The following is a 57671-nucleotide window of genomic DNA, read 5'->3' as shown; positions in this document are numbered from 1 at the left end:
GCCACATATTTTTGAGATGTTTTATACAGGGAAAACAACCGTTGCAGACAGCCAACGGAGTCTGGGGCTTGGCCTGGCACTTTGCCGCTCTATCATAGAAGCTCACGATGGAACACTGGTTCTTTCAGATCATGCTCCGCATGGATGTAATTTTACTTTTACTTTACCATTAAGCGAGGTGACATTAAATGAATAAGACATTAATTCTGGTGGTTGAGGATGACAGACCCATACGGAACCTGATCGTTACCACATTAAAAACACATGACTATAAATATCTGGCTGCAGAAAATGGAGCTTCAGCCATTTTGGAGGCTTCATCACACAATCCGGATATCGTTCTTCTGGATCTGGGCCTTCCTGATATGGAAGGAGTAGAGGTAATAAAGAAAATCCGTACCTGGTCGAATATGCCTATCATCGTGATCAGTGCCAGAAGTGAAGATATGGACAAAATAGAGGCACTGGATGCGGGTGCAGATGATTATATCACAAAACCATTTTCAGTAGAAGAATTACTTGCGCGTATCCGTGTCAGCCAAAGACGGCTTGCCATAACGCAGTCAGGAAAACAGCCGGAAACATCTGTTTTTGAAAATGGTGGATTAAAGATAGATTACACGGCTGGCTGCACATTCCTGAAGGACAGAGAACTGCATCTGACGCCCATTGAGTATAAGTTGCTCTGCCTTTTATCCCGTAATGTTGGAAAAGTATTGACACATACATATATTACTCAGCAGATCTGGGGACGCTGCTCGGAAAACGATGTTGCTTCTCTCAGGGTTTTTATGGCAACACTGCGGAAAAAACTGGAGCCTGAAAAAAACGGTGTACAATATATCCAGACGCACATAGGAATTGGATATCGCATGCTCAGAATCGAGAAACCTGAGCAGGAAACCAAAAAAGATAGCATTAATCCTCAAACGATAATATAATCATCTCATATGATGACAGTTTTTTTCTATAGTAAAGATCACAGAAAAGGACGGAAACAGACGATGAAGATCATGGGGATTGATATCGGCACAACAACAGTCAGTGTCGTAATGACAGATACAGAAACGGGAAAGCTGCTTGCAAAGGAAACAGTGGAGCATAATTCTTTTCTGCGGAGCAGTAAGCCGGAACAGAAGCTGCAGGATCCGGAACGGATCTATGAGATCGTCCGGGAGCTTCTTATAAAGCAGCAGAAGGAGAATGGTTTGCCAGATGGAATAGGGTTTACAGGGCAGATGCATGGAATGCTGTATGTGGATGCTTCCGGCAAGGCAGTGAGTCCTCTCTATACCTGGCAGGATGGAAGCGGAGAGATTCCGCTGGAAAACGGAAAAACCTGTGCAGAGCTTTTGCAGGGAGTAGGTGCGGCGGCGTCCGGATATGGTGTAGTGACACATTTTTATCTTCAGAAGAAAGATCAGATCCCGAAGGATGCTGTAAGGATGACGACGATCAGTGATTATATTGCTATGCGGCTGTGTGAAAATACTGTCCCTGTTATCGGACTTGACATGGCGGCAAGCTGGGGCTGCTTTGACCTGCGAAAACAGGAGTTTCTGTATGAAGCCTTGGAGCAGGCCGGCGTAGATACTTCTTATCTGCCGGAAGTAAGAAAGGGACATTTTTTTATCGGAGAAACAAGAGCCGGTGTGCCGGTAATGGGATCGATCGGTGACAATCAGGCGAGTCTGTTTGGTTCCGTCCGGGATCTTAAAGATACCGTGCTCCTGAATGTAGGAACCGGCAGCCAGGTTTCCTTAGTGACAGAGAAGTTTATAGAATGCAGCGGCAGTGTGGAGCTTCGCCCCTGTACCGAAAACAGCTATATCCTCGTGGGAGCTTCCCTGTGTGGTGGTCGTGCGTATGCGATGTTGGAACAGTTTTACAGAGAAGCTGCAGAAACTGAAGAAAGACTGTATTCCCGGATGCAGGAGCAGGCAGAAAAATTTATTGAAAAATACGGAAAAGAAGCTGCATGGAAAGTAGATACAGCTTTTTCAGGGACAAGAAGTAATCCGTCTCACAGAGGCATGATCGCAGGGATCGGTGTAGAGAATTTTCATCCTGGTGCACTGACGGTCGGTGTGATCTGTGGGATCCTTAACGAACTGCATGAGCAGTATGAGCAGATGTGTCAGCTCACCGGAAAAAAGGCCACACGCCTGACTGGCTCCGGAAACGGAATTCGCCGAAACCCGCTGATGAGAAGACTGGCAGAAGAAATGTTCAAAATGCCGATGGAGATTCCTGAATATGAAGAAGAGGCTGCATATGGAGCTGCACTTACTGCGGGAAAGTTGGTTGCGGCAATGTAAGAAAAATTTTGTTTGACTTTTTGAAAAAGAGGCAATATAATTACAAGAAACGAGTAGCAAGTAAGCGTAAATCCAGTTTACCGGCTACTCGTTTTCATTTTGCAAAAATGAATATCGCCATGAAAAAGTGTGTAGCGTGTCAGCGTAAGTCCAGCTTATATGACAAGGTGCGCACTTTTTTTGTGCTAAAAAGAAAGGAGTTAAAACAAAATGGCGGAAAGCAACAAGATGAAGGAGATGCCGGTAAATAAGCTGATGGTCCAAATGGGAATCCCGATGATCCTATCTATGGCATTGCAGGCAGTCTATAACATTGTAGACAGTGCATTTGTGGGAAATATGAAAGCAGGCAGTGAGACAGCACTAAATGCTTTGACACTGGTATTTCCGGTGCAGATGCTTATGGTGGCAGTGGGGATCGGAACCGGTGTAGGAACCAATGCACTTCTTGCAAGGACACTTGGACAGGGAGACAGTAAAAAAGCTGCAAAGGTAGCAGGAAACAGTCTGTTTCTGGGAGTGATCATTTATGTGGTCTGCTTATTGTTTGGTATCTTTGGGGTGAAAGCATATATTTCATCGCAGACAGTAGATACAGAAGTACTTGAGATGGGGGTCAGCTATCTGAGGATATGCTGCGTGATTTCTTTTGGTATTATTTTCTTTTCTCTATTTGAAAAGTTACTTCAGGCAACAGGCCGTTCTCTTTATTCCACGATTGGTCAGGTGGTTGGAGCGGTTGTAAATATCATCCTTGATCCAATCATGATCTACGGTATTGGACCTTGTCCGGAAATGGGAGTGAAAGGCGCAGCCTACGCAACTGTAATTGGACAGGTAGCATCAGCAGTATTACTGTTCATTTTTCATATCAAATTAAATAAGGAATTCGAGCATGGGGCGAAATATATGAAGCCAGATGGCGAAATTATCAAGGAGATCTATGCAATCGGACTTCCGGCAATCATTGCTCAGGCGCTGATGTCCATTATGGTTTATGTAATGAACCTGATCCTGAAGTTCGATCCGTCAGCACAGACGGCCTATGGTCTGTTCTATAAGGTACAGCAGTTTGTTTTGTTTCTTGCTTTTGGTCTGCGAGATGCAATCACCCCAATCGTTGCATTTGCTTATGGAATGAGAAGTAAGAAGAGAATTCAGGATGGAATCAAATATGGTCTGATCTATACAATTGTGCTAATGATTCTGGGAATTGCAATCACAGAGATTTTCCCTGGGGCATTTGCAACGCTGTTTAATGCGGGACAGTCGAGAGAATATTTTATCGGAGCAATGAGAGTGATCTCTATAAGTTTCCTGTTCGCAGGAATCAATGTTGCTTATCAGGGCATTTATCAGGCACTGGATGGTGGTGTGGAATCGCTGGTTATTTCACTTTTGAGACAGTTTATTATTATCCTGCCGCTGGCTGGAATCTTTTCTATGTTTGTCAGAAATGATCAGATGGGAGTTTCACTGATCTGGTGGGCATTTCCGATCACGGAAATAGTTTCCTGTTTTGTAGGATATGTGTTTTTAAAGAGAATCAGAAAAAATAAAGTAGATGTTTTGAATTAAGGAGGAATTGGAAATGGCAAAAAGAATCATTACGATCAGTAGAGAATTTGGAAGCGGCGGACGCTTTATCGGTGAAGAATTAGCGAAAAAATTGGGACTCGCTTATTATGATAAAAACATTATCAATGAGATCGCAGAAAAGTCTGGTTTATCTCCGGAATATATTCAGGAAAGTGCGGAACTGTCTCCGAAAAAAGGCTTGTTTGCATATGCATTTGCCGGACGTGATATCACAGGAAAATCAGTAGAAGACATGGTGTATGAGGCACAGAGAAAGGTTATCTTAGAACTGGCTGATAAGGAATCTTGTGTGATTATCGGAAGAAATGCAGATTATATTCTGAAAGATAGGGATGATGTACTGAATGTATTTATCCATGGGGATATGCCGGAAAAAACACAGCGTATTATGGGGTTATATAATGTAGGAGAGAAGGAAGCTGTCAAAATGATGGCAGATACAGATAAAAGGCGTATGACGAATTATAATTTTTATACCGATCAGAAATGGGGAAAGGCCAGTAATTATACGTTGTGTCTGAATAGTTCACAGCTTGGATATGGCAGATGTGAGAAGCTTGTTATGGAATGTAGTAAATAATGAAATACTCATGGTGAAAGTGGATTAAAGAAAATGTGATAAGAGCATTCATGAGTAAGTAGCGAAAGCGGATTGCGAATGTCCTATTTATATAACGTACACGAATGTAAATGGATATCTGATCCTGAATCTCACCTATAAATCCGGTGAGCAGATGGAGCAACTTGGCAAGTATATCATGTTGGTGCGTCTTTGAAGGACGCAGGTAAAAAATGTTTTGGAATTAATCTGATTGAAGATGCAGGTATTGTAAGAGATATTTTACAGAGAGTGGAATTAGAAACAGAAGAATAGAAAAGTAAGTTATGCAGAAAGGCGTGAGTCATAAGAATATGGCTTGCGTCTTTTTCTGTCTGGAAAGGAAGTGGGGAGCATGTAAATTATTATTTTAATGACCAGATGAGGGTATAAATTGCATTCCAAGTGCAGTGAATATAATGCGCATGAACATGAAATTTTAAATATTATGAAGACAAAATTTGGTTGATTAACCAGGTAAAAGTGATATACTGAATGCATAAGAAAAGAAACCGTGTGGAATTACAGTTTTGTATTCACACGGTTTTTTAGAAAACGAGAGTTAGAAATTGCTAACATGAACACTGGCAGTTTTTTTGAAAATGAAAAAGAGGACGGATTTCTATGAGAATATTGATTTATGGTGCAGGTGTGATTGGATCCTTGTATGCGGTCTTATTTGCAGAAACTGGTTATGATACGAGTATTTATGCCAGAGGTAAAAGACTTGAGTTTTTAAAGAAAAATGGACTGCTTTATAAGAAAAACCAGAACATAAGGCGGGCAGGCACCAGATGAAATGAGGGAGCTGCATAAGCAATTTTATGCTCATATGAAAAAACTAAAGGAGGCCAGATATGAAATTTTATGAAAGTGGAGACAGTAGTAAACCAGTGATATTTTTATTTCCTGGTACCTGTTGCCTGTATAGTAGCTTTGATCATATACTGGATAGATTACATTCTTATTTTTACACGGTAACAGTTTCTTATGATGGATTTGATCCAAATGAGAAAACAGAATTTTATTCAATGGAAGATGAATGCGAAAAGATTGAGCAGGAAATCAAGAAAAAGTATGATGGAAGAATTAAAGCAGCGTATGGGTGTTCCCTTGGAGGAAGTTTTGTATCCCTTTTGATTCAGCGAAAAAGAATTCATATAGATCATGGCATCATTGGGAGCAGTGATATGGATGAAGCTGGTCAGTTTATGGCGAAAATTCAGTCATCTGTAGTTGTGCCGATTATGTATAAAATGGTACATACTGGTAAATTGCCTAAATTTATGCAAAAGAAAATAAATGAAGCAGATAAATCAAAGAAAGAAATGATTGATGGATTTTTAAATATGTTCGGCATTGAGCAGGGAGGAAATCCATGGATTACGAAACAGAGTGTTTATAATCAGTTTTATTCTGATCTGGTTACGAAAGTCCAGCATGGAATTGATGTGCCGGGAACTACGATACACGTGTTTTACGCAACAAAGATGGGCAGAAAATATGAAAAGAGATATTGTACTTATTTTAAAAATCCGGATATTCGGAGACATAACATGCAGCATGAAGAACTGTTTTGCTGTCATAGTGCAGAGTGGGTGGAAGAAGTAAGAAAGGCAGTGGAAGGCGACAGATAATGAAAGAAAAAGTGAATGTGACAGGTGTGCCGGAAACGATGGTACAGACTCTGTATGCAAGAGCAAAAGAAACAAGAAAGAAAAATGCTAAAATAAACGACGAAATTGCAGAAGAACTTGTGAAAAATCTTGATTATGACTTTTCTAAAGCGGATAAAGATAAAGCCATGAACTATGGCGTGATTGCAAGAACAATTGTATTAGACCGGATGGTTGAGCAATATTTGGAGAAAAATGCAAATACAATTGTTATAAATATTGCATGTGGACTGGATACCAGATGTTATCGAATGAAAGGGAAATATCTGCATTGGTACAATATAGATTTGCCGGAGACTATGAAGATAAGGCGGCAATTTCTTCCAGAAACAGGTCCGATATATCAGATTGCAAAGTCTGCAATGGATGATTCCTATGTAGATGATATAGATTATCACTGTGAGAATGTTCTGGTAATAATCGAAGGGCTTACAATGTATTTGTGTGAAAAAGATATCAGAAAGATGTTTTTTATTATTGAAAAATCATTTCAGGAAGTAACTGTAATGGTCGAAACCATGTCACCTTTTGTTGTAAACCATGTGAAAGAAAAATCCATAGAGGGAAGCAATGCAAAATTCACATGGGGAGTTAAGAACGGAACAGAACTGCAAAGAATTGTGCCGGGATTTTCTGTTCAACAGGAAGTCAGTCTGGTTGAAGGAATGAAAAAGCTTATGCCGATTTATCGTGTGATAGGAAAGATTCAAATCGTTCGGAATATCTCAAACAAAATAATAGTTTTGGAGAAACGTGGCCGATATTAAGGAGATGATACAAATGAAGAAAAGATATTTTGATGTGGAAACAGATGGATTTTATGGTGCATACTGGAAATGCAAAACAGGATCAGACTGTGCAATGATTGCCATGATCGGGGATGATTCAGAGGATTATCTGGCGCGTACATCCGTGAAATGGCTACATAAACTCGGTGTGAATGTGATGACAATGTCACCTGGAAAAAAAGATTATGGACATCATAATTATCCATTGGAACGTATAGAGAAAGCAATCAATTGGTTAAAAGCACATGGTGATCAGAAGATAGGAATTGTCGGGGCATCTACTACAGGAACACTGGCATGTGATTGAGAAAGAAACAAAACGGACCGGTGATATGATCAATTCAAGAAAACTATTTGATGATTCTGAAAAGGCTCACCCAATCACAGAAGACGAGATGATCAAGATTGAAAAAATCCATGGAACAGTATTGTTAATTGGTGCTGAAGATGATGCGTTGTGGGATACTGCAAAATATATCCGCCGTATGAAGCAGCGTATGAAAGAACATTCACACACATGCAGATTGGATTATGTCATTTATGAGCATGGAACCCATTTCGTTTTTCCGGAGAGCATGCTAAAGACAATGCTCCCGGTTGGATCCGGACTCTTTGTGAAACTGGCATTTCAGGCAGCAAGAAAACATCCGAAAGAATGTCGCAGAGCACGTCTGGATATTGACTGGCGGGTAAGAAATGCTGTTGCAAAATGGAAGAGAGTAGATAGATAAAAAATAGACAGAAGGTGGAAGTGTGGTATTTAAAACAACAGGAAATAAATCAAATTCAGTCATTCTGTTTTTCCATGCAATGGGAGTAACTGGGGAAAGCAGTATGCCGGTTGCAGAGAAAATGGCAGAAAAATATTATTGCATTATGCCAACATCGACTGTGTATTGCTCCGGACAGAGGTATCAAAGCAAAAGAGATGAGATACAACAGATTGTACGATTTTTGGGGAACCATGGAATCAAAGAAATAGAACTTATAGTTGCATCTTCGATTGGAGCAGATCTCGCCATGGCATTCCTGACAGAGATAAAAATACCGGTAAAGCATGTTTTTTTGATGGCAGGCAGTTTGCACAGATTGGAAAGGCAACACGCAGAATCATGGTTCCGTTCTTATATATAGCAATGAAAAGTTTATATTGGTCAAAAGGAAAGACACTAAAGAGAATCATGTGGTGTGACGATGATAAAATTAAACCTTATTTTATAGAGGCAGGAAAGAACTTGACGTATGGAAATCTGAGAAGACAGCTGACAGACAGTTTGGAAGATAAGCCATTTTCAGAATTGTCAGAAGAATTGCAGAAACATACATTCTGGGAATTTGGAAGTATAGAAGAACATTTTAAATACAGAAATGCAGTGATGCAGACTTATATATACAGTAACTTTCCGGTTTTTGAGGGATTCAACCATATGCAGTATCAAATTCAAAATCCGGAGGGATTTGCCAGAATGCTCGAAACAATTATTGAGACTGACCGATTACCGGAATTGGCATTTGCGATGTGGTACAGAGGAAAATAGTTATGAAAAATGCTTATGAGCTTGCTGAAAATATATTGAAGTCCAAACCCGATAAGAATATAGAATTAAAATCATCAGATTCTTTTGCCAGTATTGAGTTATATGGTACATCAGCTTGCAAAAAGGTACAGGATACGGAATTCTGTGAATGTTTTCATTTGGAAAATGAGAGCGGTACAGGAATGATTACATTGTATCATGTGTTTCCAGGAATTGATCTGGTTTATAATGATATACATATGGAGTATTGCAACAAGGAGCAAAAGCCGGCTTCCAGTGTGATGGAAATAAACTATTGCATGGAAGGCCGTTGCGAATGCGTGTTTGAACAAAATGAATATGGTTATATAGCGGCAGGAGACTTGTCATTTTGTTCTTTGAAAAAAACTGGGCATGTGTCAGAGTTTCCAACATCGCGTTATCATGGAATTACCATTACGCTTGATTTTTCCATGATTACAGACGAAATGAAAAGGATACTGCAATTATTGTCTGTAAATCTGGAAAAGATTAGTAACATTTCAAAAACACATAGTTTTACTATTATACGGGCAAATCAGTCAATAGAACATATCTTTTTGGAATTGTATAAAATTCCTGAAGAAATCAGATATGGTTATATTCGTGTGAAAATTCTGGAACTATTATTAGTATTAACTGGATTTGATTTAAAGAAAAATAATTCTGAGCATGTTTCTGCATAGCACCAGATACAAATGATACAACCTATCATATTGAATTGCGCTACGGCAGTGATTTGGAGGTACTTGGAAAATATGATGAAGGAGACTATGCATACTGGCTTGGCTCAGGTATTTCAACAGACTATGATCAGACAATGGTTGAGAACTGTATAGAACTTTTCTGCAAAGAAAATCTGTCTGAATAGAACAGACTTGTAAAACTGCAGAAAGCATCTGCGGAGTGGAAACTGAATACACGAGAAAAATAAAAAATTGAAACACCAAGACTTGACAAATTCCTGTAATGAGTTAAAATATAACAGTGTTATATAGCACTGCTATATTTTGGGAAGAAGTTTAGAGGATACGAAAAGAATGTCGACGAAAGCAGAAGATACACAGAAAAACATATTAGATACAGCCAGAAAACATTTTCTGAAAGATGGTTTGACAGGAGCATCTTTAAGAAATATTGTAAAAGATGCAGGGCTTACTACTGGCGCATTTTACAAATATTATCCGACGAAAGAGGCACTTTTTGATGCACTGACGGATCCTTATATGGAACATATTTATCAGATTTATGACCAGATCGTTGAGGAGTTTGAAAAGCTTTCTGCCAGTGATCAGACAAGGAATATGTCGGATACATCCAGTGATGGGATGGAACAGATGGTTGATTATATCTATGATCATTATGATAATTTCAGATTATTGTTGAAATGCGGAGACAGTGGAAAATTTGAACTATTCATACACAATATGGTAGAGCGGGAAATGAAGTCCAGCCTGAATTATATGGAAAAGATGAAAGAGAACGGTGTGAAAATACCGATTGTAGAGGAAAGCCTTATGCATATGATCTATACGGGATTTTTTTCATCAGTATTTCAGATCATTGAGCATGATATAGATAGAGAGATTGCAAAGAAAAATGTGCATCAGCTGAAAGAATTCAATACAGGTGGCTGGGAACGATTGTGGAATATTGAATTTCCGGTATAACGGATGCAAGAATCCTGAACAGGTTATGTGTGTTACAGGTTCTGGATTTCTGAATAAGAATCCGACAGGATAATAATATCAGGTGGCTGATGCCAATAGGCCGCCTATTTTATTATACATAGGTTAGACTAAACTAACAAAAATAACAATAAAACGAAAGTAAGGAGTGAACAAATGTGAAAGAAAAAAAGAAGTCGGCAGTCAGCTGGATCCTGACATGGGCCGGACAAAAAAGAATTGCCTATGTATGGAGTGTGTTACTTGCAATAGGAAATGTGATTTTTAAGATTTTGCCGTATTTTATTATTGCAGATGTAGTAAAGCTGTTTTTAAATGGTGAAAAGGAGTTTAAAACATATCTTGCAAAAGCGGTTCTGATCGCATTGTCGTTTATCATTGCAGAATTGCTTCATTCACTCTCGACAGCATTGTCGCATAAAGCGACGTTTGCAGTACTCGCAAATATAAGAAAATTCTGCTGTGACAAACTGGCACGGGTACCTCTTGGTTATGTAAAGGATACATCCTCCGGCACATTTAAGAATATCATGGTGGAAAGAATCGACAGTATCGAGACAACACTGGCGCATATTGTCCCGGAATTCACGTCAAATCTGCTGGCGCCGGTTGTGATTTTAATTTATTTCTTTCTGACAGACTGGAGACTGGCACTCTGGTCTTTGGTTCCAGTTATCGTTGGACTTTTCTCTTATTTTGGAATGATGCTGGATTATAAGCCAAGTTTTGAAAGAACAGTTCAGACAACAAAAGATCTGAATGATGCGGCAGTGGAATATATTGACGGAATTGAAGTAATCAAGGCATTTGGAAAGACAGAAAGTTCTTATGCCAAATTTACAAAGGCGGCTTTTGAATATGCGGATTCCTTTATTTCCTGGATGAAACGGTGCTCGATTTTTCATGGACTGATGATGGTGGTCACACCTTATACGCTTCTTACGGTATTGCCGTTTGGGGCACATTATGTAGCCAATGGAACACTTGCGATTTCAGATTTTGTCATCTGTATTATTTTATCACTTGGAATCGTTGGACCGTTGATTACAGTGGGATCTTACACAGATGATCTTGGAAAAATTGGAGTAATCGTCGGTGAAGTGGCGGGAATTCTGGAACAGCCGGAGCTTGAACGTCCGGAGAAAAGTGAAAGAGCTCCCAAAGATAATTCCGTTACGCTTGAAAAAGTCAGATTTGGTTATCACGACAAAGAGATTCTGCATGGAGTAACTATGGAGCTGAAAGCAGGAACGGTAAATGCAATCGTAGGACCTTCCGGAAGCGGCAAGTCGACCATCGCAAAGCTGATTGCGTCCTTGTGGGATGTGGATTCCGGAAGTATTAAAATCGGTGGAGTTGATGTCAAAGAAATGTCGCTTGCAGATTTTAATCGGAAAATTGCATATGTTGCACAGGATAATTATCTGTTCAATGAAACGGTCCGTGAAAATATCCGGCAGGGAAATCCGGAGGCTACAGATGAACAGATCATCGAGGTGACAAAGAAAAGCGGATGCTATGAATTTATCATGCAGCTTGAGAACGGATTTGATACGGTTGTAGGGGGTGCAGGAGGACATCTGTCAGGAGGCGAGAGACAGCGTATCTCCATTGCAAGAGCGATGCTGAAGGATGCTCCGATCGTGATCCTTGATGAGGCAACTGCTTACACGGATCCGGAAAACGAGGCGATTCTGCAGAATTCTATCGCAAAACTGGTAGCAGGGAAGACACTGATCGTAATTGCACACAGGCTATCTACCATTAAGGACAGTGATCAGATTTTTGTTGTAAATGATGGAAATGTAACAGCACATGGCACACATGAGGAACTTCTGGTGTCATGCCCGCTTTATAAGGAAATGTGGAATGCCCATATTTCTGTAAAAGATACGGTGAAGGAGGGAGAATGATATGTTTGGGATTCTGGCAAAATTCTTTCGTTTTTCAGGCAGGGAAAATGGCAATAAATTTAAACTGTCGATAGTGATCGGACTCATAGAGGCTCTTGCCTCAGCAATGAAGATTCCGGCTATTATGTACATACTGATTGGTCTGCTGAGTGGGAAACCGACAGGAAAATATATTGGAGGCTCCGTTGCGATTATGGTTCTTGCAATTGTAGTCGACGTAATCTGCAAGAGATACTCTACAGTGCTTCAGACAGAGGGAGGATATAATGCAAGTGCTTTTATGAGAATCAAGATTGCAGAACATCTGCGTTATTTGCCGATGGGATATTTTAATGCCAACAGCATCGGGGAAATTTCTTCTATTACGACGAATACAATGGAAACACTTGGCGATGTAGCTGCGAGAGTGGTTATGCTGACCATGCAGGGAATTCTGGAAACATCCATGATCATTCTTATGCTGTTTCTTTTTGACTGGAGAATCGGACTGATAGCTGCAGCAGGAGTACTTATTTTCTTTGGGGTCAATTCTGTGATGCAGAATGCGGGTAAAAAAGATTCAGAGCAAAAAGTGGTATGCGATACGGAGCTTGTAAACCAGATCATGGAGTATCTGCAGGGAATATCAGAAGTTAAATCATATAACTTGCTTGGGAAACAGGCGAAAAGATTAAATGATGCAAATGAAGCATGTGAAAAGATCAATACAAAGATGGAAATGCTGTTTGTGCCCTATCATTTTCTGCAAAGTGTGATAACTAAAATTACAGGTGCTGTGATCGTAGCATGCAGTGCATATTTTTATATTAATGGAACTATGAGTGCGGTCTATGCAATTGGTATGACAATCTCAGCATTTATGCTTTATGCCAGTCTGGAATGTGCAGGGAATTATTCATCTCTTTTACATGTGGTAAGCGTATGTGTAGATAAAGCAAATGCAATATTGGAGCTGGATACCATGGATATCGACGGTAAAGAAATACAGCCGGAAAATTACGATATCAGACTTTCTAATGTTTCGTTTTCTTATGACAAACGGAAGATCATTGATGATATATCGCTCTCTATTCCGCAGAAAACGACGACAGCAATCGTTGGACCATCTGGTGGAGGAAAATCAACACTTTGCAATCTGATTGCCAGGTTCTGGGATGTGGATTCCGGGGAAGTGACACTTGGAGGTGTGAATGTAAAAGACTACAGCATGAACAGTCTGATGCGTAATTTCTCATTTGTGTTTCAGTCGGTGTATTTGTTTGCAGACACCATTGAGAATAATATTAAATTCGGACGCCAGGATGCAAGTCATGAGGAAGTGGTGGAAGCGGCGAAGAAAGCATGTTGTCATGATTTCATCAGCAAACTTCCGAATGGATATGACACAGTGATCGGAGAAGGAGGAGCCACACTTTCCGGTGGTGAGAAGCAGCGTATTTCCATAGCCAGAGCGATCATGAAGGACGCACCAATCGTTATATTAGATGAGGCAACAGCCAATGTTGATCCGGAGAATGAAAAGGAGCTGATGGATGCAGTAGATGCACTTACAAAGGAAAAAACGATTATTATGATTGCCCACAGATTAAAAACAGTCAGACATGCAGACCAGATTGTGGTTGTTGAAAAAGGAAGAATTGCACAGCAGGGAACACATGAGCAATTAATGAAACAGGAAGGTATTTATAAGAGATTTGTGGATGCAAGGCAGCAGGCGGTAAGTTGGAAACTGGTGCACTGAGAAATAATCCACAGTTGGTGAATATCCAAATTGAATTGTCTGAAAGAGATTTAATTTAAGTTTCGCTAAGTTTCACTTATATAGGCAGAATGAGGGATATTCAATAAAGTAATATGAAAAAAGCACTGAAAACCGTTGGATTGATATACTCCCCATATGGTAGACAATGGAAATATCCAAAAATCTATCATATGAGGAGCATATTTTTATGTCTAGGAAACAGTATAGTAAGGAGTTGAAACTTGAGCTCGTAAAGAAACACCTTCCAACAAAAGAACATAAAGGGCTAAAGATGAAAATTAGTTTTTCATTTTACGGGCGAAATTCTTTGTAAAAAAATTAGCACTCACCTCTTGATAATGGAAGTCGATTTTTGTCCTGTCTTGTGTATCCCGGAAGTGCCTGTTTTACAGGATTTCCGGGGCATTAGTCATTTTGTCTGGTATTGTAAAGCAGTGTCAGATTTGTCGTAAATGTCGTAAATTTGTGGTCAAAAAATGATGAGAAATGGAGAGTGCTAATAAAATGAATGCAGGAAGCGAAGCAACTGCGTTCATGAGCAAGTAGCGAAAGCGGATTGCGAATGTCCTATTTATATAACGTATACAAATGTAAATGGATATCTGATCCCGAATCTCACCTATAAATCCGGTGAGCAGATGGAGCAACTTGGCAAGTATGGTTTTCTTCGCAGAGATTATCTGAAGAACCATCGAAATTCAACGTATCAGGTGATGCTTCTGCAGGATACGATTGGAAAGCATCTTCTGGAAGTGGACAAGGCAGCCAGAGAACGGGAAGAAATGATTCTGAAACAGTTGGAAGAAAAAGAACCACTGCCGGATAAAAAAGCAGATTAAATGGCATGGGTAAGAGCTGCTAATCAACACAAAGCGATTGCGGAAGAGATTATTCTCAAGGAATTGATTTATGTATAAATGTAAGTTCTAAAAGGATACGCAGTGCGTAGCGAATTGGAACTAATAGGCATTGTAAAGTAAATAAGTGCAGAGAAAGGCGTGAGTCATAGAAATATGGCTTGCGTCTTTTTCTTTGCCTGAAAGGAAGTGATAAGTTTGAACAGGAAGTTTTTGAAGCATTATATGGAAACCAATCCAGAAGGGACAGCACAGACCTATATTTTTCTGGTGGACAATCAGGATATTGCGTTGAATATTGTGATATCAGGTTATCAGGCACTTTGTCTGGTGCAGGAAGATGACGGATATTATTTCAGTGTAGATTCCTTTATAGAAGAAATGAGAGCTATTCAGTTTACTGGAAGTTGCTAGTGTGCCTATCATTATGTGGCTTTGAGGAACAGAAACGGTTTGAAGAGCAGAAGCGAGCAAGAGCTGCTCGAAGAAGAAATAAAAGACGTTCGGGACCAGAACTCTAAATTACAGATACAGGTAAATAAATCATCTGTTGAGGCAGTAGACAAAGCACAGAAGAAACAAAAAGAAACAGAGAAAAAGATGGAACAGGCAGAATCCAAAGCCTGTAACGAAAAGAAACGTGCTGAGCTGGAAATTCAAAAAGCCTGAAGTAAAGCAAAAAGAGAAATTGATGATATGCAAGAAAATCAATATTTCTGGATCTGGGGATATATTATGGTCCTATGTCAAGATTTAGTACAAGTTAAAATGAGAAATTTCTCCCCATTTTAACCTGCCAGAAGCTCAGCCTCAGTGTGCGTTCTTTCATACACTCGTTCGAATTCGTTTGGCGACATATAGTTGCAATAACTTCAATTTCCGTGTGGGACTTGGGCGTATCAGCGAATTGGGGTACGGTATGCTGTTTGGAGCAGATGTGAAAAAGCAGTTTTTCCAGAAATGTATATCATCAAGGAGAGCGTCAAGCTGCCGCCACTTTGTATCTTTTCCGGTGGGCGTATCTAAAAGAAACTGGTCTACGGATATATTGTAACGAAGCATAAGTTCAAAAAAGATTTGAAGGCTCGGATGTTGCCCGTTATTCTCGATATTAGCGAGATAACGGGGAGAAAGATAATTTCGTTACCTACCTTATTGCGGGACTCTTTCTGTCCTGTCCTCGCTGTTTTGATTGCTGCCCCATAAGGGCTAAAGTCTATTTTATGTCTTGGTCTTTTTGCCATATTCATTCACCCAGTTACATTTTACTGTTCCCCTCTCTTCTTGGATGTGTCTATATATTTCCTATCATTGACCCCAATATTTCTCATTATGTATTCAGGGAAATTCTATTTTCTTTATTAAATCTTCAAAATTTGTAGCTATCCTTTTAGCATAATCAAAAGAAAGGACAGTACAAAATATGAGTATAATCTTGAAAACAACAAATCTCTGCAAATCGTTCAACGGGCAGACAGCCGTAAATAACATATCGCTGAACATTGAAAGAAATTCCGTCTATGGATTGTTAGGACCAAATGGAGCCGGAAAATCTACAACACTCAAAATGATAACAGGTATTTTGAGACCCACATCTGGGAGTATTGAGTTTGACGGCCACGCATGGAAACGCAGCGACTTAAACCATATTGGAGCGTTAATTGAAATGCCGCCGCTTTATGAAAATTTGACCGCCTATGAAAATCTGAAAGTAAGGACTACTATTTTAGGACTGACAGATAAGCGGATTGACGAAGTGCTGCAAATCGTCCGGCTGACGGAAACAGGCAAGAAAAGAGCCGGACAGTTTTCTCTTGGTATGAAACAGCGTCTTGGAATTGCAGTTGCATTACTAAACAACCCGAAGCTGCTCATACTTGATGAACCAACCAACGGGCTTGACCCGATTGGGATTGAAGAACTTAGAGAGCTTATCCGTTCCTTTCCTGCAAAGGGTATTACCGTTATTTTATCAAGTCATATTCTCTCCGAGGTACAACAGACCGCTGACCACATCGGCATTATTGCGGGCGGTGTCTTAGGCTATGAGGGGAAACTTAATGCAAACGAAAATTTGGAACAGCTTTTTATGGACGTTGTAAAAAGCAATCACAGGGAGGGTTAAGGCATGGACTATCTAAAATCAGAACATTTGAAATTCAAGAGGACAATATCGAACAAACTGATTTTCATTGTTCCGCTAATTACGGCTATTTTTGCATGGATTATGGGTGGATATATGGGGTATCAGTACATGACGCTTTACTGGTGGTATGCGTTCTTGCTTCCGGGAGCAATCGCAATTTTGTGTTCTTTGTCACACGGAAAAGAAGAAAACGCCGGAAAATACTATTCGGTATTTTCTATGCCTGTAAACCTTTCGAGATTTGAATTTGCTAAGTGCATTATCTTAGTCGAAAAACTGCTTGTTTCAGCGATATTTTTAGCATTGCTTATTTCTATCAGTAATATCATTGCTCCGGTAACGGCAGTATATTCTCTTTTACACAGCATTACAGGAAGTATCGGAATTATCCTTGCGTCTGTCTGGCAAATCCCTTTGTGTCTGTACTTAGCACGCAAAACGGGAATGTTTGTGCCGATTGTGTTAAATACAATACTTGGGATTGTCCTATCTACTGCTACCGCATTAGGAAATACAATAGCATGGTGGTTTGTACCGTATTGTTGGGCAGCAAAACTGGCAGAGCCACTTATGGGAATTGAAATGAACGGAACTTATGCGGGGAATTGTGGATTTTCTATAGCCATTATGATTTCCATTTTGTTGTCAATACTCTTGTTTCTTATTTTATCCTATGCCGACGCAAAGGATTTTTCCAAAGGGAGGTAGACAGAAATGGGTTTTATTTATGCGCTTCGTTCTGAACAGGAAAAAACGAAGCATACATCGTTTTGGGCTATTCATTTTTGTGTACCCGTTATGGGGGCATTGTTATTTCTTGCTTACTATTCCCTGTATGCCAGCACCGCAGACAGTAAAAAGCTCAAAATGATATTGGAAATTACTACAACGTTTTTTCCGTTGTTGATAAGCGTTATTGTTGGTCTGAACGTTGCACTGGAAGAAAAGGCTTCACACTTCCAAACGCTGCTTGCTGTACCAAACAGACACAAAAATATGCTTGCAAAATTAACTTATCTTTATGGTTCGGGGGTATTTGCATTGTTCTTTCTGTTCCTGTTATTTGTGATTGGCATACATCTTTTGGGAATGGCTGATACAGTGCAGCTCGGAATGCTCATTGGAGCCGCCGCCGGGATGGCCTTTTGTAATTTTATAATATACATCTTGCACCTGTTCCTTAGCTTCAAATTTGGATTAGGGTTATCCCTGTTTTGGGGCGTGTTTGAAAGTCTGCAATGTATCTTATATAGCAATATTGAGCTGAAAGGTCTAGCCCGGTATATCCCCTTTGCATGGTCTATGAATTGGGTACAGGATATTTTGAGCCGACAAATTTTCAACTATGGAACGGAAAAAATATGGATTGCAGCATTAACGACAGGTGGCTTGTTGCTGACCTTATTGTGGTTTTCTCATTGGGAAGGACGGAAAAATTATGAATAAAAATAGAAAAATGGTTATCGTCTTTCTGTTTGCTTTTGTTTTATGCTTTTCTCTTGCAGGCTGTACTTTACAGGACAGAATCGAAGAATATTCCAGTGGCAAGGAACAATGCTATTTGAATACGGAAAATGTAACACGTTTTTCCTATAAAGGTAACAATTACACCATTTTGGCAGATACCGTATCAAATGGCGGGCTTGGAGAATGGATTGGATATATCCGGCAGCTTGCCGCCATAGACGAGAACGGAAAAATATTGCTGCAAGAAAATGTTGAATCGGCAACTTTTCAATCCTTAGCGGATTTGGCGGAGAAAGCACCAGAAGCCGCTTACATTATTCCTTTTCTCAATGTATATGCGGCTCCTAACGCAGACGATTATCTTATTGTAGATGTAAACGGAGGGTATCATAAAGCTGTTATCAGTGAAAATGTCAAAGATAGCGATACTGTTTTTGATTTTAAGAAAACAGAAGAATCTATAAATGACAGCTTTGAAGTCAATCCAGAAAATGCGACACAGCTTCTTTGGGGCGGGACGGTTTATCAAGTAACGTCTGATATGGTATCAGATGATGAATTAGGCAGCTACATTGATATTCTCGCTGAAAGTGTTACATTCGATACAGAAACGAAAATCCCTTTGTCAAAAGAAGATTTAAGCAAGATTGACTGGTACGGGAAAAATGGCGGACAGGGGCGAGAGTCTTGGTTTTACACAGATGTCTATGAGATTTACGGAACCGATAAAGCGGAAGCGGTTGCGGTCAATGTAAATGATAACTACTATATTGCAAAGCGACAATGACAACTTTCCTGCCCTTGGAGCTTGTGCTATACTAAAAAGGACAACGAAAGGAGGCAACAATATGGCGGCGATCCTTATGATTGATGATGAACGGGCTATTTTAGAGCTTGTCAAAAACGGGCTGCGAAAGGATGGGCATTTCGTGACCGCTTATACCTCTGCCGCGCAGGTACCGCTTGATAAGCTGAACAGATATGACTTGATTATACTGGATATTATGATGCCAGATGTAGACGGCTTTTCCTATTGTGATAAAATTCGTTCCCTTGTAGACTGTCCTATTCTTTTTCTGACAGCAAAGACAATGGAGCATGACATCACATTTGGGCTTGGTCTGGGAGCAGACGACTATCTGACAAAACCATTTCGTATTGCAGAATTGCGGGCGAGAGTAAACGCCCACTTACGGCGTGAACGTAGGGAACGACATACCGCAATTACCTTTGACCGCATAAAAATTGATTTATCTGCAAAAGAATTACGGGTAGATAACACGCCTGTTGCCTTAACGAAAAGCGAATATCTGATTTGTGAATATCTTGCAAGGAATAAAGGACAGGTATTTTCAAAAGAACAGATTTACGAAGCTGTTTTCAGCTTAGAGGGCGACAGTGATAATTCTACGATTTCTACTCATATCAAGAATATCCGGTCAAAATTGAACAAACTGGATATTCAGCCGATAGCGACAGTCTGGGGGATTGGGTATAAATGGGAATGAAAAAAACAACATCACTGAAAGCGTCTTTTTGGAAATTCTTATGTATGCTGTTGATTGGACTAATAGGTGCGGTGGCAATACCATTTAGTCTTATTTTAGCTGGAACCAGTACAGGGCTTATTACCTATGCGGATTATTCAGAACGCTGCACAAAAGATCTTGCTCCTGTTATTGCCGCAACGCCGGATTTGGCAGATGTGCAGCTTCCTATGGGCTGTAAATATTTGGTGCTGGATAAAAACTATCAAGTGACGGAAACGACCTTAGAGGGCGACGATTTGGACCGGGCTATGGAATACGCAATATCCGGGAAGATAAATTCAAACCTCAACAAACAGTATTTGTTTGTGACCCGCAAAAATGAATATGTAGTGCTGCAATATTACATAGGTTCACAGTTTACAAATGAATGGCTTTATGAGCATTTGCCCTCACCGGAAATTCTGCTTTATATTTTTATAGCAATCAACTGTATTGCAGTATGCGTGATATTGACAGCGAAGTTTGCAAAAAATATGCGGACGCAGCTCTCTCCGCTTTTTGAAGCGACAAGGCAGGTAGCAGAACAAAATCTTGATTTTGAAGTGGAACATTCAAAAATCAAAGAATTTGAGGACGTACTTTGTTCTTTTGCAAATATGAAAGATAATCTGAAAATATCTTTAGAGAAGCAATGGAACGCGGAACAGTTACAGAGAGAACAGATTGCAGCACTCGCTCACGATTTGAAAACACCTTTGACCGTCATTCAAGGAAATATTGATTTGATAAATGAAACGGAGCTTGACGACGAACAACGTCTATATGCGGGTTACATTACTGAAAGCTCCGAACAGATAGGCATTTATATTAAAGCGTTAATTGACATTTCCCGGACAATCGCCGGGTATCAGCTTCATTTGGAGAAATTTGATATAGCTGATTACATGGGCCAGATTAAAGCGCAGGCAAGCTCTTTATGCCTTACCAAAGGAATTTGTCTGCAACTGGAAACGGGGGCTAACCTGGGCACACTCAAGGCGGATAAGCTGCTGTTGGAACGGGCAATTATGAATGTGATAAGCAATGCGTTAGACTATTCTCCACCACAGGGGACAATTTATGTAACGGTGCAAAAAACGGACTGCTTTTTACATATATCTATAACGGACGAGGGAGGCGGCTTCACACCGGAGGCCCTACATCATGCACAGGAACAGTTTTTCATGGGCGACAAAAGCCGTACTTCTAATATGCACTTTGGTATGGGACTTTATATCACAAGCAGCATTATCAAGCAACATGGCGGGCAGCTTGTTTTAAGCAATTCTAAAAAGACTGGCGGCGCACAGGTTATTATCAAAATTCCATATTAGAAATTTGGTGAGCGGTACTGCGGTATCGCTCATTATTTTTCAAATCTTTATGAAATCCACAAAATTAACATATAGCATATAAGTAAAGAATAAAAATGCAATCTGCCGGACGACGGCAAAAGAAAAAAAGCCGTCGTGGAGCAGACATATTTTCATGCGCGTATGAAACGGCGACTTTGATTTTCAGAGCCGCCGTTTCTTTGCGTTTACACAAACCTATGACGACTTGCAGGGACACGGTAGCCGATTGGAGGTTGATTTACCGTGTCTGTTTTGGTTATTCATAGTGTACATGAGTTACATCAATTAAAAAAAGCGTAGCTCCCTCTCCGGGTAATTTCGACTATAAATACGAACTGACAATTCAATATACTGGCTTTTTTATTTCCTATGCGTTTACTTGCGTTCTGCGAGCAGACGCATTTTGTCTTTTTTATAACATAAAGAATTTTTTTGATTCTGCAACAAATCACACCCTGCTGTACAGATATGGTGCGGAAAGAGGGATACATACTTTTCACTTCATAGCGGAAAGGGGGTGTGATTGTGAAACCGTCAGACTTCCAAAAGACGATACAGTGTCAGTTCGACTGTAAGCTCAAAAAAGTTGTGAAAGGAATTGTCCGTAATTACCGCAAGGAATTAGCCAGACGACAGGCAAAGGAAGTATCCTTTTGTGAGCTTCCAGAGATTGTTGTTGAAAAATTGATTGTATGGGACGATTACGAAAGTGAATATACAACGTTCGATGTGTGCGGTATAGAAATCCGTGTACTTGATGAAGAACTTGCAGAAGCACTGAAACAGTTGCCGGAGCAGAGCCGGAACATTGTATTGATGTTTTTCTTCTTGGATATGAGTGATTCGGAGATAGGCGAAAAGCTGAACATCAACCGAAGTACATCATACAGGCACAGAAGAAATTCACTTGAAGAAATCAGAAAACAATTAAAGGAGAAAAAACAAGATGAAGAATAAGCAACATACACTTCCATCTTTCTACCTCATATCATCAGCCGTAGACGGTAACGAAAACGCCATAGAGAAGCTGTTGCTGTTCTATGAAGCGTACATATCAAAATGCTGTTTACGCCCATTCTACGATGAATACGGCAACGTATACATTGTGGTTGATATGGAATTAAAGGGACGTATCAGAGAAGCCCTTTTGAAAATGATATGTGAATTTGAAATAGACGAACATTAAGTAATATTTGAGCGGAGCATGATTTAACAAACTCCCCTCTTTCCTGTTCCGCTTTTTCTTATCATTCTGTATCAGTCCATTTGTAAAAATGAATTGATACAGGCTGACAAGAGCCTAACAGTTCTTTGACAAGTGAATAAAGTAGTCAGATACGTTTGTGCTTGCAGTGAGCCGTCAGAGATTGTACGCCGTGACTTTTCAAATCGGGAGATAGCGATTCATGCAATGATCTGGGAGCGACCGTTGGAAAAGTCGTTCTGCCATGACCTGCAACACAGGATAATGATACACCCGTATGACACGGTTCAGCCCACAGGAATGGGAATGGTTGAGATACCAGCGGAGCTTGCCGAAGCCGTCTGACTGCTTATAAAAAGCACATGGTAAAGGAGAGTGATACTTTTACTGGTGTGCAGAAAATGACGATAATACAGGTCGGTAAAAGGAGGACTGACAGATGAACAAAACAAAAGAAAGACCAACTTCACAGCCGATAACGGTAAATATAGATAAATTATCTGCAATGTTATCTTGTGGTCATGCTACTGCAAGAAAGATTGGAGAACAGGCAGGAGCAAAAATTGTGATTGGACGTAGGGTTCTTTATTCGGTAGAAAAAGTCAAAAATTACCTCTCATATCTGGAAGAATAACACCCTTTTTCGTTTATGTTTCTTGTGATATATGGTATAATATTTATAGACATAACCACGTCATGAGAACAAAAAAGGGGGCTATTACAGAAAGGAATGTTTCTCATGGCAAATAGCAGAAAAGACCATAAAGGAAGAAAATTAAGAGAGGGCGAAAGCTGGCGTAAAGATGGTAGATACAGTTACCGTTATACAGATATAAGAAGCGGAAAACGTCTGACAGTATATGCAAAGGATTTACCGGAATTAAGGGAAAAGGAAAAGCAGATTGCAAAAGACTTGGAAGATAACATTTTAACTGATGGAGCAATCAAAAAACTTACTCTTAATAAATTGTTTGAAAGATATATGTCCACTGGGGAGCTGAAAGAATCTACTAGAGCAAATTATCTGAAAACATGGGAGAATCGTGTCAAAGACGAAATTGGAAACATCAAGGTTGTTCAGATTTTACCATCACACATCAAATCGTTTTACTCAAAACTTTCTAAAGCGGGATACGCATATTCTACAATAAAATTTATTAACAATATGATTTATCCGGCACTGGAAATGGCTGTTGATGATGATATTATCCGCAAGAATCCGGCAAAGTTTTCTATCAGTGATTATGGTAGACAGGCAGAAGAACGTATTGCCTTAACAGTTTTACAACAGGAAAAAATGCTGGAATTTGTGAAAAATAATCAAGTATACAACACCTACTATCCAATGCTCAGAATCATGTTAGGAACTGGTGTAAGGTGCGGAGAACTGATTGGATTGACTTGGGAAGATGTAGATGTCAGAACAAAAGCGGTAAGTATTGACCATCAGTTGATTTATAAAGATTTAGGAGATGGCTATAAATTCCATATTTCCACGCCAAAGACGGATTCTGGAATCCGAAATATCCCTATGACATCAGATGTACAAAGAGCATTTGAAGAACAAAAGAAATTAAACTTTATGCTTCAAAAAGGAAAAGATGTTGAGATAGACGGTTATAAAGGATTCATTTTCATGGCAAAGTCCGGCAGACCGCTCATGCCTAGTGCAATAAACAATATCTTATATAATATTGTAGACGCATATAACAAAAAAGAAGTTCAAATTGCAAAGACTGAACATAGAAATGCTGAATTGTTACCAACGGTATCCGCTCACATTATGCGATATACGGCTTGTACCAGAATGGCAGAAAAGAGGATAGACATAAAAGTTCTTCAATATATTATGGGACACGCCCACATAGATGTAACAATGGACGTATATAACCATGTAAGTGAGATGTCCAGAATTGAGAGTGAAATCACAAGGCTGGAAAGCGTAGCAATTAGTTGACACCAAAAATAAAAAAATTGGTGTCAAAATGGTGTCAAATCAAGAAAAAGTGATGATTATAAGGAAGAAAAAGTGTTGCAAACCTCGTAAAATCAAGGTTTGCAAAAAAAATCTCAAAATATTAGCACTCACCTCTTGACAGTGCTAACAAACGGTGTTATAGTTCTCCTAGAACAAGAAAAAAGCACAGCATTTCCAGTATGCGAATATTGGAAATGCTTTTCATAGAATAGGAGGAAAGCCTATGAATATCAGTAAATTTACACAGAAATCCGTACAGGCTGTCCAGGATCTTGAAAAGATTGCTTATGAATATGGCAATCAGGAGATCGAAGAGGAACACCTTCTGTATGCCTTGCTGACACAGGAGGACAGCCTGATCCTCAAGCTGATCGAGAAGATGGAAATCCAGAAGGAATATTTTATTGACACAGTTAAGAAGGCACTGGATGCCAGAGTTAAGGTTTCCGGTGGAGAGCTTCGATTTGGTCAGTATCTGAACAAGGCACTGGTCAGTGCAGAGGACGAAGCGAAGGCTATGGGAGATGAGTATGTATCGGTTGAGCATCTGTTCCTTTCCATGCTGAAGAATCCAAGCCCGAGCATGAAGAAGCTATTCAATGAATTCGGAATCACCAGAGAGCGTTTTCTTCAGGCATTATCTACAGTCAGAGGAAACCAGAGAGTTGTCAGTGACAACCCGGAGGCAACCTATGATACCCTGAATAAATATGGTGAGGATCTTGTGGAGAAGGCGAAGAACCAGAAGCTTGATCCGGTGATCGGCCGTGATATGGAGATCCGGAATATTATCCGTATCCTTTCCCGTAAGACCAAGAACAACCCGGTTCTCATCGGTGAGCCTGGCGTTGGTAAAACAGCAGCCATCGAGGGACTGGCACAGCGTATTGTGGCAGGAGATGTACCGGAAGGTCTTAAGAATAAGAAGATTTTTGCCCTGGATATGGGTGCGCTGGTTGCAGGTGCCAAGTATCGTGGCGAGTTTGAGGAACGTCTGAAAGCGGTACTTGAGGAAGTGAAGAAGAGCGAAGGACAGATCATTCTGTTTATCGATGAGCTTCATCTGATCGTGGGTGCAGGTAAGACAGACGGCGCCATGGACGCAGGAAACATGCTGAAGCCTATGCTTGCCAGAGGTGAGCTGCACTGTATCGGTGCAACAACTCTGGATGAGTACCGACAGTACATTGAGAAGGATGCTGCACTTGCCCGTCGTTTCCAGCCGGTTATGGTAAATGAGCCGACAGTGGAAGATACCATTTCCATTCTCCGTGGCCTGAAAGAAAGATATGAGGTATTCCACGGTGTTAAGATCACAGACAGTGCATTGGTTGCAGCTGCCACACTTTCACACAGATACATTACAGACCGTTTTCTCCCGGATAAGGCCATCGACCTTGTTGATGAAGCCTGTGCGCTGATCAAGACGGAGCTGGATTCCATGCCGACAGAGCTGGATGAGCAGAGACGTAAGATCATGCAGCTGGAGATTGAAGAGTCTGCCCTGAAAAAAGAAACTGACAACTTAAGTAAAGAGCGTCTGGCTGATCTGCAGAAAGAACTTGCAGAGCTGAGAGATACTTTTAATACCCAGAAAGCTCAGTGGGATAATGAGAAGCATTCCGTAGAGAAGCTTCAGAAATTACGTGAGCAGATCGAGGATATCAATAAACAGATCCAGAAAGCAAAACAGAATTACGATCTGGAGAAAGCAGCAGAGCTGCAGTATGGCGAGCTGCCGAAGCTTCAGCAGCAGCTGGAGGTTGAGGAGAAGCAGGTTAAGGAGAGTGACAGAAGCCTGGTACATGAGGCTGTCACAGATGATGAGATTGCTCGTATCATTTCCAGATGGACCGGTATTCCGGTAACCAAGCTGACAGAAGGTGAGAGAACCAAGCTGCTGGGCCTTGAGGATGAGTTGCACAAACGTGTAGTAGGACAGGATGAGGGTGTTCGTCTTGTAACAGATGCGATCCTTCGTTCCAAAGCCGGAATCAAGGACCCCACAAAGCCGATCGGTTCCTTCTTGTTCCTTGGACCAACCGGTGTTGGTAAAACAGAGCTTGCCAAGACTCTGGCTGCCACACTGTTTGACGATGAGCAGAATATGGTCCGTATCGATATGAGTGAGTACATGGAGAAATATTCCGTGTCCCGTCTGATCGGAGCGCCTCCAGGATATGTCGGATATGAGGAAGGCGGACAGCTGACAGAGGCCGTTCGAAGAAAACCGTACAGTGTTGTTCTTTTTGATGAGATCGAGAAGGCTCACCCGGATGTATTCAATGTACTTCTGCAGGTACTGGACGATGGACGTATCACGGATTCACAGGGACGTACGGTTGATTTTAAGAATACGATCCTGATCATGACTTCCAACATTGGTTCTCCGTACCTTCTTGACGGTATCGACGAGAAGGGAGATATCAAACCGGAGGCACAGGAACAGGTTATGAATGATCTTCGTGGTCATTTCCGTCCGGAATTTCTGAACCGTCTGGATGAGATCATCATGTTCAAGCCGCTGACCAAGGATAATGTAGGTAAGATCGTAGATCTTATGGTCAAAGAGCTCAGCGACCGTCTGGCTGACCAGGAGCTTTCTCTGGAGCTTACAGATGCTGCCAAACAGATGGTAGTGGATAACGGTTATGATCCGGTTTACGGCGCACGTCCTCTGAAGCGTTATCTCCAGAATTATGTGGAGACACTGACAGCCAAGAAGATCCTTTCCGGTGATGTACATGCCGGAGATACCATTGTGCTGGATGTGAAGGACGGAGCGTTTACCGTCAGCACGAAGTAAAAAATAACTCCATAAAGTTATGATAGATTGACAAGGAAAAGAACTGTCGGTTCTGATAGAAATCCATTTCAGGATGAAAATCGGAACCAGGCAGTTCTTTTTTGGGGACAAGGAATGGAATATTTTTATCAGATACTGAAGAAATAAAAAATCCTGAAAAATTTTTTTACTGGCTCTTGACAAAAAATAGAATTGGTAAGATAGTAAATCTGATATTTCAGATCAGACAGCTATCCAGCAGCATCTGGGATATTGGATAAATATCAGATAAAAGGATGGAAACAGATTATGATACCAAAGGACCCGGTAATGCTTTTAAGTTACGTAAATACACAGCTGCGGGATTTTTACAGATCCCTGGATGCCTTCTGTGAGGACAGAGGACTTAACCGGAAAGAACTGGAGGATAAGCTTGACATGATCGATTATGCTTATGATCCGGCTGTGAATCAGTTTGTATAAGAAAATCAGGAACAGAAAGAAGTACCCGTTTCGAATAAAAAAACGAAGCGGGTATTTTTTTTTGCGAAAAAAATAGGAAAAACAGCAGAAAATAAATTAGCTTGACAAATTAATTAATAGATTTCAGGTGGAAATTAAAGAAGCTGTAAATCTTAAAAAAGTGTAAAATTCACAAAAACCAGTTGCATTTTTTGTGCAGATGTATATTATATATAGTTAGCCGACTAATTAAAAAAGAAGATCACTGCTTCGTATATCATTAACAAAGAGCAGGTGTCTGATCGGATGAGAGAGGAGTGACAGCGTGTTTTGTAAGGAGGAAGATGAGAAAGAAAGGCAGAGCAGCTTTTTATCTCTGTTTATGAAGGTAGACCGTTATTTTATGACGAAATGCTTTGGTCAGATGCAGGAGCTTGGGATTTATCCGGGACAGATACCGGTTCTGGGGCTTGTGTCCGGAAGGGATGGCCTGAGTCAGCGGGAAATTGCAAAGATCCTGCATATCAAGCCGCCTACGGTAAATGTATCGATACAGAGACTGGAGAAAGCAGGCTTTCTTTATAAGAAACCGGATGAAAAGGACCAGCGTGTGACCAGGATCTACATGACAGAAAAGGGAAAGGAAATCAAGGCAAAAGCACTGGAACGGATCCATAAAAATGAGGCTGTGATGATGGAAGGCTTCAGTGAGGCGGAACAGTGCCTGCTTCGGAGATTTCTGGAGCAGATCCTTGTAAATATCGAAAAGATCCAGCCGGAGGAAGCCATAGAAAAGCTTCATCCGGATGAAATGACAGAAAGGAAGGAACAGAAACGTGATTAAACTGATGAAATATCTGAAACGATCTGCAGGTTACATCGTACTCATCATTGCGCTTCTTTTTCTTCAGGCATACTGTGATCTGTCTCTGCCGAATTACACATCAAATATCATTAATGTGGGAATTCAGCAGAACGGTATTGAAGACAGTGTTCCTGAGAAGATCAGAAAGACGTCTATGGACAGTCTGAAGCTGTTTATGGAAGAGGATGATGCGAAAACTGTGGATGGATTTTATGAGGAAGAGGGAGATGATCTGGTATTAAAGGATAAAATCTCCAAAGAAGACAGAGAAGAACTCAACGATATCTTCGGCAAACCGATGGTGATCGTTTCTACTCTGATGTCCGACAGTGAAGAATCAAAGGCAGCTCTTGCAAAAATGGGAATCCCGGAAGGGACGGATCCACTGGCGGCTCTTTCTCAGATGCCGGCAGAGGCTTTGGCTGCTATGAAGGACCAGGTCGGAGAAAAGATCGACAAGATGCAGGAATCCATCATCACACAGGCAGGTGTTTCCTATGTTCGTGCAGAATATGAAGCCATGGGTGAAGATGTGGATGCCATACAGATGGATTACATGAAAGCAACAGGTATCCGCATGGTGCTGATGGCACTGGTCACCATGATGGCTGCAGTATGTGTGGTATTTCTTTCATCCAGAGTTGCTGCATCTATGGGACATGATCTCCGTGGACTGGTTTATAACAAAGTCATAGGTTTTTCCAGCAGAGAGTACCATAAGTTTTCAACAGCATCCCTGATCACACGATGCACGAACGATATCCAGCAGATCCAGCAGGTAATGGCTATGATGTTCCGTATCGTGCTTTACGCGCCAATCCTTGGAATCGGTGGTGTGATCCGCGTGCTTCAGAGAGATTCCTCCATGACATGGATCCTTGGGGTGGCCATTGTACTGATCATGGCATTTATGGCAATGCTGTTCAGGATTGCAATGCCGAAATTTACAGCTTTGCAGACCATGGTAGATAAGCTGAACCTGGTAACAAGAGAAATCCTTACCGGTATTCCGGTTATCCGTGCATTCAGCCGTGAAAAACATGAGGAGGAGCGTTTTGAGGATGCAAATATCACTCTGATGAAGACAAACCTCTTTGTAAACCGTTGTATGACATTTATGATGCCGGTGATGATGCTGATCATGAACGCAGTTTCCGTACTGACCATCTACAGCGGTTCTTATGCGGTAGACAGCGGAAGCATGCAGGTTGGTGATGTTATGGCATTTATCCAGTATGCAATGCAGATCATCATGTCATTTTTGATGATCACAGCAATGTCTATCATGCTGCCGAGAGCAAATGTATCTGCACGCCGTATCAACGAGGTGCTTGAGACAGAAGTCAGTGTCCAGGATCCGGAGGATCCGGTACAGCCTTCCCAGGATGTGAAGGGGACTGTAGAATTTGATCATGTAAGCTTCGCATATCCGGAGGCAGGAGAGAATGTTATCACAGATATTTCCTTCAAGGCAGAAAAAGGTGAGACAGTAGCGATCATCGGAAGTACAGGAAGCGGTAAGAGTACACTGATCAATCTGATCCCGCGTTTCTATGATGCAACAGAAGGATCTGTGAAAGTGGATGGCGTGGATGTCCGGAAAATGACACAGAAGGATGTCCGTGATAGGATCGGTTACGTTCCGCAGAAGGGTATACTTTTCTCAGGAACCATTGATTCCAATATCCGTTACGGAAAGACAGAGATTTCGGAGGATGCAGTGAAAAAAGCAGCAGGGGTTGCACAGGCTACGGAGTTTATCGACACCAAGCCGGAGCGATATAAGACTCCGATCGCACAGGGAGGAAGCAATGTTTCCGGTGGACAGAAGCAGAGGCTTTCCATTGCCAGAGCTATCGCAAAAGATCCGGAGATCTTTATCTTTGATGACAGCTTTTCCGCACTGGATTTCAAAACAGACAGCACACTTCGAAAAGCGCTGAAAGAACATACAAAAGAAGCAACAACCATTATCGTGGCACAGCGTATCAGTACGATCTTAAATGCAGATAAGATCCTTGTACTGGACGATGGACATATGGCAGGGATCGGAAGCCATAAGGAGCTGATGAAGTCCTGCGAGGTATATCGCCAGATTGCCATGAGTCAGTTATCAGAGGAGGAATTGGCATGAGTCAGCAGAGAAGAAGAGGCCCGATGGGCGGACACGGAATGCAGCCAACAGAGAAGGCCAAGGACTTCAAAGGCTCCATGAAAAAGCTCTTTGGCTATATGGGCAGATATAAATTCCGTTTTATCCTGATGTTTATCTTTGCAGTGGCAGGTACAGCGTTTAATATTGCAGGCCCGAAGATCCTTGGAAAAGCTACCACAGAGCTGTTCAATGGTCTGGTTGCCAAGGTAAACGGTACAGGCGGTATTGATTTCAGTAAGATCGGAATGATCCTTCTGTGGACTTTGGGACTGTATGTGGCAAGTGCATGCTTTTCCCTGATCCAGGGATTTGTCATGACGGGGATCTCCAATGATGTTACATACAATCTCCGAAAGGATATTTCAAAGAAGATCAACCGTCTGCCAATGAATTATTTCGAGAGCAGAACAAACGGTGAGATCCTTTCCAGGGTAACAAATGATGTGGATACCCTGCAGATGAGCATCAACCAGAGCATGACACAGCTGATCACATCCGTAACAACACTGATCGGTGTATTTATCATGATGCTTTCCATCAACGTGTGGATGACACTGGCAGCAGTGCTGATCCTGCCGGTTTCCATGCTTATCATTAATAAAGTAATGAAACACTCCCAGAAATATTTCCAGGCACAGCAGGAGTACCTGGGAAAAGTAAATGGTCAGGTTGAGGAAAATTTCGGCGGCCATGATGTGGTAAGAGTATTCAACAAAGAGCAGGATGCGCTGAAGGAATTTGAGCATGACAACCAGAAGCTTTATGAGTCTGCATGGAAGTCACAGTTCTTTTCCGGGATGATGATGCCGATCATGCAGTTTGTGGGAAATCTGGGATATGTGATGGTGGCACTTCTCGGAGGGCTTTTTGCCATCAAAGGAACTATCGAGGTTGGAGATATCCAGTCCTTCTTCCAGTATATTCGTAACTTTACACAGCCGATCCAGCAGATCGCCCAGGTTACAAACCTTCTGCAGTCTTCGGCGGCAGCTTCTGAGCGGGTATTTGAATTTCTTGAGGAGCCGGAGGAAGAGCTTCAGCCGGAGAACCCGGATTCCATTGAGGGACTGGAAGGAAATGTACAGTTTGAGCATGTGAGATTCGGTTATAATCCGGATAAGATCATTGTAAATGATTTTTCCGCAGATGTGCATGACGGTCAGAAGATCGCCATTGTAGGACCTACAGGTGCAGGAAAAACGACGATCGTAAAGCTGCTGATGCGTTTTTATGATGTAAATGGCGGAAGCATCAAGGTTGACGGACATGATATCCGGAACTTCAACCGTAGCAATCTCCGTGAGATGTTTGGAATGGTGCTGCAGGACACCTGGCTGTTTTCCGGAACCATTATGGAAAATATCCGCTACGGAAGACTGGACGCAACGGATGAAGAGGTGATCGCGGCAGCAAAAGCGGCTCATATCCACAACTTTATCATGCAGCAGCCCGGCGGCTATCAGATGGTCCTGGATGAGGAAACCAGTAATGTTTCCCAGGGGCAGAAGCAGCTGCTTACCATTGCAAGAGCGATCCTGGCAGACAATAAGATCCTGATCCTGGATGAGGCCACATCTTCCGTTGATACAAGAACAGAAATGCAGATCCAGAAGGCTATGGATAACCTGATGAAGGGCAGAACCAGCTTTGTTATCGCCCACAGACTTTCTACTATTAAGGATGCAGATCTGATTCTTGTCATGAAGGACGGAGATATCATTGAGCAGGGAAAGCATGAAGAGCTGCTGGCACGGAAGGGCTTCTATGCGGATCTGTATAACAGTCAGTTCGAGAAAAAAGAGGCTCAGGCGTGAGACTGAGATCAATCGTTATTATTTAAAAGGTGCGAAGCGGATTTCGAATGTCCGCTTCGCTTTTTTACTCTATACATCTGTTCCGCTTTCGGGTATAATTCTGTAATAAACACTCCGGAGCATGTTTTCGGAAATAATCCTGGAGTGTCCATGAAAAATGACAGAAACGGGAGGATTTTACCATGATCATAACGACAACACCATCGGTAGAGGGAAGAGCAATCCGTGAATATAAAGGAATCGTATTTGGAGAGGTGATCTCAGGAGTAAATTTTATGAAAGATCTTGGCGCGGGTCTTCGGAATTTCTTTGGCGGCAGAAGTGCCTGTTATGAGGAAGAACTTCAGAAAGCCAGAGAAGATGCCTTGGCAGAGCTGGAGCAGCGCGCAGGTGTAATGGGAGCTAATGCAGTGATCGGTGTGGATATTGATTACGAAGTGCTTGGCGCGGATAATGGCATGCTGATGGTTACAGCAAGCGGAACAGCGGTAGTGGTGGATTAAGGCGTATGGCAGCAGAAAACGGACGTGAATACCTTTTACATGTAACAGAGACATTAAAGCACCGGATCACACAGCTGGATGATTCCATAGAGGCCGGTCAGAAAGAAATCGAAGGAATGCACGAGTATTACTGGGAAAACTACACAGAAATGGACCAGTATGGCTACGAAAATTTTGATAACCAGCAGGCACTTCTCCATGAGATCAATGCCAGCAATGAAAAGATCGAGCTGCGCCGCAGATTCCGTAAGATGATGGATTCACCATTCTTTGGCAGAGTGGATTTCTGCTATGAGGGTGATGATGAGCCGGAGATCTTTTATATAGGTATCGCAAACCTTGCGGAGGAAAATGGTGGTCTGCCTCTGATCTATGACTGGAGGGCACCGGTGTCCGGATTGTTCTATGATTTTGACAAAGGACCGGCCTCCTATCAGGCCCCATTGGGTGATATCCATGGAGATATTGCGGCAAAGTGGCAGTATAAGATCCGTGGCGGAAAAATGATCTACGAGTTCGAGAGCGATGTGAAAATTGATGATGAGATCCTGAAGGCAGAGCTTGGAAGCAACGGAGATGTACAGCTGAAAAACATTATCCGAACCATTCAGAAGGAGCAGAATGCTATTATCCGAAACACCTCGGACAGGATCATGGTGATCCAGGGGGCTGCAGGAAGCGGAAAGACTTCCATTGCCCTGCACAGGATCGCATATCTCCTTTATCATGACAGAAAGAATCTGAAATCCTCTTCTGTGCTGGTACTTTCGCCCAACGGAGTATTTTCGGATTATATTTCCCATATCCTGCCGGAGCTTGGTGAGGAGAACATCCGGGAGATGAGCTTTGATCTTTTTGCCTATAAGAGACTGAAAAATACAGTGTCTGACTGCGAGGATCGTTATGATCTGATCGAGCGGCAGATCTCAGGCTTATGTGATGAGGAGCTTCTGAAGGAAAAACAGTCCCGGGATTTTCTGGACCGTATGGAAGGGTATCTGGCAGAACTGGAAGACAGTCTTATGAATTTCCGGGATATAGAACATCGTGGCGTAGTAAAAAAAGAACAGGAAATTATTGAACTGTTTTATTTTAAATTCATGGATATCCCGCTGCTTTCCAGAATGGATGCAGTGGCAGAGTATTTCATTGATGAGGTGGAAACGCTGAAGGGCTTTGACCTTCCGGAGGAAGAAAGGGATGCTGTGAAGAGTCGTTTTTACCGGATGTATGAGACAAGAGATCTTTATGTGTTATACAATCGTTTCCTGAGGCAGGAGGGATTTCCGGCGCTTCCACAGGTACAGTACGAAAAAAGAAAGCTTCGTTATGAGGATGTGTATCCGGTTCTGTATCTGAAATACCGTCTGGAGACCCAGCAGGAAGACAGCGGTGTCCGCCATCTGATCGTGGATGAGATGCAGGATTATTCCATGATCCAGTATCTCATCATCCAGAGGCTTTTTAAATGCAAAATGACGATCCTGGGAGATCGGGAGCAGACCATGGATGGGGACCAGCAGGATGTGCTTACATTCCTTCCGAAGATCTTTGGCAAGGATATCAGAAGGATCGTGATGAATAAGAGCTATCGTAATACCATTGAGATTGCTTCCTATGCGAATAAGCTTGCGGGGATCACAGAGGTGGAGCTTTTTGAACGCCATGGAAAACCGGTGGAAGAGAAAGAATTTACGGGGCTTACCGAGGCACTGGAGCGTGTGGTAAAGGAACTGAGACTGGAGAAGCAGACAGTGGCGGAAGCCGACGAAGACATGCCGGAAAATGCGGCTTCGGAGACAGATGGGACTGAGACCGGGGAGGAGCTTTCTTACGAGACAGCAGCGGTGATCACCAGAACTGCAGATGAAGCGAGAGAGGCATATTATATTCTTCAGAAAAAACTGGAAGCAGAGGGCTTTGACACAAAGGAAAGGCTGTCACTGCTTCACAGGGACAGCACAAATTTCAAAAAAGGTCTTACTGTTACCACGTTTTATATGGCAAAGGGACTGGAATTTGATCAGGTATTTTCTGTATTTCCGGGGACTGACAGAAGTCCGATCGTGCAGAGAGCCAGATATATTGCGGCAACCAGGGCGTTGCATGAATTGTATATGTATGAAATAACAGAATAAATAACATTACAAAACGCTGTAAATGGAAATGTGAGCTGTCTCTTCATCTTACCGGCTATACCGGCAAAATGGAGAAACAGCAGTGATAAATTTTCTTTTACAGCGTTTTTTTGTCTATTTCATATTTTCGCAGAAGATTTCTTCCATGGATCCGGTAAGAGGAACGCCAAGCTTCTGCAGGGTTCCGTCCAGAGCATGGAAAACTTCACGTACATTGTAGAAAGCTGCATTATTTCCCATGTGACCGATGCGGATAACCTTTCCGGCAAGGACATCGAAGGAGCCTGCCAGCATGATGTTATAGTCTTTTCTGACTCCGTCCAGGATCGCAGCAGCAGTGGTGCCTTTCGGGACTTCAAAAACAGTTACCGTGTTGGAATAGCCGCTGTGGAGATACAGCTTAAGTCCGGCTCCTGTAATGGCCTTTCGGGAGGCTGCGGCGATTTTGGCATGGCGTGTAAGGATCCCGGGATCATCGGCAATGTTGTCAATAGCAGCCCGCAGGCCATAGATATCGCTGATCGGCATGGTATATGGAAACCATTTTTCTTCATAATAATGTGCGAAGGTTGTGAGATTTGCGTAGAAAGAAGCAATGGGTGTCTTTCTTTCAGTCATTGCCTTCTTTGCATCGCTGCTGACTACAACAAAGGTAAGTCCCGGAGGTGCAGATACCACCTTCTGCGATCCGCCGCACATGATATCGATCTGGCATGCATCAATGTTCAGAGGCTCGCCGAAGGAAGCGGAGACAGAATCTACAACAGTAAGGATCCCGTATTTTTTTAGAAGCGGGCAGATGGCAGATACATCGTTGAGCATGCCACTTGGAGTATCGCCGTGTACTACGGTTGCATATTTGTAGTTATGGTTATCCGCAAGGAAGGCTTCCAGTTCCTTTACATCGAGAGTGTTCTGATAATCTCTGGTATAAAGCTCCGGTCTGCCTCCGTACATGGAAACAAAATCGGCAAAGCCTTTTCCGTAGATACCATTGTCCAGAACAAGAACCTTATCTCCGGGCTCAGTCATGGAAGCAATGGCAGCCTCCAGTCCAAGGATACCCTCACCGCTTAAGATGAGGGTTTCGTTGGAGGTATGGAGAAGAGTGCTGATCTTCTCGCAGGTTTCTTTATAAAATTCGACAAAATCTTCGTCCAGATCCGGATTTGTGCATTCCATGCTTCTTGCCAGACGGACATTTTCTGCGACCTGTGTAGGTCCCGGTGTCATGATCTTATACATAAGCTCACCTCTTGATCTTTATATTATTTCCGCAAATTACGGCAGCTGTTACAGCTATTTTTTTAATCCGGTTTTTCTTGCTGCAAGGTTTAATGGTGTGATCACTACGAGAACGATGACAGCTGCAACACCGATCTGGACCAGGTTTCCCGGGATGGAAGATACCGGTGCCAGTGGATTTCCGTAGATGATAACCTCTGCAATGTAGTATCCTGCAACCTTGATCACGCAGGCTGCGGCAATGGCGATCACATACCATTTCATGTTCTGGTGCCGGGGATCCTCTGTGAGCTTACCTACTGTGAAGCCCATGATCCCTACAATAATAAGAGTAAATGGTGCCCACAGGGTCCAGCCGGAGAGAAGGTCAAAGAGCCCCATTCCGATCCCACCGGCAATGGCTCCGGTTTTCTTTCCGAATAAAATGGCACCGATGAATAACGGTACATTTCCAAGGTGGATCAGTCCGCCGTTGGCTGCGATCGGAAGCTTAACATTAATAAATGCGGTGAAGATATAAGTCAGTGCAACAAATGCGGCTGTAATGGTGAGAAACTGAACAGATGAAAGCTCCTGGTCAGTTCTCTGAGATGTCTGAACTGCTTTTTCCATAGTGATAGATCCTTTCCCGAAAACATCGATGTATGGATGTCCTCTTTTCATATATTTTTGGTTGGGTATACTTTACAACATGAGTGTACATGAATAAAGACACAATTATAGAAAAAAAAGAGGGGACAGATTCAAGGAGATATTTGTCATTAAAACAGGAGGCTTACTTGGTGGGGAATAAATCAGAACTTTCGTAATGAAGGCGTAAAACGGGAAATACAGGATCAGCATAAGAAGAGAATAAGATAGGTATATCTGGGAAAATTATAATGTTAGAAAAATCCTGTACGGAGCAGGATATCTGCTTACAGGATATTCATAAAGTACAGGGAGAAATCAATTGACAAAGCTGTAATAAAATCGTAAACTATAGCAAAGAGTGTGTTCAGGAGTGAATATTCCGGACACACTTTGTGACTGATGATGATTATGAGGAGGATACTATGAAGAATAAAAAATTTATTGCACTTTTAGCTATGACTGTTGCTCTTTCTGGTGTCATGACGGCATGTAGTTTCGGAGGAGGAAAAGAGGACAGCGTGGTTGTGGAGTCTACTCCTACTCCGACACCGGCGAAAAAAGCGAAGGTTACACCGACTGTTGCAGCAGACGCACAGAATACAACCTATACATCCAAGGATAAATCCGTAGCGATCAAGCTTCCAGATGCAACCTGGGCCAACAAGTCCGATGAGACAGATATGGTAAGCTTCGAGTCTCCGGACCAGGGCAGGATCCTGATCCTTCACGGCTCCGGTGCAGATCTGGAATCTGCAGTGATCCCGAACTCCCAGGATATGGCAGTTTCCATGACACAGGCAGAGAACATGGTAAATGGAACCGATTTTGAGATCCAGGATTACAAGGCAGATCAGAAAGACGGAATCAACATTTATTCCTATACTGTGAAATATAAGGATACGACCAAGAGTGACGGTTATGTATATGCTATCAATAAATACTTTGTAAATGACAGTGAGTATTACAGCCTTGTGGCATCTGTTAAAAAAGAGGATGCTCTGAAAAAGGTTCAGGAGTCTGTCGACAGCTTTGCGATCCTTGGTGATTCCACTCTGAAGAGTGCGGCAAATGGTTCCGCAGCCAAGACTGCCGGTAAAGGTAATGCAGCAGCTTCCTCTGACGGAAGTGCATCTGCAGATGGTAATGCAACAGCTTCTTCTGACGGAGCAGCAGATGGAACTACAGCTGCCGACGGAAGCACATCTACAGACGGAAGTGCAGCATCTGACGGAACATCTACAGACGGAAGCAGTACATCTGATGGTTCTTCCAATGGAACTGCATCCACTGACAGCAGCTCCTCCGGTGCTATCGTAAATGGCGGATTTACAGATGAGCAGCTTGGCAACACAGATGAGACAAGAACTATTTACAGAAACTCCGATGGTAAACCACGTGTTATCGTTCCGGACGGAAACGGTGCATGGATGGATAACGAAGGAAACCGTTTCACCTTCTCTTCTCAGTATGACTGTGATGTATATGAAGAGGATGGAACAAGCTTCTACTGGCACGGTGAGGCTGCAGACGTATACTATATGCCTGTACAGTAAAGCCTGGAGCAGCAGGAGATTCGGTTAGATAAGAATTCCGGGATCACAGCTTTTGTGGCTGCGGTCCCGGATTTTTTGTGTCATATTATGTCAGAGGCGTATACTTATACAGGAAGACATGGTATAATGTGAACGCTGCGGGCGATGGAACGCCCGGAAAATATTTGGAGGTTTTTATGGAAGCATACAGTGATTTTGCCAGAGTTTATGACATTTTCATGGATAATGTGGAATATGAAAAATGGGCGGAATATCTTATAGGAAGTCTTAAAGAATACGGAATTGAAGACGGGATCGTGCTGGAACTTGGCTGTGGGACCGGAGTGATGACAGAGCTTCTGGCTGAGTCCGGTTATGATATGATCGGTGTGGATAACTCTGAGGAAATGCTTGGCGAAGCCATGGAAAAACGTGCAGAATCCGGTCATGAGATCCTTTATCTGGAACAGGATATGCGGGAGTTTGAACTTTATGGAACGGTACGTGCTGTCGTCAGCGTCTGTGACTGTATGAATTACATCACAGAGGAGGATGATCTGCTTACTGTATTTAAACTGGTGAACAATTATCTTGATCCGGATGGAATTTTCATATTTGATATGAACACCCCGTATAAATACCGGGAAATGCTTGGAAATACGACTATTGCAGAGAATCGGGAAGAGGGAAGCTTTATCTGGGAAAATGAATTTGATGAGGAGGCCGGGATCAATGTGTATGATCTGACTCTGTTTCTTCCGAGAGAAGATGGTCTTTATGAGAGAGACGAGGAAATTCATTACCAGAAGGCCTATGATCCGGAGAAAGTAAGGGAACTTCTTGAAAAGGCAGGCCTGATCCCGCTGGCGGTTTATGACGCATACACCAAGGATGCACCGAAGCCGGACAGCGGAAGACTGACTTTTGTGGCCAGAGAACATGGAAAGGAAATTCCGTCAGACGAGAAATAAAGGAGGAAATTTTTTATATGAGTGATTATATTGTAAGAGCAACAGCGGCAAACAGCCAGATCCGTGCATTTGCGGCTGTTACAACCGATATGGTGGAGACAGCGAGAAAGAATCATAACACCAGTCCGGTGGCAACAGCGGCACTGGGACGTCTCCTTACCGGCGGTGCCATGATGGGAGCTATGATGAAAGGAGAAAAGGATCTCCTTACACTTCGGATCCATGCAGGAGGACCACTGCAGGGAATCACAGTAACTGCAGATTCTCACGGAAATGTAAAGGGCTATGTGGGGAATCCGGATGTATGTATCCCGGCAAACAGCAAAGGCAAGCTGGATGTTGCGGGAGCTGTCGGCGTAGGCTTTATGGATGTGATCAAGGATATGGGACTGAAAGAGCCATATGTGGGACAGGTTGCTCTTCAGACCAGCGAGATCGCAGAAGATCTCACCTATTATTTTGCAACCAGCGAGCAGGTTCCGTCTGCGGTAGGACTGGGTGTGCTGATGAATAAGGATAATACAGTCCGTCAGGCGGGAGGCTTTATTGTACAGCTGATGCCTTTTGCAGAGGAAGAGGTGATCGCAAAGCTTGAGGAAAACGTATCAAAGATCGATTCTGTTACCAATCTTCTGGAGCAGGGACACACACCGGAAAGTCTTCTTGAAAAAGTACTGGAAGGCTTTGACATAGAGATCAATGATACACTGCCCACACAGTTCCATTGCAACTGCTGCAGAGAGCGTGTGGAAAAAGCGCTGATCAGCATCGGAAGAAAAGAACTTAACGAGATGATCCAGGAAGGCAAGGACATTGAGACGAACTGCCATTTCTGCAATAAGAATTATAATTTTACCGTGGAAGATCTTAAGAGGATCATAAGAGAGTGCAAGCGATAAAACTCGGGAGGAAGAAAAAATGAAGCATGGTTTTATCAAGGTGGCAGCGGCAACGCCGAGAGTTACCGTTGCAGACTGCAAGGCAAACGGAGAGGAAATCCTGAAGGCCATTCATGAAATGGAAAAGGAACATGTCAAGCTGATGGTATTTCCGGAATTTTGTATCACAGGATATACCTGTCACGATCTTTTTCTCCAGAGATGTCTTCTGGACAGTGCGTGGGATGAGCTTCTGCATATTGCAGAGGAGACAAGGGAGACGGACGCCCTGATCTTTGTGGGACTCCCGCTGCGTCACAGAGGCAAGCTCTATAATGTGGCAGCAGCTCTGAATCATGGCCGTATCGTGGGATTTGTGCCGAAGACGCATATTCCGAATTATAATGAGTTTTATGAGCAGAGACAGTTTGCAGGTGCAGAGGTAGAAGATGTGGAATTTGTGGACTTCCTGAAGTGCGAGAAAAATGAGGAGGATGAGTTCTGGGATGAAATTCCTTTTGGAACAGAGCTGATCTTTGAATGTAAGGAATTTCCGGAATTCACCGTTGCAGCAGAGCTTTGTGAGGATCTCTGGGTCCCTGCGCCGCCAAGTATCCGTCATGCCGTCAACGGTGCGCATATCATCGTTAATCTTTCTGCCAGTGATGAGATGGTAGGTAAGGATTCCTACCGGAGAACTCTGATAAGCGGGCAGTCAGCACGACTGATCTGCGGATATATTTATGCCAGTGCAGGGGAAGGGGAGTCTACCCAGGATCTCGTGTTTGGCGGACAGAATATGATCGCAGAGAACGGTTCCATGCTTGCGGAAAGCAGACGCTTTGAGAACGGCATCATTTACAGTGAGATTGATGTGCAGAGACTGGCTGATGAGAGAAGAAGAATGTCCACGTATCCGGCAGTTTCTACCTGCAGTCATACAAGAGTTGATTTTTCCGTAGCAGAGGAGGAAACAAGACTTACCAGAAAATATCCACAGTATCCCTTCGTTCCGTCTGTGAAGGAAGAGCGTGATGAGCGCTGCGAGGAGATCCTGAACATCCAGGCTATGGGACTTAAGAAACGTATGGAGCATATCCACAGCAGGAGTGCGGTAGTAGGACTTTCCGGAGGACTGGATTCTACCCTGGCGCTTCTTGTAATGGCACGTGCCTTTGACCGGATGGAAATGCCGAGAGAACAGATCCACTGTGTGACCATGCCATGCTTTGGAACCACAGACAGAACCTATCAGAATGCCTGCAAGTTAAGCCGCTGCCTTGGTGCAAGGCTTACCGAGGTAAATATTAAAGAGGCGGTAAATATCCATTTCCGGGATATCGGACATGATCCGGAGATCCACGATGTGACGTATGAGAACAGCCAGGCACGTGAGCGTACGCAGATCCTGATGGATACGGCAAACAAGGAAGGCGGTGTTCTTGTGGGAACCGGAGACCTTTCCGAGCTGGCTCTTGGCTGGGCAACCTATAATGGCGATCACATGTCCATGTATGGTGTAAATGCTTCTGTCCCGAAGACACTGGTACGTCATCTGGTACGTTATTATGCGGATACCTGCGGAGATGAGGAACTGAAGGAGGTTCTTCTGGATATCCTGGATACTCCGGTAAGCCCGGAGCTTCTTCCTCCTAAGGATGGCAAGATCGCCCAGAAGACGGAGGATCTGGTAGGACCTTATGAGCTTCATGATTTTTATCTGTATTACATGCTGCGTGCAGGATTTACACCGGATAAGATCTACAGGCTTGCCTGCTTGACCTTTGAGGGGATTTATGATAAAGAGACGATCCTGAAATGGCTGAAAACCTTCTATCGGAGATTTTTTGCCCAGCAGTTCAAGCGTTCCTGTCTGCCGGATGGCCCGAAGGTAGGTAGTGTGGCACTTTCTCCAAGAGGAGATCTCAGAATGCCAAGTGATGCAAGTGCAAGGATCTGGCAGGATGTGCTGGAGAAGATTGAAATCTGAACGTAGATTGCAAAGCGGAGAGCTTAAGTGTTCTCCGCTTTTTTTACTGCATCCGTGATAGCTGAAAGGAGTACCTGGGAGGTATATTTCCGGTCTCCTGCGTACTGAATGTCTTCCAGGGACTGACTGGAATAGATCTGACTTGCCAAAGAATCCAGAACCGGTTCCATAAGAGGATAGGAAGCTTTTGTGGCTTCATTTAAATTCACCAGACGGATGGCCTTGATCCTGTCAGCATTTACAGTAACTTCCACATCGAAGGTATTCTCGTTCAGGGTGATGGAAGAGGTATAGACGCCCGGCTTGTAGCGGGATTTTTCGCTGGCTGTATGACTGGCATTTTTTCCGGGACCGAACATGAAGAAAAGAACGACAGCCAGAACAACAGCGAGAGCCAGAAAGACAGCTGTGTAAATGATCTCTTTCATATGTAGGACGATGATCCTGGTTTTGGAACTCATGGCGCACGCCTCCCAAAGCTTTTTATATAGTTTATTATCGGGAGGGAGGATTTATGCCACAGCTGTGCGCAGGTTATCCGATACTGTGCCTGGAAAAATAAGGAAAAGAGCAGGCAGATATTTCAGAATATAGAGAACGACCGTTCTATAGGAGCAGAATTTGTGGTATGATAGGAATACTTCAGGCGCAGGATGGCGCCGGAATGACTGAAAATCTGCAAGTGATCGGGAGGATGAAGATGTCATTACAGTTTATCATAGGAAGTTCCGGAAGCGGAAAATCCTGTTATGCTTATCAGAATATCATAGAACAGGCGGGGCTGCATCCTGAGAAGCTTTTTTATGTGATCGTGCCGGAGCAGTTTACCATGCAGACCCAGAAGACACTGGTGGAGATGAGTCCGGGCAGGGGAATCCTGAATATTGATATCCTGAGCTTTGAGCGTCTTGCATACCGTGTTCTGGAGGAAGTTGGAGGAGATAGCCGCATCCTTCTGGAAGAAACCGGTAAGAGTATGGTGCTGCAGAAGATGGTACAGCAGCATGGAAAGGAGCTTTCCTATCTGGGAGGTCAGATGCGTAAAGCGGGATACCTGGATGAAGTGAAGTCTATCCTGTCGGAGTTTATGCAGTACGATATCCGGGACAGTGAGATCCAGGAGATGATCGAGGATTCCGGTGACAGAGCGTTACTTCAGATGAAGCTGAAAGACGTAGCTGTTCTTTACCAGGCATTTACCGGATATCTGAAGGATCATTATATGACAGGAGAAGAAGTAATGGATGCGCTGGAAAAAGCTCTTCCGTTTTCTGAAAAAATGAAAAACAGTGTACTCCTTCTGGATGGTTACACCGGTTTTACGCCTATTCAGATGCGTGTTGTGGGAGAACTTCTTGCTGTCTGTGAGAAGGTGATGGTAACGGTGACCATGGATGCGGATGAGAATCTGAGCATGAGAGGAAAACCTTATCAGCTTTTTTATATGAGCCGTCAGATGATCCACGGGCTTTCGGAGCTGACCAGGGAGATCGAGACACCGGTTCTTTTGAAGGATGTGGGAAAATCCCGCTTTTCCCAGGCACCTGCCCTTCATTTCCTTGAAAAAAATATCTTCCGTTACCGAAAAAATATATATAAAAAAGCGCAGGATGAGATCTGCATGTTTTCGGCAGTGAACCCGCAGAAAGAAATGGAAGAAGCTGCCCGCCGGATCGCCAGACTTGTAAGGGAAAAGGGCTGCCGTTACGGTGAGATCGCCGTGATCACAGGTAACCTGGAGGAGTATGGAAATCTTGCAAAGCAGGTATTTACAGCAGCAGGGATCCCGTATTTCATTGATGAGAAGCATACGGTCCTGATGAATCCGTTTGTAGAATATTTCCGGGCAGCACTTGAGATGGCAGTGCAGGATTTTTCCTATGAGAGTGTATTCCGGTATCTCCGGTGCGGAATGTCCTGTGTGACCAGGGAGGAAGCAGACCTTCTGGAGAATTATGTGCTGGCTCTTGGTATCCGTGGATTTAAGAAATGGGATGAAGTGTGGGTGCGTATTTACCGGGGAATGCCGCCGGAAAGCATTCAGAGGCTTAATGAGATCCGGCAGCGGTTCGCAGATGAGACCAGAGAGCTTGCGCTAAGCTTTAAAGGTGGGAAAAAGACGGTGCGGGAATACTGTACTTTTCTCTACGAGTTTGCAGTGCGGAGCCAGGTGCAGCAGAAACTGAAGCATCAGGAACTGAAATTCAAGGAACAGGGCGACAAGGCCATGGAAAAGGAATATGCCCAGATCTACGGAATTGTTATGGAACTTCTGGATAATATGGTGGAGATCCTTGGAGAGGAAACCGTGAACCGCCAGGATTTCCGTCAGCTTCTGGAAACAGGACTGAACCAGGCCAAGGTGGCTCTGATCCCGCCAAGTATGGACCAGGTACTTGTGGGAGATATGGAGAGAACCAGGCTGAAGGATATCCGTGCACTGTTTTTTGTGGGAGTAAATGAAGGGAATATTCCGAAGAATACATCCGGTGGAGGAATGCTTACGGAGATTGACAGAGAATTTTTTAAAGATCAGGGGATCCAGCTTGCACCGGGGCCCAAGGAACTGATGAACATGCAGCGATTTTATCTGTATCTGAACATGACCAAGCCAAGAGAACTGCTCTGTCTGTCCTTCTGTCAGTCTGACAGCCAGGGAAAAGCCCTGAGTCCGGCCTTTCTTGTCAGTAATATCCGGGAGATGTTTCCGGAAATGAAGATCCGGCAGTGCGGAGATATGCAGGAACCTATGGAATTACTGGAGCTTCCGGGAATCAGCCTGGATTATTTTCTGAGAGGGCTTGCAGGAGAAGCTTACCAGGATAATGCGGTCTTCCAGGAACTGTACAGCTGGTATCTTCAGAGCCCAGAATACCGGATCCTTGTAAAAAAGCTTACAGAGGCATCTTTTTCAGAACGACCGTCAGATAAGATCGGAAAAACAGTGGCAAAGATCCTCTATGGAGAAATTTCCCCGTACAGTGCTACCCGGCTGGAGCGTTTTGCGGCCTGTGCATTTGCACATTTTCTGCAGTATGGCCTGAAGGTTACAGAACGTGCAGAGTATGAGTTCCGGGCTATGGATATGGGAAATGTCATGCATATGGCACTGGAAAAATTTGCGGCGGAAGTCCGAAAAGAGGGACTGGACTGGGCAGAGCTTACGGAGGAAGAGCGAAACCGTATCATAGACAGCTGTCTGGATCAGGTTTCCGCAGATTACGGAAATACGATCCTTAAAAGCAGTGCGAGAAATGAATATATGATCGAACGGACCAGACGTATTTTGCGGCGTACCGTATGGGCTTTGCAGGAACAGCTGAAGCATGGAGCATTCCGGCCGGAAGGATTTGAGGTGAGGTTTCAGGGCGGAAGGATCGACCGTGTGGATATCATGGAAGAACCGGAGAACAACCGGGTCTATGTGAAGGTGATCGATTATAAAACCGGAAATACTTCGTTTGATCTGCTGGCGTTGTATCATGGCCTTCAGCTTCAGCTGATGGTCTATCTGGATGGAGCATTACAGGTGGAAAAACGGAAGTATCCGGATCGCGAGATCGTTCCGGCCGGTGTGTTTTATTATAATGTGAAGGATCCTATGATACAGGAGAAGATCCATGCGGATATGGAAAGCATCAATGAGCAGATGCTGAAGAAAATGAAAATGAACGGGCTTGTACAGGCAGATGATAATATGAGTACCAAAATCGACAGCACTATGGCCTCCATACCGGTATCCCTGAACCGGGACGGAAGCTTCAGCAAAAGATCTTCTGTTGCCTCAAGGAAGCAGTTTGATGCTCTGGGAGCGTATGTGCGGAGAAAGATCTGTGACATCAGGGAATCGATCCTGGATGGAAATGCGGCAGTGGAACCCTATGAACTTGGAAAAAAGAATGCCTGCACATATTGTCCGTATCTTACTGTGTGCGGCTTCGACAGGAAGATACCGGGATATGAGTTTCACAGGCTGTCGTCCATAGAAGAAGATGCACTGTGGAAAAAGATCATGAAGGGAGAGGAAGAGAATGGCAGTGAAATGGACTGAAGAGCAGAAAAAGGTCATCACGCTCCGAGACCGGAATATTCTGGTCAGCGCAGCAGCCGGTTCCGGTAAAACTGCAGTGCTGGTGCAGAGGATCTTAAGTAAGATCATGGATCCTTTGAAACCGGTGGACATTGACCGTCTTCTGATCATGACATTTACAAGGGCGGCAGCGGGAGAGATGCGGGAACGTATCGAACGTGGACTGGATCAGGCACTGGCTGAAGATCCGGATAATGAGCATCTGCAGAGACAGATGACGTTGATCCATACGGCACAGATCACTACCATTGACGGGTTTTGCGCCTATGTGATCCGAAATTATTTTCATCTGATCGGACTGGATCCGGGTTACCGGACTGCAGATGAGGGTGAACTGAAGCTTTTGCAGGAAGATGTGCTGAAGGAGCTTTTTGAAGATCATTATGCAGAAAGAAAGGCAGATTTTACTGCATTTGTGGAATGCTATGCGCCAGGAAAAACGGATGAAGGACTGAAGGAACATGTGCTGGAGCTTTATAATGCTGCGATGAGTAATCCATGGCCCGAAAAATGGCTGGACAGATGTGTGGAGAATTATCATCTGGATCCGGAAAAAGGTCTTGAGGGAACGCGATGGTTCCGATATCTGTGGGAGGCTGCAGACTGCGCACTGAAAGAAGCGGAAGAGCTTACAGAAACCGCAATGAAGACCTGTCAGCTCCAGGATGGACCGGAGCTTTATCTGGAGGCTCTGGAAAAGGATATGATACTGATTCGGCAGTTAAAACAACTGTCCGTTAAAAGGGATTATGATGAGATAGCGCAGAATCTCCGGAATCTGAAGTTTGCAAGACTTTCCTCAAAAAAAATGGAGGGAGTATCGGAGCAGCTGAAAAATCTGGTAAAAGCTCTTCGCGAAGATGCAAAAGATAATCTGAAGGAACTGGGAATCCGATATTTTTACGGAAATCTGGCTGAGCTGACGGAACTGACAGAAGCATCTGCACCACCGCTGGAGATGCTGGTAAAGCTGACAAAGGATTTTGCAGAACGTTTCCAGGCAAAGAAGCGTGAAAAAAATGTTCTGGATTTTTCAGATATGGAACATTTTGCCCTGGACATCCTTCTGAAAAAGGAAGGAGAAACCTATGTGCCCAGCCAGGCGGCAAGAGAGCTTTCTGAAAAATATGATGAGGTCCTGCTGGATGAGTATCAGGACAGTAATCTGGTTCAGGAGATCCTGATGCAGACAGTTTCCGGCTGGGTCAATGAACGCAAAAATATATTTATGGTAGGAGATGTAAAGCAGAGCATCTACCGTTTTCGTCTGGCCCGTCCGGAACTGTTCATGGAAAAATATAAGAGCTATTCACTGGAAGACAGTCCGGAACAGCGAATCGACCTGCACAAAAATTTCCGAAGCAGACCGGAAGTCCTTGAAAGTGTCAACTTTATTTTCCGGCAGATCATGGGGGAAGATCTGGGAGGAATTGCTTACGACGAGGCGGCAGCTCTGTATCCCGGAGCTTCTTTTCCGGAAGGCCAGGATCCGGAATTTGTAAAAACAGAGATTCTTCTTGTGGATAAATACAGTCCGCTGCTGGAAGAGGAGGATGAAGAAGTAACGGAGAATGAGAGAGAGCTGGAGGCCCTTGCCATTGCAGGAAGAATCCGATCTATGGTAGGGCATGAACGGGTGCTGGATAAGGAAACGGGAGAGTATCGACCTCTTCAATATGGAGATATCGTGATCCTGCTCCGATCTGCTTCTGGCTGGGCTGAAACCTTCGGGGAGGTTTTGAGTGCAAGAGGGATACCGGTATATACGGCCTCCAGAACCGGATATTTTTCTGCAACAGAGGTTGTGACACTGCTGAATTATCTCCGGATCCTGGATAATCCGCTGCAGGATATTCCCATGACCGGCGTACTGCGTTCACCGATCGTTGGATGTACCACAGAAGAGCTGGCTGAGCTTCGGATCGCATATCCGGAAGGAATGATCTATGAATGTGTGTGCAGGTTTGTGGAGGACTACAGAAAGCATGGGAGCTTTGAGGAAAACAAAAAAATCCTCGGAGAGAAGCTGTCCTGTTTTATGGACACCATGAATACACTTCGTGATAAGGCGGCTTACACGCCGGTCCATCAGCTGATCCTGGAGGTACTTGCACGTACCGGATATGGAGACCATGCAAAGGCAATGCCAAATGGTGAACAGAGGAATGCAAACCTGAACATGCTTGTGGAAAAGGCAATGGAATATGAGAAGACAAGCTATCGAGGCCTTTTTAATTTTGTAAGATATATCCAGAAGCTTCAGCAGTATCAGGTGGATTACGGGGAGGTAAATCTTTCCGGAACCGGGGAAAGTGCAGTACAGATTATGACAATCCATAAGAGCAAGGGACTGGAGTTTCCGGTAGTGTTTGCAGCAGGAATGGGAAAACGCTTTAATTTCCGGGATATGAACGCAAGTATCCTGATCCATCCGGAGCTGGGGATCGGTGCGGATGCGATCCTGCCGGAGAAGAGGATCATCGCTCCATCCCTGTGTAAGCAGATCATACGGAGAGCGCTTCTGATGGAAAGTCTCGGTGAAGAGCTGAGGGTACTTTATGTAGCGCTTACACGTGCAAAGGAAAAACTGATCCTCAGTGGAACCATTGGAGCCCTGCATCCGGAATTGGGGGAATTGTCCGCATTAAGGGACAGTGAGGAACCATTGCTTTCTCTGGGCAGAAGGCTTGGCGGGAAGACTTACTGGGATTATGTGCTTCCGGCACTGGCAAGGCATCGCTGCATGGCACCATTATTTCATGAGTATGGCATCTTTATGAATACCGCAAATCCTCTGTACAAAGATCCGGCAGAATTCAAAGTTACACGGGTCACAGCACGGGAACTGACAGAAAGTGAGGTTATGGAACAGGCAGAGCGGGAAATGAAGAAGGAAACACTGGAGAACTGGAATCCGGGCAGAGTTTTTGACAGTGAGATCCGGGAGGAGATCCAGAGACGTTTTTCCTTTGTATATCCCTATCACTATCTGGAAGATCTTCCTGTGAAGGTGAGTGTATCAGAACTGAAAAAGCGAAGCTACCACAGTGAGCAGGATCTGGAAGAAACGGTGGATTATGAGACGGAAGAAGAGATCCAGCCGCTGGTTCCCCGATTTATCGAGGAGAAGAAAGAGGAAGGGTATACAGGGGCACTTCGTGGAACGGCTTATCATCGTGTAATGGAATGCCTGGACTATCAGAAGACAGCAAACAAGGATGAGATCCGCAGACAGCTGAGAGAATGGGTTGACGCTAGGAAGATGGAAAGAAAAGAGGCTGAGTCGGTCCGGGTAAAGGATATCTGGAATTTTGTGGAAACACCTCTCGGACAGCGGATGAAAGCAGCTTCAGAGAAGAGACTTCTGTTCCGGGAGCAGCCTTTTGTGATCGCAAGAAAAGCTTCGGAGCTTGATCCGCAGTGGCAGTGTGAGGAAAATGTTCTGGTACAGGGAATCATTGATGCGTATTTTATAGAGGATGAAGAAATCGTTCTGGTGGATTATAAAACGGACTTTGTGAGACGTGGAGAAGAACAGAAGCTGATCGACCGTTATCATGTACAGCTGGAGGATTACGCCCAGGCGTTGGAACGGATGACAGGCCGGAAGGTGAAGGAACGGTATATTTATTCGTTTACTCTTGGAGAAGCGTTCAGTCTCTGATCTGAAAATGAAATGATATGTTAATGTGGGCAGATATCCTGCGGCGGAGAGATTACACTCTCCAGCCAGCAGGATATTTGTTTTTCAGGATCCCATTTACAAGCTTTCCGAAGCCGAGAGGATAACCGTCCACACAGAGAAGGTGCCAGCCTTTTTTGTGAGCGGCCTCTTCCGGCTCGATCATAAGAGTTTCGCCTTTCAGATAACGGGTAAGCCGCTCATCAGAAACCGGCAGGGAGATAACTGCTTCCACATCTCCTTTGTGAAGCGCCAGCGCCAGAGGCTGAGACGGCTCAAAACGGTTTTTCTTCAGATCACCCAGGTAGAGGCCGTTTCGAAGAAAGGAGATTCCGCGGAGATCCAGCGGGAAGGGCAGCTGATAGTATACTTTATCTTTGCGGACTTCCACACGGTTCCAGTCAAATTCCTGACCGCCGATGGTTTTCAGGCCGATCTCAGAGAAAAATTCCTCCAGCCATTTCCGGGTATTTTTGTCCGGTCCTTTTGCGGAAAAGCGGAAAACAGGTGGAAGAGAGTCACCTTTTTTGCGGAACAGGGCGAGAAAATGACCTTCGCCATCCATTTTGTGTGGAAAGATCCGGACGCATTTTTGAAGTTCTTCCGGATTAAATGCATTTAAGCTTAACGCGATTTCGGAATCGGAAGTGTCTGCTGTGCCGGCATATTCCGGGCGGCCGCTGGAGAAGCCTTCATATTCTGGCATTTCCATAAGTTCCATATCCGGGCGTTGTCTGAGAAGATAGGCTACCACTTCTTCGTCTTCACATGGGGAAAAAGTGCAGGTGGAATAAAGCAGCATTCCGCCCGGACGGAGCATATCGGCAGCTTTTAAGACCAGGTCTTTCTGGATATCAGAAAGCTCAGCAGATTTTTCCGGTGTCCAGTCGCGGGCAAGGGCTTCCTCTTTTCGGAACATGCCTTCCCCGGAGCATGGAGCGTCCAGAAGGATCTTATTGAAGAAAGCAGGAAAACGCTGGGCAAGTTTGGCGGGCTTTTCGTCGGTGACGAGCATATTTTTCATGCCAAAAAGCTCCAGATTCCTAAGAAGGGCTCTGGCTCTGGAAGTACTGATATCGTTGGCAAGAAGAAATCCGGTGTCATTTAAGGCTGCACCCAGGGCAGTGGCTTTTCCTCCGGGAGCTGCGCAGAGGTCCAGGACAAAATCTCCAGGTTCGATGGGAAGCCTGGAAGCCGGTGTCATGGCACTTGGTTCTTGGAGATAATAAAGGCCCGCCTGGTAGTAAGGACATCGTGCAGGGCGGCTTTCCTCCTCGTAGAAGTATCCGGTATTGATCCACGGGATCGGCCGGATAGGGAAAGGGGAAAGCGCCTGAAAATCCTGGCAGGAGAGCTTGGCAGTGTTTACACGTAGACCGTAGGTGCGGGGATTTTTGTAGCTTTTCAGGAAAGCATCATAATCATCTCCCAGCATTTCTTTCATACGCTCCAGAAAAGGAAGCGGTAATGTCTGTATTTTATCTGAATCTGTCATAATTTCCTCCATAATATAAACTTGACTCTTTCGAATATTGTGTGAAAAGAGTGGTTTCCGAAAAATATTATAAAGTATAGAGGGATTTTTCTAAATACTATTGACAAAACTATATTATACGATATATAGTATTATTCACAGAACAATATTACATGACTTATCATGTGAGCGTTGGATCGTGAAGTGATCGCGTTCATCAGCATGTAGTAAGACGGAATGTGAATGTCCGTTTTACAGGTCATAGAGAGGTGAGCAGATGGTATTTAATACAGGAGCAGCCCTCCTGGATGCGATCGTCCTGGCTGTTATTTCCAGAGAGAAGGACGGTACCTACGGGTACAAGATCACCCAGGATGTGCGAAGTGTTCTGGAGGTTTCAGAATCTACGCTGTATCCGGTCCTTCGCAGGCTTCAGAAGGATGAATGTCTGGAAGCCTACAATATGGAATATGCAGGCAGAAACCGGAAATATTATAAGCTGACAGATAAGGGCGCAGCGCAGCTGAATCTTTACAGAAGTGAATGGGAGATCTATTCATCCAAGATCACCAGGATGTTTGAGGAGGGAGTTTGATTATGAACAGAAAGCAGTTTATGGAACAGCTTGAACGGCTGCTTTCCGATATTTCAGAGGCAGAGAGACAGGAAGCACTGGAATATTATGAAGGATATTTTGATGATGCAGGTTCTGAGAATGAAGGAGAAGTGATCCGGGAACTGGGAAATCCGGGGAAAGTTGCTGCGATCATTAAGGCAGATCTTCAGGAGAACAGTGAAGATTACGGGGAATACACAGAGAACGGATATCAGGATACCCGTGTGAAAGAGAACGGGGAAATGCCGGACCATTATACAGAAGTAACCGTATACGGAAATGGACAGGGAGAGGCCCATCGTGATACGGGAAATACAGAAAATTTCGAAGACCGCAGGAAAAGACGTGCCCAGCGCGGCTATCACGCAGAGAAAAAGCAGAATAAGGCAGGAATCATTCTTGCGCTGATCGTTCTTGTTTTTGCGGCTCCTCTGATAAAAGGATTATTTGGCGGAGTACTGGGGATTTTGGTGACACTGGCATTGCTGCCTTTCCTGCTGACATTTTTTGCAGGAGCGGGATCGATCATCCTTGTGATCGGTGCAGCTGCGTGCATTGTTGTTGGGATTGCCATGACGGTGTCTCTTCCGCCGGCCGGAATCCTGACGATCGGTATCGGATGCCTGATGATGGCACTTGGACTTTTGTTACTGTTACTGACGGTGTGGTTTACAGGTAAGATATTGCCTGCGATCCTGCGGAAATTTACGGGATTCTGCAGCAATCTCCTGAATGGAAGAAAGGCGGAAAAAGTATGAAACGTTTTCTGAAGGTAATTCTGATCCTTGCAGCGGTATTCGGTGTGGCAGGCCTGGGACTTACTGCCGGCGGAGCTGCCATGGGAGCGACTATGGGAGATGTGAGTGTTCTGGATCAAGGAATCACGCAGGTGCTTCGTGTTCTGGATCATGAAGACAGCTGGGAAGTGGAAGATTCCGAGGAAGATATGGATGAGCAGGAGGACGATTTTCAGGCAGCTGCAGAGAGCGCGGTAACTGAGAAGGGCGTTCTGGCAGACAGTGCAGACAGTTCCGCATATACGAAAATATATGAGGCCTCGGCTGTGTCAGACCTTTTCTGTGATCTGAGATACGAAGAACTGGTTTTGAAAACATGGAATGAGGATAAAGTTCAGGTGAAAGTTTCAGGGAAGGATCACAATCGCATTCAGATCAGCAATAACAACGGTAGTCTGAGAATTGCAAGCAATCAAAAAGTGAGAAACCGTTCCATAGAAATTTTTTGCCCGGAAAACTTAAGCTTTCAGAAGATAAAACTTCAGATGGGAGCCGGAACCATCGAACTGGATGGTGATTTTAAAGCGGAGCAGATGGAAGTAAATGTGGGGGCCGGAACCATTGAAAATTCCGGCAGCCTGGATATAAAGGAAGCAGATTTTACAGTCGGAGTGGGAACTGCTGACATCAGTGAACTTCAGGTGGAGAATTTAAAAGGAAGCTGTGGTATGGGAGATATGGAGCTTACACTTACAGGAAAAGCTACTGAGTATAATTATGAGCTGAAATGTGGTCTTGGAAATCTGGAGGTGGATGATTCTCTGGAAACATCCATTACTTCCGGAAATAAACAGATCACAAATGAAGGTGCCACGAAAAATATAAAACTGGATTGCGGAATGGGAAACGTTCAGGTTGAATTTGAAGAAGATTAAAGGAGGAAGCATTATGAGTAACAAAAAACTATACAAATCATCAGTAAACCGTATGTTATGTGGTGTCTGCGGCGGAATTGCGGAATACTTTAATATCGATCCGACTCTTGTCCGGCTGGTATGGGTGATCATCACGCTGATGGGCGGAGCCGGAATCCTGGCATATATCATTGCGGCGATCATTATCCCGGATTAAAAATGACAGTACCCATAAAGGACGGACATATTTTTCAGAATGCATAATTTCTCCGGAAATTGTCCATACTCCATAAAAAAGATGAGGAGTGTGGAAGATGAACAGGGAGAAAGAAGTAAAAGCATATCTTGAGGGAAAGCTTTCCCAGGCGGAAAAACTGAAATACGAGATTGCCGATGAGATGGGAGTTCTGGATAAAGTGATCAAAGACGGGTGGAAAAGCCTTTCTGCAAAAGAAACCGGACGGATCGGTGGTCTTATGACAAAAAAGAAGAAACATAAAAAGTAAAATACAGCCTGAAGGAACAAGGCGAAATGACGCCGGAAAAGTCCTTCGGGCTGTATTGAATTATAAGAATATTTTTCTGGAAAAAAGAAATTTTTTTGACGGTTCAGGGTGGACTGACCAGTGGAAAAGAGCTATACTGTTGGAATAACAGAGGAGGTATGAAGGAACATGGGTGAAAAAATCAACAACATTCTAAAGGGTGAGATCATCTCCTCAGTATTTTATATACTGCTGGGACTTTGCCTGATTCTGATCCCCACGCAGACGGTGGACGTGATCTGCAAAGTAGTATTCGGGCTGATCCTCATCGGAGCTGGCATTTATCATATCTATATTTACATACGTGGAAAAGCGAAAGCTACGATCATGGATCTTCTAAGTGGTGTGGTTGTTTTTGTGCTAGGGGTGTTTCTTTTTATGACACCGTCTATCGTGATCAAACTGCTTCCATGGATGCTCAGCGCTTTTGTACTGGTTGACAGTCTGTGGAAGTTTAAAGGAGCATTCCTTCTGAAAAAAGGAGGAAACGGCGCATGGAGCGTGCTTCTGATCGGAAGTCTTGTTTTCATTGCACTTGGAATCGTGATGCTGTTTGGAAGATTTCCGAAGATCATGACTCTGCTGATCTTTTCCGGCTGGGTGCTGGTGTGCGACGGAGCTGCAGATATCGTATTCTATATTATTATGAAGCTGGGGCTTCGAAAGATCGCAAAAAAAGCGGAGACAGAGGAGGAAGATTCTGGTGCAGACAGTTCAGATGCTGTAAATGAAACGGCAGATATGGATGTGCCAAATGATATAAGAACCCAGGATGAAAACGCGCCGAGTGAGCAGCAGAGTGGGAAGGAAACAGAATATCCAACAGAAACTACAGCAGAGACTACAGCGGCTATGCCGGCGCAGGATGCAGACGGATATTTTGCGGACAGAAAAGAGACAGAAGAATCCACAGAACCGGAAGAAGAGCAAAAGCAGAAGAATTCCCGCTGGGAAAAAGAACCGGAGAATGTGGAGATGAAGCTCTGGGCTGTAGGCAAAGACCAGGCGGAAACCGGCAGCCTGAAGGATCTTCTGGACGGTTCCGATGAAGAACTGGAAGAGTGGAAGGACTGACCCTTCTCTTGCATCATCTGCCATTCCGTGGTAAGATGTGCACATGAAAAATACAGATAAAAATATAAAGATACTGATGATGGATTTTTCCGGAATATATGAGGATCAGCAGTTCTGGAGGGGAAAAGAAGTATCCCGGGTGGAGGCCAGGGACATTCCCGGAACCAACTGCTACTGTGATGAGGATGCGATGAATGCCATTCGCAGCCGTATTGCCCCTTATTCTTCCGGAGGAATCCATTTTATTGATTCCGGAAACTATCACTATATGACAAGAATCTGGCTGGAAAAGATATCGGAGCCTTTCTCGCTTCTTGTATTTGACAATCACACGGATATGCAGCCGCCGGCATTCGGAGGTCTGCTTTCCTGCGGAGGATGGATCTACGATTCTGTTATGGAACTTCCATTGCTTAAAAGGGTGATCCTGATCGGCCCGGATGAGGAAGCTTTTTCCAGAGTGGAATCGGAGATTCAGGAAAAGGTGGAATTCTTGAGCAGAGAGAAGCTTCTGGAAATGGAAGAGGCGCAGGTGTGTGCGTTTGTAAGCAAGCATGTGGGAAAGCTGCCGCTGTACATTTCTGTGGATAAAGATGTTCTCTGCAAGGATGATGCGGACACGAACTGGAGCCAGGGGGATATGCGCCTGAATACGATGCTGGAATGTCTGAAGAGAGTCAGAGAAATATGTGCAGAGGGAATCCTGGGCGTGGATATCTGTGGTGAATGTGATGTAGCAGAATCTGGAAACAGCGCCTTGAATGACCGGGCCAATGCTACATTGCTGGAGTGTTTTCTGTCCGCATACGGGAGCGAAGATCATGACGGAAATAAGAATGAGATAACAGGAGGAAACCGATGAAAAATGAACTTCTTACCATCGGGCCATTTACGGTATACGGTTATGGTCTGATGATCGCCATTGGAATTGTGGCAGGCTGCCTGACTGCAGAATACAGAGCCGGAAAACAGAAGCTTGACAGTGAACAGATCTTTCCAATGATCCTGTGGTGCCTGGTGGGTGGATTTTTCTGTGCAAAGCTTCTCTTCTGGATCACAGAGTGGAAATCAATTGTTCAGGATCCGGGATTTATAATGGAAACTTTAAGCTCCGGTTTTGTGGTGTTTGGCGGTATCATCGGCGGGATACTGACGGGGCTTCTGTATTGCAGGATCAGAAAGCTTGTATTTTTTAAATACGCGGATGTGATCCTGCCATCTGTGGCACTGGCCCAGGGATTTGGACGGATCGGATGTTTCCTGGCGGGCTGCTGTTATGGAAAAGAGACAGAGAGTGTTTTTTCTGTGATATTTCAGAATTCCGAATATGCGCCCAATCACGTGGCGCTGATCCCGACGCAGTTGTATTCCAGCGGACTGGATTTTCTGCATTTTCTTTTGTTGTTGCTGATCGCACGGAACAAAAAAGAAGATGGTCAGGTTACTGCCTGTTATCTGATCTTTTATAGCATTGGACGGTTTGTGATCGAGTTTTTCCGTGGGGATATTATCCGTGGAAGTGTGGGAATTTTGTCGACTTCCCAGTTTATCAGTATTTTTACAGGGATTGCGGGGATCGTGCTGCTGATACGGATCAGGAAAAAAAGAGATAGCAAGAGCAGTGTTTAAATGGATCAGGGAAGTCCCATGTATCAGGAAAAAGTTGGACAATAGTGGTATAAGGACAGGTTTTCGCTGCATACATCTATGAAAAAGGCGAAAGCAGGCCTGTCATGCTCAGAAAAGAAGATTTTGAACCAAATATGAAAACAGAGGATAAGATCCCCGGAGCGCAGACGGAAAATCCGGCACAGAGTCAGCGCTTCGGGGATTTTATCGTGAAATATATGCAGAATGTCCAGGATACTATGGAACTTTTTCCGGGGGCATCTTTTAGGGCGATCAATGAAATTTTCGGGGTTCTTTATGTTCCGCTGGAAAGTATGGGAGAAATTGAGGTCACGGGAACCTCCTATAATTCGATCCCGAAATGTTATACCTACATGGATATGGAGGCAGCAGGGGAATCAGGGATCAACAGGCTGCACGATCACCCTTATCTGAAGCTGCGTGGAAAAGGTACTGCGGTGGCGGTGATCGATTCGGGGATTGATTATCAGAATGAAGTGTTTCG

53 protein-coding genes and 5 pseudogenes (2 of these 58 cut by a window edge) are annotated in these 57671 nt (G+C 43.6%); 53 read left to right on the top strand and 5 right to left on the bottom strand.

Annotated elements, in window-relative coordinates; all coding sequences use genetic code 11:
• From NCY57_RS00540 to NCY57_RS00450, 21 genes and pseudogenes are all read left to right on the top strand, one after another.
• Positions 1–196 carry the final stretch of an ATP-binding protein gene (locus NCY57_RS00540; protein WP_173722405.1) on the top strand. The gene continues 1388 nt to the left of window position 1, outside the view, so the window shows 196 of its 1584 coding nt (coding positions 1389–1584); the start codon falls outside the window, past its left edge; it ends in the stop codon at positions 194–196.
• Complete coding sequence (locus tag NCY57_RS00535) at positions 189–941, top strand: response regulator (RefSeq protein WP_059086037.1); 753 nt, start codon at positions 189–191, stop codon at positions 939–941. Before NCY57_RS00540 ends, NCY57_RS00535 begins: the two co-directional genes overlap by 8 nt.
• Positions 942–1004: 63 nt before the next feature.
• Positions 1005–2318 carry a sedoheptulokinase gene (locus NCY57_RS00530; protein ID WP_207731328.1) on the top strand — a complete coding sequence of 438 codons (1314 nt, stop codon included), beginning with the start codon at positions 1005–1007 and terminating at the stop codon, positions 2316–2318.
• Between the two features lie 210 nt (positions 2319–2528).
• A complete protein-coding gene (locus tag NCY57_RS00525) occupies positions 2529–3896 on the top strand; it encodes an MATE family efflux transporter (protein WP_195274285.1) in 1368 nt (455 codons plus the stop codon).
• A 13-nt stretch (positions 3897–3909) separates the two neighbouring features.
• On the top strand, positions 3910–4497 hold the full coding sequence (locus tag NCY57_RS00520) for a cytidylate kinase-like family protein (protein ID WP_059086034.1): 588 nt from the start codon (positions 3910–3912) through the stop codon (positions 4495–4497).
• An 85-nt stretch (positions 4498–4582) separates the two neighbouring features.
• Positions 4583–4687: pseudogene (locus NCY57_RS17135) on the top strand (TnpV protein); the annotation flags it as partial.
• Positions 4666–4791 (top strand): annotated as a pseudogene (locus NCY57_RS17130) (ORF6N domain-containing protein); the annotation flags it as partial. The pseudogenes NCY57_RS17135 and NCY57_RS17130, both read left to right, overlap by 22 nt.
• Before the next feature lie 348 nt (positions 4792–5139).
• Positions 5140–5301, top strand: a pseudogene (locus NCY57_RS00510) (ketopantoate reductase family protein); the annotation flags it as partial.
• A gap of 71 nt (positions 5302–5372) precedes the next feature.
• Positions 5373–6152 (top strand): hypothetical protein, encoded by a 780-nt coding sequence (locus NCY57_RS00505; RefSeq protein ID WP_119234210.1) that lies wholly within the window; start codon positions 5373–5375, stop codon positions 6150–6152.
• Entirely contained in the window at positions 6152–6958 is an 807-nt protein-coding gene (locus tag NCY57_RS00500; protein WP_195274289.1) for a class I SAM-dependent methyltransferase, read from the top strand. The genes NCY57_RS00505 and NCY57_RS00500 overlap by 1 nt, the downstream gene beginning before the upstream one ends.
• A 13-nt stretch (positions 6959–6971) precedes the next feature.
• Positions 6972–7286, top strand: coding sequence for a hypothetical protein (locus tag NCY57_RS16885; RefSeq protein ID WP_330638939.1), 315 nt, complete (start codon positions 6972–6974; stop codon positions 7284–7286).
• Complete coding sequence (locus NCY57_RS16880; RefSeq protein ID WP_330638937.1) at positions 7279–7710, top strand: acyl-CoA thioester hydrolase/BAAT C-terminal domain-containing protein; 432 nt, start codon at positions 7279–7281, stop codon at positions 7708–7710. The genes NCY57_RS16885 and NCY57_RS16880 overlap by 8 nt, the downstream gene beginning before the upstream one ends.
• Positions 7711–7732: 22 nt before the next feature.
• Positions 7733–8113, top strand: coding sequence for a hypothetical protein (locus NCY57_RS00490; RefSeq protein ID WP_235812363.1), 381 nt, complete (start codon positions 7733–7735; stop codon positions 8111–8113).
• Between the two features lie 101 nt (positions 8114–8214).
• Positions 8215–8517, top strand: coding sequence for a hypothetical protein (locus NCY57_RS00485; RefSeq protein WP_235812362.1), 303 nt, complete (start codon positions 8215–8217; stop codon positions 8515–8517).
• Positions 8518–8519: 2 nt separating this feature from the next.
• Positions 8520–9221 (top strand): hypothetical protein, encoded by a 702-nt coding sequence (locus NCY57_RS00480; protein WP_059086030.1) that lies wholly within the window; start codon positions 8520–8522, stop codon positions 9219–9221.
• 354 nt (positions 9222–9575) lie between these two features.
• A complete protein-coding gene (locus NCY57_RS00475; protein ID WP_195274292.1) occupies positions 9576–10205 on the top strand; it encodes a TetR/AcrR family transcriptional regulator in 630 nt (209 codons plus the stop codon).
• Between the two features lie 176 nt (positions 10206–10381).
• Entirely contained in the window at positions 10382–12136 is a 1755-nt protein-coding gene (locus tag NCY57_RS00470) for an ABC transporter ATP-binding protein (RefSeq protein ID WP_147602940.1), read from the top strand.
• Between the two features lies 1 nt (position 12137).
• Complete coding sequence (locus NCY57_RS00465) at positions 12138–13877, top strand: ABC transporter ATP-binding protein (protein WP_147602941.1); 1740 nt, start codon at positions 12138–12140, stop codon at positions 13875–13877.
• Between the two features lie 590 nt (positions 13878–14467).
• A pseudogene (locus NCY57_RS00460) lies at positions 14468–14815 on the top strand (TnpV protein).
• Between the two features lie 138 nt (positions 14816–14953).
• Positions 14954–15169, top strand: a complete 216-nt coding sequence (locus NCY57_RS00455; RefSeq protein ID WP_059086027.1) for a hypothetical protein — start codon at positions 14954–14956, stop codon at positions 15167–15169.
• A gap of 39 nt (positions 15170–15208) precedes the next feature.
• Complete coding sequence (locus NCY57_RS00450; protein WP_059086026.1) at positions 15209–15424, top strand: hypothetical protein; 216 nt, start codon at positions 15209–15211, stop codon at positions 15422–15424.
• 300 nt (positions 15425–15724) lie between these two features.
• On the opposite strand, the pseudogene NCY57_RS00440 reads toward NCY57_RS00450, so the two are convergent.
• Positions 15725–15999: pseudogene (locus NCY57_RS00440) on the bottom strand (helix-turn-helix domain-containing protein); the annotation flags it as partial.
• Positions 16000–16178: 179 nt separating this feature from the next.
• Here NCY57_RS00440 and NCY57_RS00435 point away from each other — a divergent pair.
• From NCY57_RS00435 to NCY57_RS00355, 17 genes are all read left to right on the top strand, one after another.
• Positions 16179–16880: a lantibiotic protection ABC transporter ATP-binding protein gene (locus tag NCY57_RS00435; protein WP_026649306.1), complete on the top strand. Its 702-nt coding sequence runs from the start codon at positions 16179–16181 to the stop codon at positions 16878–16880.
• A gap of 3 nt (positions 16881–16883) precedes the next feature.
• Positions 16884–17609: a lantibiotic immunity ABC transporter MutE/EpiE family permease subunit gene (locus NCY57_RS00430; protein ID WP_059086025.1), complete on the top strand. Its 726-nt coding sequence runs from the start codon at positions 16884–16886 to the stop codon at positions 17607–17609.
• 6 nt (positions 17610–17615) lie between these two features.
• Positions 17616–18347 (top strand): lantibiotic immunity ABC transporter MutG family permease subunit, encoded by a 732-nt coding sequence (locus tag NCY57_RS00425; protein WP_059086024.1) that lies wholly within the window; start codon positions 17616–17618, stop codon positions 18345–18347.
• Positions 18340–19155, top strand: coding sequence for a NisI/SpaI family lantibiotic immunity lipoprotein (locus NCY57_RS00420; protein ID WP_059086023.1), 816 nt, complete (start codon positions 18340–18342; stop codon positions 19153–19155). Before NCY57_RS00425 ends, NCY57_RS00420 begins: the two co-directional genes overlap by 8 nt.
• Positions 19156–19216: 61 nt before the next feature.
• Positions 19217–19876 (top strand): response regulator transcription factor, encoded by a 660-nt coding sequence (locus NCY57_RS00415; RefSeq protein WP_059086022.1) that lies wholly within the window; start codon positions 19217–19219, stop codon positions 19874–19876.
• Positions 19867–21231, top strand: coding sequence for a sensor histidine kinase (locus NCY57_RS00410; protein WP_059086021.1), 1365 nt, complete (start codon positions 19867–19869; stop codon positions 21229–21231). Before NCY57_RS00415 ends, NCY57_RS00410 begins: the two co-directional genes overlap by 10 nt.
• A 546-nt stretch (positions 21232–21777) precedes the next feature.
• Positions 21778–22209, top strand: coding sequence for an RNA polymerase sigma factor (locus NCY57_RS00405; RefSeq protein ID WP_059086020.1), 432 nt, complete (start codon positions 21778–21780; stop codon positions 22207–22209).
• Complete coding sequence (locus NCY57_RS00400; protein WP_059086019.1) at positions 22199–22438, top strand: helix-turn-helix domain-containing protein; 240 nt, start codon at positions 22199–22201, stop codon at positions 22436–22438. The genes NCY57_RS00405 and NCY57_RS00400 overlap by 11 nt, the downstream gene beginning before the upstream one ends.
• Positions 22439–22895: 457 nt before the next feature.
• Positions 22896–23090 (top strand): hypothetical protein, encoded by a 195-nt coding sequence (locus tag NCY57_RS00395; protein WP_005423220.1) that lies wholly within the window; start codon positions 22896–22898, stop codon positions 23088–23090.
• Between the two features lie 105 nt (positions 23091–23195).
• The gene (locus tag NCY57_RS00390) at positions 23196–24413 is read left to right on the top strand and encodes a tyrosine-type recombinase/integrase (RefSeq protein ID WP_059086018.1); all 1218 of its coding nucleotides are present in this window, start codon (positions 23196–23198) and stop codon (positions 24411–24413) included.
• A 244-nt stretch (positions 24414–24657) separates the two neighbouring features.
• A complete protein-coding gene (gene clpB, locus NCY57_RS00385; protein WP_250789331.1) occupies positions 24658–27240 on the top strand; it encodes an ATP-dependent chaperone ClpB in 2583 nt (860 codons plus the stop codon).
• A gap of 288 nt (positions 27241–27528) precedes the next feature.
• The gene (locus tag NCY57_RS00380; protein ID WP_044961487.1) at positions 27529–27702 is read left to right on the top strand and encodes a DUF4250 domain-containing protein; all 174 of its coding nucleotides are present in this window, start codon (positions 27529–27531) and stop codon (positions 27700–27702) included.
• Between the two features lie 304 nt (positions 27703–28006).
• On the top strand, positions 28007–28525 hold the full coding sequence (locus NCY57_RS00375) for a MarR family winged helix-turn-helix transcriptional regulator (protein WP_021651325.1): 519 nt from the start codon (positions 28007–28009) through the stop codon (positions 28523–28525).
• Positions 28518–30680 (top strand): ABC transporter ATP-binding protein, encoded by a 2163-nt coding sequence (locus NCY57_RS00370; protein ID WP_118608394.1) that lies wholly within the window; start codon positions 28518–28520, stop codon positions 30678–30680. Before NCY57_RS00375 ends, NCY57_RS00370 begins: the two co-directional genes overlap by 8 nt.
• Positions 30677–32515, top strand: a complete 1839-nt coding sequence (locus NCY57_RS00365) for an ABC transporter ATP-binding protein (protein ID WP_250789330.1) — start codon at positions 30677–30679, stop codon at positions 32513–32515. The genes NCY57_RS00370 and NCY57_RS00365 overlap by 4 nt, the downstream gene beginning before the upstream one ends.
• A 182-nt stretch (positions 32516–32697) precedes the next feature.
• The gene (locus tag NCY57_RS00360; RefSeq protein WP_173733126.1) at positions 32698–33018 is read left to right on the top strand and encodes a putative heavy metal-binding protein; all 321 of its coding nucleotides are present in this window, start codon (positions 32698–32700) and stop codon (positions 33016–33018) included.
• A 5-nt stretch (positions 33019–33023) separates the two neighbouring features.
• The gene (locus tag NCY57_RS00355; RefSeq protein ID WP_173733127.1) at positions 33024–35156 is read left to right on the top strand and encodes a HelD family protein; all 2133 of its coding nucleotides are present in this window, start codon (positions 33024–33026) and stop codon (positions 35154–35156) included.
• A 114-nt stretch (positions 35157–35270) separates the two neighbouring features.
• On the opposite strand, the gene NCY57_RS00350 is transcribed toward NCY57_RS00355, so the two are convergent.
• On the bottom strand, positions 35271–36401 hold the full coding sequence (locus tag NCY57_RS00350; protein ID WP_173733128.1) for a pyridoxal-phosphate-dependent aminotransferase family protein: 1131 nt from the start codon (positions 36399–36401) through the stop codon (positions 35271–35273).
• Positions 36402–36455: 54 nt separating this feature from the next.
• Entirely contained in the window at positions 36456–37013 is a 558-nt protein-coding gene (locus NCY57_RS00345; RefSeq protein ID WP_059086010.1) for an ECF transporter S component, read from the bottom strand.
• A gap of 443 nt (positions 37014–37456) precedes the next feature.
• Here NCY57_RS00345 and NCY57_RS00340 point away from each other — a divergent pair, with 443 nt between their 5' ends.
• From NCY57_RS00340 to NCY57_RS00325, 4 genes are all read left to right on the top strand, one after another.
• Entirely contained in the window at positions 37457–38587 is a 1131-nt protein-coding gene (locus NCY57_RS00340) for a hypothetical protein (protein ID WP_250789328.1), read from the top strand.
• Between the two features lie 176 nt (positions 38588–38763).
• Entirely contained in the window at positions 38764–39537 is a 774-nt protein-coding gene (locus NCY57_RS00335) for a class I SAM-dependent DNA methyltransferase (protein WP_173733129.1), read from the top strand.
• Between the two features lie 17 nt (positions 39538–39554).
• Entirely contained in the window at positions 39555–40436 is an 882-nt protein-coding gene (gene hslO / locus NCY57_RS00330) for an Hsp33 family molecular chaperone HslO (protein WP_110103234.1), read from the top strand.
• A 19-nt stretch (positions 40437–40455) separates the two neighbouring features.
• Complete coding sequence (locus tag NCY57_RS00325) at positions 40456–42405, top strand: NAD(+) synthase (protein ID WP_250789327.1); 1950 nt, start codon at positions 40456–40458, stop codon at positions 42403–42405.
• Positions 42406–42428: 23 nt separating this feature from the next.
• Here NCY57_RS00325 and NCY57_RS00320 read toward each other — a convergent pair whose 3' ends face one another.
• Positions 42429–42866, bottom strand: a complete 438-nt coding sequence (locus NCY57_RS00320; RefSeq protein ID WP_022426589.1) for a hypothetical protein — start codon at positions 42864–42866, stop codon at positions 42429–42431.
• A 167-nt stretch (positions 42867–43033) separates the two neighbouring features.
• Here NCY57_RS00320 and addB point away from each other — a divergent pair, with 167 nt between their 5' ends.
• Positions 43034–46456, top strand: a complete 3423-nt coding sequence (gene addB / locus NCY57_RS00315; protein WP_330638936.1) for a helicase-exonuclease AddAB subunit AddB — start codon at positions 43034–43036, stop codon at positions 46454–46456.
• Positions 46437–50159, top strand: a complete 3723-nt coding sequence (addA, locus tag NCY57_RS00310; protein ID WP_250789325.1) for a helicase-exonuclease AddAB subunit AddA — start codon at positions 46437–46439, stop codon at positions 50157–50159. Before addB ends, addA begins: the two co-directional genes overlap by 20 nt.
• Positions 50160–50211: 52 nt before the next feature.
• Here the strand turns inward: addA and NCY57_RS00305 are convergent, their stop codons facing one another.
• Complete coding sequence (locus NCY57_RS00305; protein ID WP_250789323.1) at positions 50212–51672, bottom strand: RsmF rRNA methyltransferase first C-terminal domain-containing protein; 1461 nt, start codon at positions 51670–51672, stop codon at positions 50212–50214.
• 256 nt (positions 51673–51928) lie between these two features.
• Between NCY57_RS00305 and NCY57_RS00300 the strand changes: the two genes are divergently transcribed.
• The 9 genes from NCY57_RS00300 to NCY57_RS00260 form a co-directional block, all read left to right on the top strand.
• A complete protein-coding gene (locus tag NCY57_RS00300) occupies positions 51929–52246 on the top strand; it encodes a PadR family transcriptional regulator (protein ID WP_015527209.1) in 318 nt (105 codons plus the stop codon).
• A 2-nt stretch (positions 52247–52248) separates the two neighbouring features.
• Complete coding sequence (locus NCY57_RS00295) at positions 52249–53025, top strand: DUF1700 domain-containing protein (RefSeq protein ID WP_250789322.1); 777 nt, start codon at positions 52249–52251, stop codon at positions 53023–53025.
• Positions 53022–53939: a DUF4097 family beta strand repeat-containing protein gene (locus tag NCY57_RS00290; protein ID WP_250789320.1), complete on the top strand. Its 918-nt coding sequence runs from the start codon at positions 53022–53024 to the stop codon at positions 53937–53939. The genes NCY57_RS00295 and NCY57_RS00290 overlap by 4 nt, the downstream gene beginning before the upstream one ends.
• Before the next feature lie 13 nt (positions 53940–53952).
• Positions 53953–54135, top strand: a complete 183-nt coding sequence (locus NCY57_RS00285) for a PspC domain-containing protein (protein WP_015527206.1) — start codon at positions 53953–53955, stop codon at positions 54133–54135.
• Between the two features lie 97 nt (positions 54136–54232).
• On the top strand, positions 54233–54424 hold the full coding sequence (locus NCY57_RS00280; protein ID WP_015527205.1) for a small, acid-soluble spore protein, alpha/beta type: 192 nt from the start codon (positions 54233–54235) through the stop codon (positions 54422–54424).
• A gap of 168 nt (positions 54425–54592) precedes the next feature.
• On the top strand, positions 54593–55537 hold the full coding sequence (locus tag NCY57_RS00275) for a DUF308 domain-containing protein (RefSeq protein ID WP_250789318.1): 945 nt from the start codon (positions 54593–54595) through the stop codon (positions 55535–55537).
• 43 nt (positions 55538–55580) lie between these two features.
• Positions 55581–56399 (top strand): arginase family protein, encoded by an 819-nt coding sequence (locus NCY57_RS00270; RefSeq protein WP_021651344.1) that lies wholly within the window; start codon positions 55581–55583, stop codon positions 56397–56399.
• Positions 56396–57166 (top strand): prolipoprotein diacylglyceryl transferase, encoded by a 771-nt coding sequence (locus NCY57_RS00265; protein WP_129974660.1) that lies wholly within the window; start codon positions 56396–56398, stop codon positions 57164–57166. Before NCY57_RS00270 ends, NCY57_RS00265 begins: the two co-directional genes overlap by 4 nt.
• Before the next feature lie 104 nt (positions 57167–57270).
• Positions 57271–57671: the 5' end (the start) of a S8 family peptidase gene (locus tag NCY57_RS00260; RefSeq protein ID WP_118752997.1), read on the top strand. 1411 nt of this gene lie beyond the right edge of the window; 401 of the gene's 1812 nt are visible here — the first part of the coding sequence; its start codon is at positions 57271–57273; its stop codon lies beyond the right edge, outside the window.

Source organism: Blautia sp. MB18-30 (assembly GCF_023669475.1).
Lineage (GTDB): Bacteria > Bacillota > Clostridia > Lachnospirales > Lachnospiraceae > Blautia_A > Blautia_A fusiformis.
Note: the sequence above shows the minus strand (reverse complement) of the source record. Positions and strands in the feature narration are given on the sequence as shown.

Coding starts and splice junctions, on each gene's coding strand:
- NCY57_RS00290 (WP_250789320.1), top strand. CDS start 53,022: ATGAAACGTTTTCTGAAGGTAATTCTGATCCTTGCAGCGGTATTCGGT.
- NCY57_RS00265 (WP_129974660.1), top strand. CDS start 56,396: ATGAAAAATGAACTTCTTACCATCGGGCCATTTACGGTATACGGTTAT.
- NCY57_RS00380 (WP_044961487.1), top strand. CDS start 27,529: ATGATACCAAAGGACCCGGTAATGCTTTTAAGTTACGTAAATACACAG.
- NCY57_RS00275 (WP_250789318.1), top strand. CDS start 54,593: ATGGGTGAAAAAATCAACAACATTCTAAAGGGTGAGATCATCTCCTCA.
- NCY57_RS00325 (WP_250789327.1), top strand. CDS start 40,456: ATGAAGCATGGTTTTATCAAGGTGGCAGCGGCAACGCCGAGAGTTACC.
- NCY57_RS00465 (WP_147602941.1), top strand. CDS start 12,138: ATGTTTGGGATTCTGGCAAAATTCTTTCGTTTTTCAGGCAGGGAAAAT.
- NCY57_RS00410 (WP_059086021.1), top strand. CDS start 19,867: ATGGGAATGAAAAAAACAACATCACTGAAAGCGTCTTTTTGGAAATTC.
- NCY57_RS00415 (WP_059086022.1), top strand. CDS start 19,217: ATGGCGGCGATCCTTATGATTGATGATGAACGGGCTATTTTAGAGCTT.
- NCY57_RS16885 (WP_330638939.1), top strand. CDS start 6,972: ATGAAGAAAAGATATTTTGATGTGGAAACAGATGGATTTTATGGTGCA.
- NCY57_RS00270 (WP_021651344.1), top strand. CDS start 55,581: ATGAAAAATACAGATAAAAATATAAAGATACTGATGATGGATTTTTCC.
- NCY57_RS00400 (WP_059086019.1), top strand. CDS start 22,199: ATGAAGAATAAGCAACATACACTTCCATCTTTCTACCTCATATCATCA.
- clpB (WP_250789331.1), top strand. CDS start 24,658: ATGAATATCAGTAAATTTACACAGAAATCCGTACAGGCTGTCCAGGAT.
- NCY57_RS00320 (WP_022426589.1), bottom strand. CDS start 42,866: ATGAGTTCCAAAACCAGGATCATCGTCCTACATATGAAAGAGATCATT.
- NCY57_RS00360 (WP_173733126.1), top strand. CDS start 32,698: ATGATCATAACGACAACACCATCGGTAGAGGGAAGAGCAATCCGTGAA.
- NCY57_RS00420 (WP_059086023.1), top strand. CDS start 18,340: ATGAATAAAAATAGAAAAATGGTTATCGTCTTTCTGTTTGCTTTTGTT.
- NCY57_RS00365 (WP_250789330.1), top strand. CDS start 30,677: ATGAGTCAGCAGAGAAGAAGAGGCCCGATGGGCGGACACGGAATGCAG.
- NCY57_RS00295 (WP_250789322.1), top strand. CDS start 52,249: ATGAACAGAAAGCAGTTTATGGAACAGCTTGAACGGCTGCTTTCCGAT.
- NCY57_RS00340 (WP_250789328.1), top strand. CDS start 37,457: ATGAAGAATAAAAAATTTATTGCACTTTTAGCTATGACTGTTGCTCTT.
- NCY57_RS00520 (WP_059086034.1), top strand. CDS start 3,910: ATGGCAAAAAGAATCATTACGATCAGTAGAGAATTTGGAAGCGGCGGA.
- NCY57_RS00305 (WP_250789323.1), bottom strand. CDS start 51,672: ATGACAGATTCAGATAAAATACAGACATTACCGCTTCCTTTTCTGGAG.
- NCY57_RS00355 (WP_173733127.1), top strand. CDS start 33,024: ATGGCAGCAGAAAACGGACGTGAATACCTTTTACATGTAACAGAGACA.
- NCY57_RS00285 (WP_015527206.1), top strand. CDS start 53,953: ATGAGTAACAAAAAACTATACAAATCATCAGTAAACCGTATGTTATGT.
- NCY57_RS00300 (WP_015527209.1), top strand. CDS start 51,929: ATGGTATTTAATACAGGAGCAGCCCTCCTGGATGCGATCGTCCTGGCT.
- NCY57_RS00535 (WP_059086037.1), top strand. CDS start 189: ATGAATAAGACATTAATTCTGGTGGTTGAGGATGACAGACCCATACGG.
- NCY57_RS00345 (WP_059086010.1), bottom strand. CDS start 37,013: ATGGAAAAAGCAGTTCAGACATCTCAGAGAACTGACCAGGAGCTTTCA.
- addA (WP_250789325.1), top strand. CDS start 46,437: ATGGCAGTGAAATGGACTGAAGAGCAGAAAAAGGTCATCACGCTCCGA.
- hslO (WP_110103234.1), top strand. CDS start 39,555: ATGAGTGATTATATTGTAAGAGCAACAGCGGCAAACAGCCAGATCCGT.
- NCY57_RS00425 (WP_059086024.1), top strand. CDS start 17,616: ATGGGTTTTATTTATGCGCTTCGTTCTGAACAGGAAAAAACGAAGCAT.
- NCY57_RS00435 (WP_026649306.1), top strand. CDS start 16,179: ATGAGTATAATCTTGAAAACAACAAATCTCTGCAAATCGTTCAACGGG.
- NCY57_RS00500 (WP_195274289.1), top strand. CDS start 6,152: ATGAAAGAAAAAGTGAATGTGACAGGTGTGCCGGAAACGATGGTACAG.
- NCY57_RS00505 (WP_119234210.1), top strand. CDS start 5,373: ATGAAATTTTATGAAAGTGGAGACAGTAGTAAACCAGTGATATTTTTA.
- NCY57_RS00530 (WP_207731328.1), top strand. CDS start 1,005: ATGAAGATCATGGGGATTGATATCGGCACAACAACAGTCAGTGTCGTA.
- NCY57_RS00430 (WP_059086025.1), top strand. CDS start 16,884: ATGGACTATCTAAAATCAGAACATTTGAAATTCAAGAGGACAATATCG.
- NCY57_RS00335 (WP_173733129.1), top strand. CDS start 38,764: ATGGAAGCATACAGTGATTTTGCCAGAGTTTATGACATTTTCATGGAT.
- NCY57_RS00480 (WP_059086030.1), top strand. CDS start 8,520: ATGAAAAATGCTTATGAGCTTGCTGAAAATATATTGAAGTCCAAACCC.
- NCY57_RS00475 (WP_195274292.1), top strand. CDS start 9,576: ATGTCGACGAAAGCAGAAGATACACAGAAAAACATATTAGATACAGCC.
- NCY57_RS00525 (WP_195274285.1), top strand. CDS start 2,529: ATGGCGGAAAGCAACAAGATGAAGGAGATGCCGGTAAATAAGCTGATG.
- NCY57_RS00395 (WP_005423220.1), top strand. CDS start 22,896: ATGAACAAAACAAAAGAAAGACCAACTTCACAGCCGATAACGGTAAAT.
- addB (WP_330638936.1), top strand. CDS start 43,034: ATGATAGGAATACTTCAGGCGCAGGATGGCGCCGGAATGACTGAAAAT.
- NCY57_RS00280 (WP_015527205.1), top strand. CDS start 54,233: ATGAACAGGGAGAAAGAAGTAAAAGCATATCTTGAGGGAAAGCTTTCC.
- NCY57_RS00390 (WP_059086018.1), top strand. CDS start 23,196: ATGGCAAATAGCAGAAAAGACCATAAAGGAAGAAAATTAAGAGAGGGC.
- NCY57_RS00350 (WP_173733128.1), bottom strand. CDS start 36,401: ATGTATAAGATCATGACACCGGGACCTACACAGGTCGCAGAAAATGTC.